Source organism: Nocardia alba NBRC 108234 (assembly GCF_001612665.1).
GTDB lineage: Bacteria > Actinomycetota > Actinomycetes > Mycobacteriales > Mycobacteriaceae > Nocardia > Nocardia alba.
In genome coordinates this window covers 1-56608 of record NZ_BDAX01000011.1, presented here as the reverse complement: position 1 = coordinate 56608, position 56608 = coordinate 1, and the positions used below count along the sequence as shown (strand labels likewise).

At 67.0% G+C, this 56608-nt stretch carries 58 protein-coding genes and 4 tRNA genes (1 of these 62 cut by a window edge); 40 read left to right on the top strand and 22 right to left on the bottom strand.

Annotation, left to right across the window (positions count from 1 at the left end):
* The 4 genes from NA12_RS13920 to NA12_RS13910 all read left to right on the top strand — a co-directional run.
* Positions 1-108, top strand: the end of a protein-coding gene (locus NA12_RS13920) for a hypothetical protein (RefSeq protein WP_243654745.1). It extends 405 nt beyond the left edge of the window; the window shows 108 of its 513 coding nt (coding positions 406-513); its start codon lies beyond the left edge, outside the window; the stop codon is at positions 106-108.
* Positions 109-167: 59 nt separating this feature from the next.
* On the top strand, positions 168-290 hold the full coding sequence (locus NA12_RS34625) for a hypothetical protein (RefSeq protein WP_255284081.1): 123 nt from the start codon (positions 168-170) through the stop codon (positions 288-290).
* Positions 291-320: 30 nt separating this feature from the next.
* Entirely contained in the window at positions 321-584 is a 264-nt protein-coding gene (locus NA12_RS13915) for a hypothetical protein (RefSeq protein ID WP_067449870.1), read from the top strand.
* Between the two features lie 76 nt (positions 585-660).
* Positions 661-888 (top strand): hypothetical protein, encoded by a 228-nt coding sequence (locus tag NA12_RS13910; RefSeq protein WP_067449867.1) that lies wholly within the window; start codon positions 661-663, stop codon positions 886-888.
* On the opposite strand, the gene NA12_RS13905 is transcribed toward NA12_RS13910, so the two are convergent.
* A complete protein-coding gene (locus NA12_RS13905; RefSeq protein WP_067449865.1) occupies positions 889-1275 on the bottom strand; it encodes a hypothetical protein in 387 nt (128 codons plus the stop codon). It lies immediately after the preceding gene.
* Between the two features lie 207 nt (positions 1276-1482).
* Between NA12_RS13905 and hemL the strand changes: the two genes are divergently transcribed.
* The 7 genes from hemL (at position 1483) to ccsB (ending at position 7844) form a co-directional block, all read left to right on the top strand.
* Positions 1483-2802 carry a glutamate-1-semialdehyde 2,1-aminomutase gene (hemL, locus tag NA12_RS13900; RefSeq protein ID WP_174551084.1) on the top strand — a complete coding sequence of 440 codons (1320 nt, stop codon included), beginning with the start codon at positions 1483-1485 and terminating at the stop codon, positions 2800-2802.
* Between the two features lie 119 nt (positions 2803-2921).
* Entirely contained in the window at positions 2922-3539 is a 618-nt protein-coding gene (locus NA12_RS13895) for a histidine phosphatase family protein (RefSeq protein WP_067449911.1), read from the top strand.
* Positions 3536-4177 carry a TlpA disulfide reductase family protein gene (locus NA12_RS13890; RefSeq protein WP_067449863.1) on the top strand — a complete coding sequence of 214 codons (642 nt, stop codon included), beginning with the start codon at positions 3536-3538 and terminating at the stop codon, positions 4175-4177. The genes NA12_RS13895 and NA12_RS13890 overlap by 4 nt, the downstream gene beginning before the upstream one ends.
* Positions 4174-4410, top strand: coding sequence for a hypothetical protein (locus NA12_RS33650; protein ID WP_132369701.1), 237 nt, complete (start codon positions 4174-4176; stop codon positions 4408-4410). The genes NA12_RS13890 and NA12_RS33650 overlap by 4 nt, the downstream gene beginning before the upstream one ends.
* On the top strand, positions 4407-5222 hold the full coding sequence (locus NA12_RS13885) for a cytochrome c biogenesis CcdA family protein (RefSeq protein ID WP_132369700.1): 816 nt from the start codon (positions 4407-4409) through the stop codon (positions 5220-5222). Before NA12_RS33650 ends, NA12_RS13885 begins: the two co-directional genes overlap by 4 nt.
* A complete protein-coding gene (gene resB, locus NA12_RS13880; RefSeq protein WP_067449861.1) occupies positions 5222-6850 on the top strand; it encodes a cytochrome c biogenesis protein ResB in 1629 nt (542 codons plus the stop codon). The genes NA12_RS13885 and resB overlap by 1 nt, the downstream gene beginning before the upstream one ends.
* A gap of 37 nt (positions 6851-6887) precedes the next feature.
* Complete coding sequence (ccsB, locus tag NA12_RS13875; protein WP_067449859.1) at positions 6888-7844, top strand: c-type cytochrome biogenesis protein CcsB; 957 nt, start codon at positions 6888-6890, stop codon at positions 7842-7844.
* Positions 7845-7916: 72 nt separating this feature from the next.
* Here the strand turns inward: ccsB and NA12_RS13870 are convergent, their stop codons facing one another.
* From NA12_RS13870 to NA12_RS13860, 3 genes are all read right to left on the bottom strand, one after another.
* A complete protein-coding gene (locus NA12_RS13870) occupies positions 7917-8564 on the bottom strand; it encodes a hypothetical protein (RefSeq protein WP_243654744.1) in 648 nt (215 codons plus the stop codon).
* A 79-nt stretch (positions 8565-8643) separates the two neighbouring features.
* Positions 8644-8835: a hypothetical protein gene (locus tag NA12_RS13865; RefSeq protein ID WP_067449905.1), complete on the bottom strand. Its 192-nt coding sequence runs from the start codon at positions 8833-8835 to the stop codon at positions 8644-8646.
* 114 nt (positions 8836-8949) lie between these two features.
* Positions 8950-9159 (bottom strand): BldC family transcriptional regulator, encoded by a 210-nt coding sequence (locus tag NA12_RS13860; RefSeq protein WP_056814442.1) that lies wholly within the window; start codon positions 9157-9159, stop codon positions 8950-8952.
* 204 nt (positions 9160-9363) lie between these two features.
* Between NA12_RS13860 and NA12_RS13855 the strand changes: the two genes are divergently transcribed.
* From NA12_RS13855 to NA12_RS13835, 5 genes are all read left to right on the top strand, one after another.
* Positions 9364-9690: a DUF4229 domain-containing protein gene (locus NA12_RS13855; RefSeq protein WP_067449858.1), complete on the top strand. Its 327-nt coding sequence runs from the start codon at positions 9364-9366 to the stop codon at positions 9688-9690.
* Positions 9687-10772, top strand: coding sequence for an L-cysteine desulfhydrase Cds1 (cds1, locus tag NA12_RS13850; RefSeq protein WP_067449857.1), 1086 nt, complete (start codon positions 9687-9689; stop codon positions 10770-10772). The genes NA12_RS13855 and cds1 overlap by 4 nt, the downstream gene beginning before the upstream one ends.
* 68 nt (positions 10773-10840) lie before the next feature.
* Entirely contained in the window at positions 10841-11062 is a 222-nt protein-coding gene (locus NA12_RS13845; protein WP_067449854.1) for a hypothetical protein, read from the top strand.
* Positions 11062-11637 carry a Clp protease N-terminal domain-containing protein gene (locus NA12_RS13840; protein ID WP_067449852.1) on the top strand — a complete coding sequence of 192 codons (576 nt, stop codon included), beginning with the start codon at positions 11062-11064 and terminating at the stop codon, positions 11635-11637. The genes NA12_RS13845 and NA12_RS13840 overlap by 1 nt, the downstream gene beginning before the upstream one ends.
* Positions 11638-11700: 63 nt before the next feature.
* Positions 11701-12096 (top strand): phage holin family protein, encoded by a 396-nt coding sequence (locus NA12_RS13835; RefSeq protein ID WP_067449851.1) that lies wholly within the window; start codon positions 11701-11703, stop codon positions 12094-12096.
* On the opposite strand, the gene NA12_RS13830 is transcribed toward NA12_RS13835, so the two are convergent.
* Entirely contained in the window at positions 12093-12965 is an 873-nt protein-coding gene (locus NA12_RS13830; protein ID WP_067449850.1) for a 1,4-dihydroxy-2-naphthoate polyprenyltransferase, read from the bottom strand. The genes NA12_RS13835 and NA12_RS13830 overlap by 4 nt on opposite strands.
* Positions 12966-13043: 78 nt before the next feature.
* Entirely contained in the window at positions 13044-13508 is a 465-nt protein-coding gene (locus tag NA12_RS13825) for an SRPBCC family protein (RefSeq protein ID WP_067449848.1), read from the bottom strand.
* Between the two features lie 112 nt (positions 13509-13620).
* Between NA12_RS13825 and NA12_RS13820 the strand changes: the two genes are divergently transcribed.
* Positions 13621-17220, top strand: a complete 3600-nt coding sequence (locus NA12_RS13820; RefSeq protein WP_243654743.1) for an AfsR/SARP family transcriptional regulator — start codon at positions 13621-13623, stop codon at positions 17218-17220.
* Between the two features lie 54 nt (positions 17221-17274).
* Here NA12_RS13820 and NA12_RS13815 read toward each other — a convergent pair whose 3' ends face one another.
* The 5 genes from NA12_RS13815 to NA12_RS13795 all read right to left on the bottom strand — a co-directional run bounded on the left by NA12_RS13815 (position 17275) and on the right by NA12_RS13795 (position 21878).
* Entirely contained in the window at positions 17275-18099 is an 825-nt protein-coding gene (locus NA12_RS13815; RefSeq protein WP_067449844.1) for an ABC transporter permease, read from the bottom strand.
* Positions 18096-19082, bottom strand: a complete 987-nt coding sequence (locus tag NA12_RS13810) for an ATP-binding cassette domain-containing protein (RefSeq protein WP_067449903.1) — start codon at positions 19080-19082, stop codon at positions 18096-18098. Before NA12_RS13810 ends, NA12_RS13815 begins: the two co-directional genes overlap by 4 nt.
* Before the next feature lie 94 nt (positions 19083-19176).
* Complete coding sequence (menE, locus tag NA12_RS13805) at positions 19177-20301, bottom strand: o-succinylbenzoate--CoA ligase (RefSeq protein ID WP_067449842.1); 1125 nt, start codon at positions 20299-20301, stop codon at positions 19177-19179.
* A 277-nt stretch (positions 20302-20578) separates the two neighbouring features.
* Positions 20579-20971, bottom strand: coding sequence for a VOC family protein (locus NA12_RS13800; protein ID WP_067449840.1), 393 nt, complete (start codon positions 20969-20971; stop codon positions 20579-20581).
* A 13-nt stretch (positions 20972-20984) separates the two neighbouring features.
* A complete protein-coding gene (locus tag NA12_RS13795) occupies positions 20985-21878 on the bottom strand; it encodes a 1,4-dihydroxy-2-naphthoyl-CoA synthase (protein ID WP_067449901.1) in 894 nt (297 codons plus the stop codon).
* A 142-nt stretch (positions 21879-22020) separates the two neighbouring features.
* On the opposite strand from NA12_RS13795, the gene NA12_RS13790 reads away from it, so the two are divergent.
* From NA12_RS13790 to menD, 3 genes are all read left to right on the top strand, one after another.
* Positions 22021-22467 carry a DUF6918 family protein gene (locus NA12_RS13790; protein ID WP_067449837.1) on the top strand — a complete coding sequence of 149 codons (447 nt, stop codon included), beginning with the start codon at positions 22021-22023 and terminating at the stop codon, positions 22465-22467.
* A gap of 364 nt (positions 22468-22831) precedes the next feature.
* Positions 22832-23089 carry a hypothetical protein gene (locus NA12_RS13785; RefSeq protein ID WP_067449835.1) on the top strand — a complete coding sequence of 86 codons (258 nt, stop codon included), beginning with the start codon at positions 22832-22834 and terminating at the stop codon, positions 23087-23089.
* Positions 23090-23350: 261 nt separating this feature from the next.
* Complete coding sequence (gene menD, locus NA12_RS13780) at positions 23351-24982, top strand: 2-succinyl-5-enolpyruvyl-6-hydroxy-3-cyclohexene-1-carboxylic-acid synthase (RefSeq protein ID WP_067449833.1); 1632 nt, start codon at positions 23351-23353, stop codon at positions 24980-24982.
* Between the two features lie 88 nt (positions 24983-25070).
* On the opposite strand, the gene NA12_RS13775 is transcribed toward menD, so the two are convergent.
* The gene (locus NA12_RS13775; protein WP_067449831.1) at positions 25071-25313 is read right to left on the bottom strand and encodes an Rv3202a family protein; all 243 of its coding nucleotides are present in this window, start codon (positions 25311-25313) and stop codon (positions 25071-25073) included.
* 180 nt (positions 25314-25493) lie between these two features.
* Between NA12_RS13775 and NA12_RS13770 the strand changes: the two genes are divergently transcribed.
* Complete coding sequence (locus NA12_RS13770; protein WP_067449828.1) at positions 25494-26084, top strand: TIGR03086 family metal-binding protein; 591 nt, start codon at positions 25494-25496, stop codon at positions 26082-26084.
* Between the two features lie 69 nt (positions 26085-26153).
* On the opposite strand, the gene NA12_RS13765 is transcribed toward NA12_RS13770, so the two are convergent.
* On the bottom strand, positions 26154-26786 hold the full coding sequence (locus NA12_RS13765; RefSeq protein ID WP_067449827.1) for a TetR/AcrR family transcriptional regulator: 633 nt from the start codon (positions 26784-26786) through the stop codon (positions 26154-26156).
* 82 nt (positions 26787-26868) lie between these two features.
* On the opposite strand from NA12_RS13765, the gene NA12_RS13760 reads away from it, so the two are divergent.
* A complete protein-coding gene (locus NA12_RS13760; protein ID WP_067449825.1) occupies positions 26869-27915 on the top strand; it encodes an aldo/keto reductase in 1047 nt (348 codons plus the stop codon).
* A gap of 10 nt (positions 27916-27925) precedes the next feature.
* Here the strand turns inward: NA12_RS13760 and NA12_RS13755 are convergent, their stop codons facing one another.
* The 4 genes from NA12_RS13755 to NA12_RS13740 all read right to left on the bottom strand — a co-directional run bounded on the left by NA12_RS13755 (position 27926) and on the right by NA12_RS13740 (position 34807).
* Positions 27926-32188: a bifunctional nitrate reductase/sulfite reductase flavoprotein subunit alpha gene (locus NA12_RS13755; RefSeq protein WP_067449823.1), complete on the bottom strand. Its 4263-nt coding sequence runs from the start codon at positions 32186-32188 to the stop codon at positions 27926-27928.
* 198 nt (positions 32189-32386) lie between these two features.
* A complete protein-coding gene (locus NA12_RS13750; RefSeq protein WP_067449821.1) occupies positions 32387-33100 on the bottom strand; it encodes a demethylmenaquinone methyltransferase in 714 nt (237 codons plus the stop codon).
* A 51-nt stretch (positions 33101-33151) separates the two neighbouring features.
* On the bottom strand, positions 33152-34294 hold the full coding sequence (locus NA12_RS13745; protein WP_067449820.1) for a glycosyltransferase family 4 protein: 1143 nt from the start codon (positions 34292-34294) through the stop codon (positions 33152-33154).
* A 72-nt stretch (positions 34295-34366) separates the two neighbouring features.
* Positions 34367-34807 carry a DUF3592 domain-containing protein gene (locus NA12_RS13740; protein ID WP_174551083.1) on the bottom strand — a complete coding sequence of 147 codons (441 nt, stop codon included), beginning with the start codon at positions 34805-34807 and terminating at the stop codon, positions 34367-34369.
* Between the two features lie 101 nt (positions 34808-34908).
* On the opposite strand from NA12_RS13740, the gene NA12_RS13735 reads away from it, so the two are divergent.
* Positions 34909-35406, top strand: a complete 498-nt coding sequence (locus NA12_RS13735) for a DUF2505 domain-containing protein (RefSeq protein WP_067449819.1) — start codon at positions 34909-34911, stop codon at positions 35404-35406.
* A gap of 43 nt (positions 35407-35449) precedes the next feature.
* Here the strand turns inward: NA12_RS13735 and NA12_RS13730 are convergent, their stop codons facing one another.
* From NA12_RS13730 to NA12_RS13720, 3 genes are read right to left on the bottom strand one after another with little or no spacing between them, the layout of a single operon-like run.
* Positions 35450-35866, bottom strand: a complete 417-nt coding sequence (locus NA12_RS13730; protein WP_067449812.1) for a VOC family protein — start codon at positions 35864-35866, stop codon at positions 35450-35452.
* Positions 35867-35875: 9 nt separating this feature from the next.
* Positions 35876-36337 carry a helix-turn-helix transcriptional regulator gene (locus tag NA12_RS13725; RefSeq protein WP_067449811.1) on the bottom strand — a complete coding sequence of 154 codons (462 nt, stop codon included), beginning with the start codon at positions 36335-36337 and terminating at the stop codon, positions 35876-35878.
* Between the two features lie 28 nt (positions 36338-36365).
* The gene (locus tag NA12_RS13720) at positions 36366-37631 is read right to left on the bottom strand and encodes a geranylgeranyl reductase family protein (RefSeq protein ID WP_067449809.1); all 1266 of its coding nucleotides are present in this window, start codon (positions 37629-37631) and stop codon (positions 36366-36368) included.
* 145 nt (positions 37632-37776) lie between these two features.
* Between NA12_RS13720 and NA12_RS13715 the strand changes: the two genes are divergently transcribed.
* Positions 37777-38799, top strand: coding sequence for a polyprenyl synthetase family protein (locus NA12_RS13715; RefSeq protein ID WP_067449807.1), 1023 nt, complete (start codon positions 37777-37779; stop codon positions 38797-38799).
* Between the two features lie 172 nt (positions 38800-38971).
* The gene (htpX, locus tag NA12_RS13710; protein WP_067449802.1) at positions 38972-39838 is read left to right on the top strand and encodes a zinc metalloprotease HtpX; all 867 of its coding nucleotides are present in this window, start codon (positions 38972-38974) and stop codon (positions 39836-39838) included.
* A 144-nt stretch (positions 39839-39982) separates the two neighbouring features.
* On the opposite strand, the gene NA12_RS13705 is transcribed toward htpX, so the two are convergent.
* Positions 39983-40474: a YajQ family cyclic di-GMP-binding protein gene (locus tag NA12_RS13705; RefSeq protein ID WP_056814350.1), complete on the bottom strand. Its 492-nt coding sequence runs from the start codon at positions 40472-40474 to the stop codon at positions 39983-39985.
* Between the two features lie 178 nt (positions 40475-40652).
* Between NA12_RS13705 and NA12_RS13700 the strand changes: the two genes are divergently transcribed.
* From NA12_RS13700 to rplA, 10 genes are all read left to right on the top strand, one after another.
* Positions 40653-40735, top strand: a tRNA-Tyr gene (locus NA12_RS13700).
* A 242-nt stretch (positions 40736-40977) separates the two neighbouring features.
* Positions 40978-41050 (top strand) — tRNA-Thr (locus NA12_RS13695).
* 59 nt (positions 41051-41109) lie between these two features.
* Positions 41110-41185: transfer RNA gene (locus NA12_RS13690), tRNA-Met, on the top strand.
* A 36-nt stretch (positions 41186-41221) separates the two neighbouring features.
* Positions 41222-41392 carry a 50S ribosomal protein L33 gene (gene rpmG / locus NA12_RS13685; RefSeq protein ID WP_067449800.1) on the top strand — a complete coding sequence of 57 codons (171 nt, stop codon included), beginning with the start codon at positions 41222-41224 and terminating at the stop codon, positions 41390-41392.
* Positions 41393-41556: 164 nt separating this feature from the next.
* Positions 41557-42630, top strand: coding sequence for a fused (3R)-hydroxyacyl-ACP dehydratase subunits HadA/HadB (locus NA12_RS13680; RefSeq protein ID WP_067449797.1), 1074 nt, complete (start codon positions 41557-41559; stop codon positions 42628-42630).
* Between the two features lie 194 nt (positions 42631-42824).
* Positions 42825-42897: transfer RNA gene (locus tag NA12_RS13675), tRNA-Trp, on the top strand.
* A gap of 31 nt (positions 42898-42928) precedes the next feature.
* A complete protein-coding gene (gene secE / locus NA12_RS13670) occupies positions 42929-43309 on the top strand; it encodes a preprotein translocase subunit SecE (RefSeq protein WP_067449796.1) in 381 nt (126 codons plus the stop codon).
* Between the two features lie 112 nt (positions 43310-43421).
* Positions 43422-44240, top strand: a complete 819-nt coding sequence (gene nusG, locus NA12_RS13665) for a transcription termination/antitermination protein NusG (RefSeq protein ID WP_067449897.1) — start codon at positions 43422-43424, stop codon at positions 44238-44240.
* A gap of 215 nt (positions 44241-44455) precedes the next feature.
* A complete protein-coding gene (gene rplK, locus NA12_RS13660) occupies positions 44456-44890 on the top strand; it encodes a 50S ribosomal protein L11 (protein ID WP_019049397.1) in 435 nt (144 codons plus the stop codon).
* Positions 44891-44969: 79 nt separating this feature from the next.
* Positions 44970-45683, top strand: a complete 714-nt coding sequence (gene rplA, locus NA12_RS13655) for a 50S ribosomal protein L1 (RefSeq protein ID WP_067449794.1) — start codon at positions 44970-44972, stop codon at positions 45681-45683.
* 79 nt (positions 45684-45762) lie between these two features.
* Here the strand turns inward: rplA and NA12_RS13650 are convergent, their stop codons facing one another.
* Positions 45763-47379, bottom strand: a complete 1617-nt coding sequence (locus NA12_RS13650; RefSeq protein ID WP_067449792.1) for an MFS transporter — start codon at positions 47377-47379, stop codon at positions 45763-45765.
* A gap of 416 nt (positions 47380-47795) precedes the next feature.
* Here NA12_RS13650 and rplJ point away from each other — a divergent pair, with 416 nt between their 5' ends.
* From rplJ to rpoC, 5 genes are all read left to right on the top strand, one after another.
* The gene (gene rplJ / locus NA12_RS13645; protein WP_067449790.1) at positions 47796-48359 is read left to right on the top strand and encodes a 50S ribosomal protein L10; all 564 of its coding nucleotides are present in this window, start codon (positions 47796-47798) and stop codon (positions 48357-48359) included.
* 63 nt (positions 48360-48422) lie between these two features.
* Entirely contained in the window at positions 48423-48806 is a 384-nt protein-coding gene (rplL, locus tag NA12_RS13640; protein ID WP_067449789.1) for a 50S ribosomal protein L7/L12, read from the top strand.
* 232 nt (positions 48807-49038) lie between these two features.
* On the top strand, positions 49039-50118 hold the full coding sequence (locus NA12_RS13635; RefSeq protein WP_067449786.1) for an ABC transporter ATP-binding protein: 1080 nt from the start codon (positions 49039-49041) through the stop codon (positions 50116-50118).
* A 636-nt stretch (positions 50119-50754) separates the two neighbouring features.
* Positions 50755-54255, top strand: a complete 3501-nt coding sequence (gene rpoB, locus NA12_RS13630; protein WP_067449785.1) for a DNA-directed RNA polymerase subunit beta — start codon at positions 50755-50757, stop codon at positions 54253-54255.
* Positions 54256-54362: 107 nt separating this feature from the next.
* Positions 54363-56608 (top strand): DNA-directed RNA polymerase subunit beta' (gene rpoC, locus NA12_RS13625; RefSeq protein WP_067449779.1); only part of this gene is annotated, 2246 nt, incomplete at its 3' end.

Genomic DNA, 56608 nt, shown 5'->3' with positions numbered 1-56608 from the left:
ATCGTGGCGGGTGGCGCGGCGATCGTGCAGGGTGTGCTCGCCGCGGGGGCCGCGTTTCTGAGCTACCGCCCGGAGTCGACGAAGTACTTCCAGTCCCACCGGAAGTAACACCGCACAGTGTATGGTGAGGATTATCACACCGGCTGAGTGCCGGGGGAGCGGAGGCAATGATGCGCGTGGTGATCGAGCAGCCACACAGCCTGCGGCGTGACCTGTTGGTCATCGGGTTGATGGTTGTACTCACCCTGGCCGTCATCGCGCTGATTCTGGCACCGAGCCTGGTCGGCTGATTCGATCTCGCTCCTGGCAGGATCGCAGGAATGAGACGCCTGATCGCGTTGTTCGAAGTCGGCTTCGCCGTGCTCTTCCTGGCCTGCGCGGTTGTCAGCTGGCGCGCGGCGCGGCGTACGACCGAATTCCTCGGTACCGATGAGCACCCCGGTTTCGTGGCGGTGCGGTATGTGCCGCCGTTGCTGGTGCTCGCCTGTGCGTTGGTGATCGTGAGCGGGGTGCTGGTGATCGACGTCGTCGCCAGGATCTACCACGCGGCTGTAGCGCCGCGCGGCATCGAACCGATGACCTAGAGGAAGCCGAATTCCGATGTGCGCGTAGGGGTTCGGGACGCGAGCTCGCGCAGCGGGCTCCCTCGAGGAGGAATCGATGACCAGACTGACCGCAGGAATCTGTACCGTCGCCGCCGCCGTGGCGACGATCGCGCTGGCCGCGGCGCCCGCCCAGGCCGCCACCGGCTTGCCGCTCACCCCGATGATCGCCGCCGAGCCGGCCGCCGATGGTTTCGCCCCGGAGACCGGCTCGAGCGGGATCTACAACGGCATCATGTGCCAGCTGCACACGATCTCGGCCGAAGTGCCCTGCATGTACACCTGATCAGCTGGTCCACTGCTGGTAGACGTCGACGACGCGGCCGCCGCGCGTGCCGGGCGCGTTCAGGAATACGGAGACGGTGCCGTCGGGATGGCGGGTCGCCTCCGTCACCACCTGGCGCAGGGTGGCGCGGATGCCGCCGTCGGCGTCGCGGTACAGCTCGGTGTCGGCGTGCAGTCCCGCGCCGATCCGATTTGCAGGTACGAACATCGCGGTGATCGCCGGAATCGGCCCCGACCCGAGCGCCACGGTCTCCTCGTGGCTGAGCTGAGCGCCGATCCGATCGGGCTGGACCTGCGGTGCGAACGCAGTGGCCGGACCCGCGCCGAGGAGCACTCCCACCGCGACGAACCCGGTGCCGAGCACAGTGCTGGTGACGCCGAAACGCATGAAATACCCTCTCGCTGAAAGCTGATTTTTCGATGGCTCAGGAGCTGAGCCGCCCGGAGCGTAGTCGCAGGCCAATGGGCCTAGATCCGATTCTTTCGCCGATAAGGGCGGCGTGTCGGGCGTGTCGTCGGTGGGTCGCTGCGGTCTGGGTCACTGTGCTCCACCCTGTCGTCCGGCGTGCCGAGGCGAGCTGAGACACTGGAATCCGTGAGTCTTACGCAGGTACCGGTTTCGGCCCAGCTCTTCGAGCGGGCGGCCGCCGTGATCCCGGGTGGCGTCAATTCCCCGGTTCGTGCGTTCAATTCGGTCGGCGGTACGCCGCGGTTCATCACCTCCGCGAGCGGCTACACGCTCACCGACGCCGACGGCAACGATTACATCGATCTGGTGTGCTCCTGGGGGCCGATGGTCCTCGGGCACGCCCACCCCGCGGTCGTCGAGGCCGTGCAGAAGGCCGCGACGAGCGGGCTGTCGTTCGGTGCGCCGACCGAGGCCGAGATCGAGCTCGCCGAGGCCATCGCCGCCCGCGTCGATCCCGTCGAACGGGTCCGCCTGGTGAACTCCGGTACCGAGGCCACGATGAGCGCGGTCCGGTTGGCCCGCGGCTTCACGGGCCGGTCCAAGATCATAAAGTTCTCCGGCTGCTACCACGGTCACGTCGACGCGCTACTGGCCGACGCCGGCTCCGGTGTGGCGACCCTCGGCCTGCCGACCTCGCCCGGCGTCACCGGCGCCCAAGCCGCCGACACCATCGTGCTGCCCTACAACGACCTCGCCGCCGTCGCCGCCGCCTTCGAAGCGCACCCCGGCCTGATCGCGTGCGTCATCACCGAGGCCGCCGCGGGCAATATGGGCGCGGTCGCGCCGCTGCCCGGCTTCAACGAAGGCCTGCGCACCCTCGCCCACGACAACGGCGCGTTGCTGATCATGGACGAGGTGATGACCGGTTTCCGGGTCAGCGCGTCGGGTTGGTACGGCCGCGAAGGCGTCGCCGGTGACCTCTACACCTTCGGCAAGGTGATGAGCGGTGGGCTGCCCGCCGCCGCGTTCGGCGGTCGCGCCGAGATCATGAACAACCTCGCCCCGCTCGGCCCGGTGTATCAGGCGGGCACGCTGTCCGGTAACCCCGTCGCCGTCGCGGCGGGCCTGGCTACGCTGCGCGCGGCCGACGCCGGGGTGTACGCGGCGCTGGACCGCAACGCCGATCGTCTCGGCTCGCTCTTCGCGAAAGCCCTGACAGAGGCCGGTGTCGAGCATCAAGTCCAGTTCGCAGGCAATATGGTGAGCGTGTTCTTCGCCGAGCGCCCGGTGACCGACTACGCCGCCGCCAAAGCGAGTCAGACCTGGCGTTACCCTGCCTTCTTCCATGCCCTGCTCGACGCGGGCGTGTACGCGCCGCCGAGCGCGTTCGAGGCTTGGTTCGTCTCCGCGGCACTCGACGAGGACGCGTTCGACCGTATCGACGCCGCTCTGCCCGCCGCCGCCCTCGCGGCCGCGGCCGCAACCCCCGAAGGATCCCCAGCGTGAGCTCCGACCAGCCCGACGCAGAATTCGCCCCAGTCCCGGCGGATAGCGACGAGGCGCCCCATCCTGCCCCCGCCGCCGCCCCGCCCGCGCTCGACACCGACCCGTCGAGCGTCGAGACCATCGTGCACGTGCTGCGCCACGGCGAGGTACACAACCCGAACGGCATCCTCTACGGTCGCCTGCCCGGTTTCAGCCTCTCGGTGGCCGGGCGCTCGCAGGCCGGTGCGGTCGCCCGCTCGCTGGCCGATCACGACGTCGCGATGGTGATCGCCTCCCCGCTGCAACGCGCGCAGGAGACCGCGGCCCCGATCGCGGCCGCCCACGACCTGATCGTGCGCACCGACGAGAACCTGATCGAAGCGGGCAACACCTTCGAGGGCCTACGCGTGTCCGTCGGTGACGGCGCCCTGCGCAAGCCGCGGCACTGGTGGAAACTGCGCGACCCGTTCACCCCGTCCTGGGGCGAGCCGTACCTGCAGATCGCCCATCGCATGCTCGCCGCGGTGAACAAGGCCCGCGTCGAGGCCGCCGGCCACGAGGTGGTGCTGGTCTCGCATCAGCTGCCCGTGTGGACGCTGCGCCGGTTCCTGCAGGGCCAGCGGTTGTGGCACGACCCGCGCAACCGGCAGTGCTCGCTCGCGTCGCTGACCTCGCTGGTCTATCACGGCGACACGCTCGTCGACATCGTCTATTCCGAGCCCGCCGGGGCGTCGGATCCGTCGGTTCACGGCGCATGACACGCTTCACCTCGTCGGGAACCGCCCGTGGCCGTCGGCCGCGGGCGGTGACCGCCGTCCTGTCCGCCCTGCTGGTGATCGTCACCGCGGCGGGCTGCGCGACCGGTACCGATGCGGTCGCCACCGGGGGTGGGACCTTCGAATTCGTCTCACCCGGTGGTAAAACGGAAATCTATTACGATCCGCCCGCCACGCGCGGAACGATCGGCACGCTCTCGGGGCCCGATCTGATGAACGAGGGAAAGACCGTTTCGGTCGACGATTTCCCGAACCAGATCGTGGTCGTGAACCTGTGGGGACAGTGGTGTGGCCCGTGCCGCGCCGAGTCGCCCGCTCTCGAAAAAGTCTTCGCGGCGACCAAAGATCAGGGCGTCGCGTTCCTGGGGATCAATGTGCGTGACCATCAGCGTGACAAAGCCCAGGACTTCGTAGTGGACAACAAGATCGAATACCCGTCCATCTACGACCCGTCGATGCGGACCCTGCTCGCTCTCGGCGGAAACTTTCCCACCAGTGTTATTCCGACCACGTTGATCCTGGATCGTCAGCACCGGGTCGCCGCGGTCTTCCTTCGCTCGCTACTGGCCGAAGACCTTCAGCCAGTGGTCGAGCGCATCGCCGCCGAGGAGAAGCAGTGAACAGCCGTCGTCGTCCAGGAAATCTGACCGCGTGTCGTCCCCGTCAGGGCGCGCGCCGAATGGGTGCGGGCTGGACGGTCGATGACCGTTGGGCCGGCATCGCGACCGTGCCGCGCAGTGTCGCGGGCGCCGGTCTGTTCGATTTCGGCCCCGCTGATCCGGCCGAAACCGAACGCACTCTGTCGTTGCCGCGCGACGAAGAGCGTGACACCGACGCGAGCAACGACGAGTGATCCCGCTCGCCGCAGTCGGGGATTCCTTCCAGCAGACGGCGGCATCGGGTCCGCTTCTGCTGGCGCTGGGAGCCTGCCTGCTCGCGGGCCTGGTGTCGTTCGCTTCACCGTGTGTCGTGCCGCTCGTCCCCGGTTATCTGTCGTATCTGGCCGGACTGGTCGGTGCCGAGGCGCCGCCCGCCACCAACGCGCAGGCGAGCACGCTCACCGCGCAACGCCGTAGCGCGAAGATGCGGGTGGCCGGCGCCGCCGGGCTGTTCGTCGCCGGGTTCACGGTGGTGTTCGTGCTGGCCACGGCCACTGTTTTCGGCGTGATCCAGACCCTCAACGTGAATCGGGAACTGCTGCAGCGCATCGGCGGTGTGGTGACGATCCTGATGGGTCTGGTGTTCATCGGCTTGGTTCCCGCCCTGCAGCGCGACACGCGGATGGAGCCGCGCAGGCTCACCAGCATCCTCGGCGCGCCGCTGCTCGGCGGGGTGTTCGCGCTCGGCTGGACGCCGTGTCTTGGCCCGACGCTGTCGGGTGTGATGGCGGTGTCCGCGGGCACCGAGGGCACCACCGCCGTGCGCGGGGTGACGCTGATCGTGGCCTACTGCCTCGGTCTCGGGCTGCCGTTCGTGGTGCTGGCATTCGGGTCGGCCGGTGCGTTGCGCGGGGTCGGCTGGCTGCGGCGCAATTCGCGCACCATTCAGGTAATCGGGGGTGTTCTGCTCGTCGCCGTCGGCGTCGCGCTGGTCACGGGGGCATGGGATCAGTTCGTCGGCTGGGTGCGTGACGGGTTCGTCTCCGAGGTGACTCTTCCGATCTGATGACTGACACGCTGACCACTACGACCACCCCCACCCCGCCCGTCCGGCAGTCGCTGCTGGGCCGGGCCTGGGCCCTGGTCCGTAATTCCTGGCGCGGCCTGACGAGCATGCGCACCGCGCTGGTGCTGCTGTTCCTGCTCGCCCTCGCCGCCATCCCCGGCGCGTTGCTACCGCAGCGCAGCCTCAACGCGCAGAAGGTCGACCAGTACATCGCCGACCGTCCGACGCTCGGACCGTGGATGGACCGGTTCGAACTGTTCGACGTGTTCGGCAGCTTCTGGTTCACCGCCATCTACGTGCTGTTGTTCATCTCGCTGGTCGGTTGCATCCTGCCGCGCTGCTGGGACCACTACCGGGCACTGCGAACCCCGCCGGTGCCGGCGCCGCGCAACCTGAGCCGGTTGCCGCACCATGGCAGCGAGACCGACGACCGCACGCCCGACGAGGTGATCGAGGCCGCCGCGGCGGCCCTGCGCGGGTGGCGGACCGAGGTTCGTCCCGGTCATCGCGAGGGTGAGGTGACGCTGTCCGCGGAGAAGGGTTATCTGCGCGAGTTCGGCAACCTGGTGTTCCACCTGTCGCTGGTGGGGCTGCTGGTCGCGATCGCACTGGGCAAGCTGCTCGGATACGAGGGCAATGTCATCGTGATCGCCGATGGCGGTCCCGGCTTCTGCACCACCTCGCCCGCGGTGTTCGACTCCTTCCGCGCGGGCAACACCAACGACGGCACCGGCATGACGCCGCTGTGCGTCAAGGTGAAGGACTTCACCGCCGACTACCTGTCCACCGGCCAGGCCGAGATGTTCCACTCGAACGTCGAGTACCAGGCGGGCGCCGACCTGAACACCGACACCTGGCGCAGTACCGAACTCCGGGTGAACCATCCACTGCGCGTCGCCGGTGACCGCGTGTACCTGCAGGGGCATGGTTTCGCGCCGAGGTTCACCGTCACCTTCCCCAACGGGCAGACCCGCACCGAGACCATCCAGTGGCGGCCCGACGACGCGCGGACCTTCCTGTCCAGCGGTGTGCTGCGCATCGATCCGCCCGGCGGCATGTACGCCACCGACGAGGAACGTCGACAGAACCAGATCGCCATCGAGGGACTGTTCGCGCCCACCGCGCTGTTCCACGGCAGCCTGCTCACCTCGTCGTTCCCCCGAATGGACGACCCGGCGGTCGCGGTGGACGTGTATCGCGGCAATACGGGCCTCGACACCGGGCGCTCACAGTCGCTGTTCGCGCTGGACCCGGAGATGATCAAGCAGGGGCGGTTGACCAAGGAAGCCCGGGTCAACCTGCGTCCCGGCGAGTCGACCACGTTGCCGAGCGGAGCGAAGGTCACCTTCGACGGCGCGGAGGAATTCGTGAACCTGCAGGTCTCGCACGACCCCGCCCAGCAGTGGGTGCTGGTGAGCGCGCTGACGATGATGGCCGGGCTGCTGGTGTCGCTGTTGCTGAAACGGCGGCGGATCTGGATCCGGGCGTACCCGGTCGAGGCGGCGGCGGGTACCGTGGGTCAACGACGTGCCGTAGTAGAAATGGGCGGCCTGGCCAGGAGCGATCAAGCGGGCTGGGGCGCCGAATTCGATCGACTGCGCACACGGTTGCTCGGAGCGCAGAACTGATGCTGACGCGGGCACTCGATACGGAGACGGAGTCCTGATGCAGATCGACGAAACGCTGGCACGGTACAGCGACTTCGCGTTCATGTCGGCCATCGCGATCTACGCGCTGGCCACGGTCCTGCTGATCGTGCAGTACGCCTCGGCGCGCGCCAAACAGGTCGCCGCGCGCGAATTGGTGCCCGCGGGCGACCCGGGCCTGCCCGGCCGCGTCGAGACCACGCAGGCCAAACCGCTCGCCGAACGGCTGGGCAACATGGCTTTCTCGGTCCTGCTGGTCGGCGCGGCCCTGCACATCGGCTCGATCGTGCTGCGCGGCTTCGCCACCCATCGTTTCCCACTGGGCAACATGTACGAGTTCACCACCATGGCCACCGCGGCCGCCGTGGCGATCGGCCTGATCTTCCTGCGCGACCAGCGCTACCGCGCCATGTGGGCGTTCCTGCTGGTCCCCGTGCTGATCCTGATGTTCCTGGCCGGCACGATCCTCTATGCCGACGCCGCCCCCGTGGTCCCCGCCCTTCGCTCGTTCTGGCTGCCCATCCATGTCACCATCGTCAGCATCGGCAGCGGTGTCTTCCTGGTCTCCGGCGTGGCCAGCCTGCTCTACCTGTTCCGCATGCGCCAGCCCGCGGGCGAGGAATCCGCCAACATTCTCGGCACCGTCGCCCGCCGCCTCCCGGACGCCCGCACCCTCGACCAGCTCGCCTACAAGACCACCATCATCGGTTTCCCCCTCTTCGGCGCGGGCGTCATCCTCGGCGCCATCTGGGCCGAAGCCGCCTGGGGCCGCTTCTGGGGCTGGGACCCCAAGGAAACCTGTTCCTTCATCGCCTGGGTCCTCTACGCGGCATACCTGCACGCCCGAGCCACCTCGGGCTGGCGAGACACCAAGGCCGCCTGGATCAACATCGCCGGCTTCGTCGCGATGCTGTTCAACCTCTTCATCATCAACATGGTGATCAGCGGTCTGCACAGCTACGCGGGACTGAACTAGTCGCCCTGCCGGATATGCATGAGGCCCAGAGGCTCTGAGAGCTTCTGGGCCTTGTTTGTCGGTGACCGCTGATCAGCAGTAGTAGCAGATCTTGTTGGCGGGGAGTTCTACATGGCAGTTCAGGCAGACCGGTTTGCGGACCGGTTCGGGCTTGGGGACGGCTGTCGTGGTGCGGCGGGCGGCGGGGCGTTTGACGGCTGCTTCGGCTGCCTCGGCGGTGGCCAGGTCCGCGGAGGTGGACTGGCGGATGGCGGCGACCTTCGGGGGGAGGGTGGGCAGGCCGCCGTCGGCGGGTAGGTCGGTGGCGTAGTGCTGGTAGCACTGCCAGCGGGCCGCGGCCGCGTGCATTTCGAGGTCGTCGGGGATGGGCAGGCCGGCCAGTTCGAGGATGTAGCGGTAGCCGGTGCCGACCGTCTGGTTCTTGCGCACACACAGGGCGCTCAGCGGCGGCTCGTTGTTCTTGTGACAGTGCTCGGCGACCTTGTCCAGCACGACGGGCAGCCAGTGCTGCCACTTCACCGCGGTGCGGATCCCGGATTCCTCCTGGACCAGCTCGGCCAACTCGGTGTTGACGATGAAGTTGTTGAACCGGGTGGCGGTATCGGCCAGCACCTCATGTGCGGCGCGAGTCCACTCCAACCGGGCCTCGGTGAACGTCACGGCGCTGCCGTCGGCCGCGCGCCAAGTGGTCGGGACAGAACCCTGCTGCACATCAATCACCGGAATACGTTATCTACCCAGCTCTTTCGACGCGCAACGGGGGTATGTGCGACAGCTCACGGCGCCGCACATCGCGAGGCTACTCGGTGGGGCCGGAGTCGTCGCGTCGCTGTTTGCCGAGGCGCCAGAGGAATTCCGGGTCGTCGTCGGGACCGAGAACCGGTCTGCGCGAGGGTGGGCCGGGATTCGGGCGGGGCATTTCGGGGCCGAACGCCTTCCAGCACAGCACCACGATGGCCACGATCGCGATGAGTGCCAACAGGTACGTCACGTCGCTCACCTCCTGCTATCGAGGGTAGCCGTGTCCGCACCGTGTGCATATCCGCAACGGGAGGGAAATTTTCGGCGAACGCGAGCCCGCGGTGGGCTCGCGTCGGCCGGTGAGTCAGCGGGGTGCTGCCTCGGTGGTCAATGATCTGAGCAACTGCAAGACCTCGGACTCGCGGAAACGGCGATGTCCGCCCGGTGTGCGCAGTGAGCCGAGCCGACCCGCATGGGCCCACCGGGTGACGGTCTTGGGATCTACATGGAACATGGCGGCCACTTGGCCTGGTGTCAGCAGAGTGTCCTGAAGGCCGACGGTGATCGCAGTCATAGCTAACCTCTCCGTTTCGACAGTTCCCTCATCAGTGGCGTCATCGTCGCACTGCGACCCCCACGTAGTCGAACCACCTACTGTTGGTAAAGGGGAAGTAATAGACAAAAGCCGCGAACGGGGCCGCATCGGAGGGGCTGGGCGTGACCACGGCTTCGCTCCGGCCGTGCGCGCTCACCGAATGCCGCGCACTAGGCTGTAGTCGTGAGTGAAGCAACAGGTCAGCAGGGTCCTGGCGCAGGGAAGCGGCTGGTACGCAACCTCGCGCTCTACACACTGGCTCGTCTGGGGCTGGTCGTGGCGATCGCCGCGCTGATCGTGGGCGTGGCCAAGCTGATCGGCGTCGACGTGCCGGTGATCGTCGCGGCGCTGTTCGCGTTGATCGTGGCGATGCCGCTGTCGCTGACGTTGTTCAAGAAGCTGCGGGTGAAGGTGAACGAGGACATCGCCGTTGTCGACGCGCGCCGCCGCCAGGACAAGGCGCAACTGCGGGCCCGCTTGCGGGGTGACGACGACGGCTCGTCGGCGTGAAGTACCTCGACCGCAGCGCCCCGCGTGACTGGGTCGACAATGCCGTCCGGCTGATCGACGCCGATGCTCAACGCTCCGCCGACACCCACCTGCTGCGGTATCCGCTGCCCGCCGACTGGCCGGTGCGGCTCTACCTCAAGGACGAGTCGACCCACATCACCGGCAGTCTCAAGCACCGGCTCGCGCGGTCGCTGTTCCTGTACGCGATCTGCAACGGCTGGGTGACCGAGGGTACGACGGTGGTCGAGGCGTCGTCGGGCTCGACGGCGGTGAGCGAGGCCTACTTCGCGAAGCTGCTCGGTCTGGACTTCGTCGCGGTGATGCCGGCGAGCACGTCGCCGCAGAAGGTCGCGCTCATCGAAGCGCAGGGCGGCCGATGCCATTTCGTCGATCGACCACCGCAGATGTACACCGAGGCCAAGCGGCTCGCCGCTGAATCCGGCGGACATTTCATGGATCAGTTCACCCATGCCGAACGGGCCACCGACTGGCGCGGCAACAACAACATCGCCGAGTCCATCTACGAGCAGTTGGCGCTGGAGAACCATCCGGTGCCGGAGTGGATCGTGGTAGGCGCGGGCACCGGCGGCACCAGCGCGACGATCGGGCGCTACATCCGCTATCGCAGGCACGCGACGCGCCTGGCGGTGGTCGACCCCGAGTACTCGGCGTTCTTCGGCGGCTATGAAACGGGCGACGCGGGCTATGAGACCGGGATGTCGTCGCGCATCGAGGGGATCGGCCGTCCCCGGGTGGAGCCGTCGTTCGTGGGACAGGTGGTCGATCGGATGATCGTGGTTCCCGACGCGGCCTCGATCGCCACCGCTCGTCATGCGAGTGCCGCGCTCGGCCGTCGCGTCGGCGGCTCGACCGGCACGAACCTGTGGGGCGCCTTCCATCTCATCGCCGAACTGATGGCTGCGGGCCGTAGCGGGAGCGTGGTGACGCTGCTGTGTGACGGCGGTGACCGGTACGCGGGAACCTACTTCGACGACGACTGGGTGGCCGCCCAGCAGATGGATCTGGCCGGCCCGACCGAGATCCTGACGGAATTCGTCACCACCGGTCGCTGGAACGGCTGACGCCTTTCGCGCGCAGCGTTGTCAATTTTTGTTGACAAACGAAGTGGCTGTCAATCAAAATTGACGCCATGACCGATGCGACAACTCTCGCCTCAGCGGCAGGTAACCCCGACCCCGCGGTCGGGCTGCGAGCTGTGCTCGCGCTGCGCCGACTGGCAGACCGACTCGAAACCATCCAGGTCGCCAACGCCAGAGCCAACGGCTGGTCGTGGCAGGCCATCGCCGAGGCACTCGAGGTGAGTAGGCAAGCGGTCCATCAGAAACACAACCGGAAAGGTGGAACCCGCTGATGTTCGAGAAATTCGGCCGCGAGGCCAGAGCTGCCGTGGTCAGTGCCCAGGACGACGCCAAGGAGTTGGGCGCGAAGCGGATCGGGCCGGAGCATGTGCTGCTCGGCACCCTGTCGAACGCCGAACCGGGATTGCGCGCGGTGCTCGACGCGCGCGGCATCAGCGCCGACGGTCTTCGCGCCACCCTCGCCGCCCGCACGAGCGAACCCCCGCTGGGCGCCGATGACGCGCAGGCCCTGCGCTCGATCGGCATCGACCTGGATGCCGTGCAGGCCAGTATCGCCGACAACTTCGGCCCGCAAGCCTGGGACCAGGCCGAACCGAAGCCCGAACGCGGCATATTCGGCCGACTTCTCGGCTCCGGGCATATCCCGTTCACCGGCCCGGCCAAGAAGTCGCTGGAACTCGCGCTGCGGGAGGCGGTCGACCGCAAGGACCGCGAGATCTCCTCGACCCACCTGCTGCTCGGCATCCTGCGCGGGGCCGACCCGGCCACCACCGACCTACTCGGCGGCGGTGACGCGGTATCGGGCCTGCGCGCCGATCTCCACGCGATGCTCGACCGCGCCGCGTGAATTCACTGTCGGGTGTGTGTCAGACCCGCCGCAATGTCCGATTACCGGCCTAGCATTGGGTGTATGCAACTAGCAATCCGGTTGGTCATCAACGCCATAGCCATCTGGGCTGCGGCGGCGTGGATCGACAAGATCGATGTCATCGTGCCGCCCGAGTGGTCGGCGGACTGGGGCAACTGGGGTAAGGCCCTGGTTCTGCTCATCGTCGCGGTCGTGTTCACGGCGGTCAACGCCGTGATCAAGCCGATCGTGCAACTCCTGTCGTTGCCGTTCGTGATCCTCACCCTCGGCCTGTTCCTGCTGGTGGTGAACGCGGGGATGCTGTGGCTCACCGCCAAGATCACCGAGATCACCGACTACGGCCTTCGCGTCGACGGCTTCTGGGCCGCGCTGTGGGGCGGTTTGATCATCACCCTGGTCAACTGGGTGCTCGGCATTCTGGTGCCCGACGGCGACTAGCCCGCGAGCCCCACGGCCAGCGCGCTCAGCGCCGACCACGCCAGCAGGGCCAGCCCCGAATCGCGGAGGGCGGGAATCAGTTCCAGCCCGCCCTTGCCGGTGCGCACGGGGGCGTTGGCCCGGATCGCCAGCGGCAACGCGAGCAGTCCGGCCAGCGCCCACGGCGTGCGCGCGATCAGTGCCAGGCTGAGAACGAACGGCGCCGCGAGCAACACCAGGTGCAGGGTGCGGGTGCGCGCGTCGCCGAGTTTCACCGCGAGGGTCACCTTGCCGGACTCGGTGTCGGTCGGGATATCACGCAGGTTGTTGGCCACCAGCACCGCGCTGGAGAACGCGCCGACTCCGATCGCGAGCAGCAGGCCGACCCAGTCGACCCGCAGCGCCTGCACGTACTGGGTGCCGAGCACCGCGACCAGCCCGAAGAACACGAACACGGCGATCTCACCGAAACCGCTGTAGCCGTACGGCTTGCTGCCGCCGGTATAGAACCACGCACCCGCCAGGCACAGTGCCCCGATCAGCACCAGCCACCACGCGGTGGTCACGGCCAGCACGAGACCGGCGACCGCGCCGATCGCCAGGCTGAGCACCGCCGCGTTGCGGACAGCGGTGGGGGAGGCCAGCTTCGAGCCGACCAGCCGCAGTGGGCCGACCCGCACGTCGTCCGTCCCGCGAATACCGTCGGAGTAGTCGTTGGCGTAGTTCACCCCGACGATCAGCGCCACCGAAACCAGCAGAGCCAGAATCGCTTTCCACCACACAGCCCCGTCGATGGACGCGGCGGCGCCGGTGCCCGCGAGTACCGGCGCGATCGCGTTGGGCAGCGTCCGTGGTCGGGCGCCCTCGATCCATTCCGCTGCTGTTGCCATGGATCGAAGCCTAATCCGACACCGGCGCTGCCCGCTCCCGGAGCCCCTCGCGCACGGCCGGAGGGCGGCTGATCGCGGTCAGGCGGGGGTGGACTCGGCGATCGTCTTGAGCTTGGCCAGCCCCTTGTCGAAGTCCTTGCCGATGAGATTGTCGATCGGGAACACCTTGCCGAGCACGCCCATCATGCCGGAGTGGGTGCCGGTCATCCTCCAGGTCACCTCGGTGCCGCCGGGCACCGGAGTGAGCGTGAAGGTGACGAAATTGGTGGCTTTGAACGGCTTCTCGAAGGTGAGCTCCACGCCGATCTCGCGGGCGGCGTCGGCCTTGATCTCCATCACGCCCGCCCCGGCTTTGCGGTTGCCCCGCCAGGCGTAGCGCGCGCCGACGCCGGATTCCGGGCCGGTGTAGGTGCGGGCGAGCTGCGGGTCGGCGTCCTCCCACGGCGACCACAGCCGCCACTGCCCGAAGTTGTCGATCAGTGCGTGGATTCGTGCCGGATCAGCGGCGATGACGGTGCGCCGCGACACCTCGAAGTTGCCCATGCGCGTGAGCCTAAAGCGAGGTGGGGACAAATCCGCGGACACGAGGTCCGCGGTGTCGCGCCCGGCGTGAACCGAAAACCTGTCGACGCCCTCGCCTACGATGACATTCGGCATGTCTGTACAGCATCGCGGCCCCGAGGGGTCGTCCTCCGAGGCTCTCTCCTGCGTTGTCGTGGGGGTGCTCGGCGTTATCGCGATCCGCCGCGACGACGCCATGATCGCGCTACCCGGAGCCCGCGCCCGGCTGCTGCTGGCCGCGCTCGCGGTGCACCCCGGCCGGGCTCGCGGCGCCCAAACGCTGATCAATGAGGTATGGGGCGACCAACCGCCCCGTGCGCCGATGAACGCGCTGCACACCCAGGTCTCGCGGTTGCGGGCGCTGCTGCCCCCCGGCGCGCTGGAGATCGGCCCGGCCGGCTACCGGCTCGGCTTGCCCACCGACAGCGTCGACCTCGCCGCGGTCGCCGCGCTGGCCCGGCGCGCCGACGAGCACCTGACCGCGCGAAACCCGACCGACAGCCTCGCCGCGATCGCGCTGGCCCGCACCCTCTGGCGTGGTGAACCGGGCGCCGATCTTCCTGATTCCGTCCCCGCCGACGACCTGCGCGCGGCCTCAGCCGAGCTGCGCCGCCACCTCGATCGCACCGAACTCACCGCCTACACCGGTCTGCGCGAGGTCACCGCGGCCATCCCGCTGGCCCGCGCGGCCGCGGCCGCCAACCCCTGGGACGAATCCGCCCACGCCACCCTGATCCGACTCCTGGCCGCCGACGACCGAACCAACGAAGCTCTCGAAGTCTTCGCCACGTATCGCCAGCGCCTGATCGAAGAACTGGGTACCGACCCGGGCCCGGCCCTGCTCGCCCTCAATACCGCCATCCTGCGCGGGGATCCGATCGAGCTCGAATACCCGCGCGCCGACCAGGGCGCCGCGACACGGGGAAACCGATCCGCCGCCGCGTCGGCACTCGGCGACCCCGGCGACATCGACGTCGATCGGCCGGGGTCGGGCACCGGGAATGCCGCCGGCGGGCCCGATCGTGCTGTCGCCGCACGGGTCATTTCCGGCACCGCGACACCAGGTCCGGTCGACTCGACCGGCGACTCTCAGGTCACCGACGCGGCACCGATCGTGGGAGTCGGTGACCGAGTGAACACACTGCCCGCGCGAGCGGCGAACGGCAGCACGTCCGACAGCTCGACGGCGGACCCGCCGACCTCGCGCACGGCACTCGGCCTGCGTGCCGCGCCCAATGAATTGCTCGGCCGCACGGCCGATCTCGACGCGATCAGCGACCTGACGCACCGCTCCAGGGTGACGACTGTGCTCGGTCCCGGCGGTACCGGCAAGACCAGGGTCGCCAACGCGGTGGGTGAACGGCTGGCCCGTTCGGTGCCGGTGGTGCTCGTCGAATTGGCCTCGGTGCAGCCCGAATCGGAGGCCGGCGCCCAGTCGCGCACCGGCATCGAGATCGCGATCGGGCAGGTGATCGGCCTGGGCGAGGTGCGCGAAACGGGCGCCATTCGCGCGGGCAGGCACATCGACGCGAGCACCCGCCTGCGCGAAGCGCTCGCCGCACGGCCGATGGTGCTGATCCTGGACAATTGCGAACACGTGATCGATGCCGCGGCCGAGGTGGTCGCCGATCTCGTCGGCTGCTGTGCGCAGTTGACTGTGCTCACCACCAGCCGCTCGCCACTGGCGATCACCGCCGAATCCGTTTATCCGCTCGCTCCGTTGGCGATCGCCGCCACCGGTTCGCCTGCCACGGACCTGTTCTCGGCGCGGGCCAGGGCGGTCCGCCCCGAAGTGCGCCTCGATCCCGACACCGTGGCCCGGCTGTGCCGAACCCTCGACGGTCTCCCGTTGGCGATCGAACTCGCCGCCGCGCGGGTACGCACGATGAGCGTCGCCGAGATCGAGACCAGGCTCGAACACCGCTTCGCCCTGTTGCGCAGTGGTGATCGGTCCGCGCCGCACCGGCACCGCACACTGCACGCGGTGATCGCCTGGAGCTGGAACCTCGTCGACCCCGATCAGCAGGTGACCCTGCGCAGGCTGAGCCGATTCGCGGCCGGGTTCACCCTGTCCGCGGCCGAGATCGTCGCCGCCGGCACAGATGTCGCCGCCGCGGTCGACGGGTTAGTGGCACAGTCGTTGCTCACCGTCCTCGACGACCCCGACGGCACGGGTATCCGCTATCGCATGCTCGAAACGGTGCGTGAGTTCGGCGCCGAACAGATCGCCGCCGTCGACGCGGTGACTGAGGGCGGCGAGTCCGCGCTCGTTCGCGACCGGATGTTCCGCTGGGCAAGGGAATTCGCGCTCGCGTCGTTTCGCGGGTACCGCGGCGGCGATCAGGTGGCGTCGGTGCTCGCGGTGACCGCCGATCTGGACAACCTGGTCGCCGTGCTGCGCACCGCCGTCGATCGCGCCGACGCGAACACCGCGTACTCGGTCTTTCCGGTGGTCGCGATGGTGTGGGTGATGCGTGGCGCGCACCTGGAATTCACGGGGTGGGCCATGCGTCTGGTCGCCGTCGCGCCGCCGCGACCGGTTTCGGGCGAGGCCGCCGACCTCCAGATGATCGCGCATCTGCTGACCTGCCTGCACATGCTGTTTCTCAAGGACGGCGGCATCCGCGCGACGGGGATCGTGCGAATGCGCGCGCGACGACTGCTGTCGAATCCGGATCTCGATCCCGGCTTGGCGTTCCTCGGGGCGGTGATCACCGTGCGACCCACGAAATTCCGGCTGGGCAGGCTGTTCGCGCGGGGAGCGCGCTCGTCTCATCGGCAGGTCCGGATCGCCGCGTTGGTTGCCCGTTCCAACTTCTGGGAGAACGCGGGCAATGTCGCGGGCTCGACCCTCGATTCCTTGCGCGTGCTCGACGACATGGATCCGGCGGAGGTCTGGGGCAGATCGACGGTGTCCCAGCACCTGGCGCAGTTGTGCGGCCAGTCCGCGCGCTACGACGATGCCGTGGCGTATTACCGCGACGCGCTGGCACTGATGAGCGAGCTCCGAGTGCACGACGAGATCATGGAGAGCCGTTGCTACCTGGCCATGGCTCTGGTGGGCGATGGCCAACTCCAGCAGGCGCGCGCCGAACTCGACTTCGCGCTGCGACCGGATAGTTCGGGCGTCAGCCCGGTCGACGACCCCGCTGTGCGCCGCAATCACCGCCTGGCCAACGCCGCCACCGCGCTGGCCGAACTCGAACTCGCCGAGGGTGAGATCGACGCCGGGCTCGGCCATTACCGCCGTGGGCTGGAACTGCTCGGCTGGCCCGATTTCGAACCGACTCCGGGTCCCGGTTCGCTAATGGTGGCGGCAGCCACAGTCAGCGCCCACGTGCTGCACGGCCGGGCCTCGGTTGCCGCTGCCTTGGCGGCGCAGCTGATCGACACCGCCGATCAACGGCTGTCGCAGTACATCGACCTGCCGCAGATCGGCGCGGTCGCGTGCGCGCTCGGTTCCTACCTGCTCGCCACCGAGCCCGCGCGCGCCGAGGGTCTCGAACTGCTCACCCTCGCAAGGACTTCGGTGGCCAGGCAAGACGGCCCGTCGATGGAACTGGCCGCTCACCTCGCGCTGCACCGGGGCGTGGTCGGTGATGCCGCGATGGATGCGGCCCTGCATCGCGCGGCGGGTACGCGTCGTCTCGACGCCGCGAAACGCGTCGTCGAGATCGTCGCCGGACTGCGCTGACGCGACAACGGCACCCGACCCGGTGGATCGGATGCCGTCGCACGAGAGCACTGTTCAGGCGCGGCGCATGTAGGCCTTCACCGCCAGTGGCGCGAAGATCGCGATCACCACCAGCGAGCCCACCAGCGACCAGACGAGGTCGGTGCCGTAGTTGTTGTGGTTCATCAGTTCTCGGCAGGCGTTGACCATGTAGTACACCGGGTTGACGTGGTTGAGCCCCTGCATCCAGCCCGGCATGGTGCTCACCGGGGCGAAGGCGCCGGACATGAACGTCAGCGGGAACATCACCATCATCGAGATGCCCTGCACGGACGCCGCGCTCTTGCCGGTGACGCCGACCAGCGCCCAGATCCAGCTGACGGCGAACGAGCACACCACCACCACCAGACAGGCCGCGACCACGCCGACCAGACCGCCGCCGGGCCGGTAGCCCAGGCACAGCCCGACCAGCACGGTCAGCGTCGAGGCGATGGCGTAGCGCACCATATCGGCCAGCAGCGCACCGGACAGGGCCGAGACCCGGGCGATGGGCAGGGATTTGAAGCGGTCGAACACGCCCTTGTCCATGTCCTCGCGCAACTGCGTGCCGGTGACCACCGAGGTCAGCACCACGGTCTGCACGAGAATGCCCGGGATGAGCACCGGCAGATAGCCGGACACGCTGCCCGAGATCGCGCCGCCGAAGATGTAGGTGAACAGCGCGGTGAACAGGATCGGCTGCACCGTCACGTCGAAGAGCTGTTCGGGATTGTGTTTGATCTTGAGCAGACCCCGATAGGCCATGGTGAACGAGGTCGAGATCGTCTCGCGCAGACCGATCCGGTCGCTGGCTTCGGGGAGGTCGTCGATGGTGGTGGGAGCGGTGAGAATTGCGGTCATGCCGCGCTCCGTTCGGTGTCGTCGGATTCGTCGGCCGGGTGGCCGGTGATGGTGAGGAAGACTTCGTCCAGCGTCGGCTTGCTCACGGTGATCTCCTCGACCCCGATCTCCCGGTCGCGCAACCGGATCAGCAGGTCGGCGGTGAGGTTGGGGTCGGGCAGCGGCGCGGTGAGCCTGCCCGCCTCGGGGCTGACCTGCGCGCTCACGTCGAGGAATTCGCTCACGATGCGACGGGCCTCGTCGAGTTGGGCGGGGTCGACCAGGGTCAGATGCACCGAGGCGCCGCCGACGGAGGCCTTGAGCTCGTCGGCGGTGCCGTCGGCGATCACCTTGCCCCGGTCGATCACGGCGATCCGGTCGGCCAGCTGATCGGCCTCGTCGAGGTACTGGGTGGTGAGCAGCACTGTCGCGCCCTCGCGGACCAGCCTGCGGATGGTGTCCCACATCTGCGCGCGAGTGCGCGGGTCGAGGCCGGTGGTCGGTTCGTCGAGGAACAGCAACGGTGGCGTGGAGATGAGGCTGGCGGCGAGGTCGAGGCGCCTGCGCATGCCGCCGGAGAAGTTCTTCAACGGCTTGGACGCGGCCTCGGCCAGGTCGAACTCCTCGAGCAGTTCGACGGCCTTGCGTCGGGCATCGCCCCGGCTCAGGCCGAGTAGGCGGGCGAAGATGATCAGGTTCTCGGTGGCGGTGAGTTCCTCGTCGACCGAGGCGTACTGGCCGGTGACACCGATCAGCGAGCGCACCGCGTTCGGCTGGGCTACGACGTCGCGGCCGAAGATCCGCGCACTACCGCCGTCAGGGCGGAGCAGGGTCGCCAGCATCTTGATGGTCGTGGTCTTGCCCGCGCCGTTCGGTCCGAGCACGCCGTAGACGGCGCCGCGCGGCACCGTCAGGCTCACCCCGTCGACCGCCCGCTGCTTTCCGAACACCTTGACCAGCCCGTCCGCCTCGACGGCGAGGGATGAAGTGGGTGTGTAAGTCATGAGCACCACCGTGCCCAACCCGACTTGCACGCCTCTTGCACGGCGCTGTCGGCCCCACTTGCGTCAGCGAGATCTCGCCGAGCGCACGGGCCGACTACTCGGCCAGCAGCAGCCGGCGCAGGGCCGCGCGGTCCGGTTTGCCGGGACCGCGCAGGGGGATCTCGGCCAGCACGGCCAGTTCGCGCGGTGCGGCGATCGAGTCGAGTTCGGCCATCACATGGGCCCGTATCTCGTCCAGCGTCGGCGCGGCACCGGGTGCCGGCACGATCGCGACCGCGACCCGCTGGCCCAGCCGTTCGTCGGGCAGGCCGAGCACGATGCATTCGCGGATACCCGGATGGTTGGCCAGTACGGCCTCCACCACCTGCGGAATCACCAGCAGTCCGCCGGTCGTGATCGCCTCGTCGAGGCGGCCGGAGATCGTGAGCACACCGTCCTCGAAGGAGCCCGCGTCCTCGGTCCGGAACCAGCCGGGCTCGGCGAAGGCCGAATGATCGGGCAGATTGCGGTAGCCGCGCGCGATCATCGCACCGCCGAGGATGACGCGACCGTCCTCGATCCGCACCTCGGTGCCGTCCAGCGGCACGCCCTCGTAGACGCATCCGCCGCAGGTCTCGCTCATCCCGTACGTGCGCACCACCGTGATACCGAGGTCACGCGCCCGGTCGAGCACCGGAGCAGGCGTGGCCGCACCGCCGACCAGGACACCGTCGAGTTCGGCGAGCGCTTTGGCCGCCACCGGCGAATCCAGCGACTTGATCAGCTGTGTCGGCACCAGCGCGGTATAGCGTCGCGGTCCGCGCATCGCGGCGACCGCGCCGGCCAGCGCCTCGGGCAGGAAGCCACCCGACACGTCGAGCACGGTCGGTTCGGTGCCCGCGAGAATGCTGCGCAACATCACCTGGATACCGGCGATGTGATGGGTCGGCAGCGCCAGCAGCCAACTGCCGGGCCCTCCGAGCCGGTCATGGGTGGCATTGCCGCTGGCACGCAGTGCCGCCGCGCCGAGTAGTGCGCCCTTGGGGATACCGGTGGTGCCCGAGGTCGTCACGACCAGCGCGACGTCGTCATCGATCGGATCGCCCGGCTTGAGCGCGTCGGAGAGCCTGCGTGCCTCCCGACGATCGGTGGTCGGAATCGGTAACCACGCCGGGCCGCTGCCGTCGAGTGCTTGGCGCAGGTGGGGCATCACTTCGCTGATCCCGGAACCGGTCGGCATCTGCAGCGTCCGCAGGGTTCGACTCACCCCACCACCTCCGGAAACAGCTTGCCGCGCGCCCTCACGGCTTCGATCGTGTCATGTGACCGACAAGACCCGGCCAACGGGTCGGTTTGTTGGAAAAGGGGGCGTGAAAGCCAGGCATAGCGACTGCGATTCAGTAGATGGATACCACTCGCACCGCGCTCCGGACGGCGTCGGTCGGGCGCTTGCTCGCAGCTATCGTGCGCGGCCGAGCCGTCATCGGCAACTCGGCTCGACCGCGGGCACCATTCGTTCATTCAGGCGACCAACGCGGATCCCGGCGGATCGGATGTTCGGCGGGAACCTGCACCAGCACGATCGCGATCCCGTCCGGATCGCGCACCCACATCTCCCACAGGCCCCACGGCTCGAGCACCGGCGCGCGCTCGATGGCGATCCCGTTCAGCGCCAGCTCCGCCGCCGCGTCCTCGACATCGCGCACCTGCAACCAGATCGCGCCGTCGAAGCCGCCGGACTGCCCGCGGCCGCCGTGCGCGGCGACCTCCAGCAGCGACTGCCCGGCGAAGAACACCGTGCCGCCCGGGTACTCGCGCGCGATCGCCAAGCCGAGGCTGTCACGGTAGAACGCCAGCGTGCGGCCATAATCGCTGGGCCGCACAATGATCCGGCTGTTGAGAATCTCCATGGGATGTCCGTTCTCAGAAGTACCAGGGGTAGGGCGTCCAATCGGGCTTGCGCTTCTCCAGGAACGAGTCCCGGCCCTCGACCGCCTCGTCGGTCATGTACGCCAGGCGAGTCGCCTCGCCCGCGAACAGTTGCTGACCGACCAGACCATCGTCGAGCAGGTTGAACGCGTATTTCAGCATCCGCTGCGCCTGCGGCGATTTGCCGTTGATGTCGGCGGTCCACTCGAGCGCGACATTCTCCAGCTCGTCGTGATCCACGACCTTGTTCACCGCACCCATCTGGTGCATCTCCTCGGCCGTGTACGGCCTGCCGAGGAAGAAGATCTCGCGGGCGAACTTCTGGCCGACCATCTTGGCCAGATACGCGCTGCCGTAACCGCCGTCGAACGAGCCGACGTCGGCATCGGTCTGCTTGAACCGCGCGTGCTCGCGCGAGGCGAGGGTCAGATCGCACACCACGTGCAGGCTGTGGCCGCCACCCGCCGCCCAGCCGTTGACCAGCGCGATCACCACCTTGGGCATGAATCGGATCAGCCGCTGCACTTCGAGGATGTGCAGTCGGCCCGCGCGCGCCGCGTCTACGGTGTCGGCGGTCTCGCCGTCGGCGTACTGGTAGCCGTTGCGACCGCGGATGCGCTGGTCACCGCCGGAGCAGAACGCCCAGCCACCGTCCTTCTCGCTCGGACCGTTGCCGGTGAGCAGGACCGCGCCCACATCGGAGCTCATCCGCGCGTGATCGAGCGCGCGGTACAGCTCGTCGACGGTATGGGGGCGGAACGCGTTGCGGACCTCGGGCCGGTCGAACGCGACCCGCACCGTGCCCTGCTCGATATGGCGGTGATAGGTGATGTCGGTCAGGTCCTCGAACCCGGGGACGGGCTGCCACAGCTTCGAATCGAAAGTCACGACCACGATTATTGCCCTACCTTCGGACTCCGCGGCACGAGGTCGTAACACCGCAGCTAGAGCAGTCGCCGCATACTGTGAGCACCTGATGCGTATAGTGGCGCCTGCTCGTACATCGAACCCGATCCGGAGGAACCTGAAAGTGGTTGCAGCACTGTCTGAATCCCTGCTCGACGACGCCAAGCGTCCAGCTTTCCTTGCTGACGCCGTCGAGGTGCTCGACGCCGAGGTCTCGGACAAAGGTGGTGCGTCCGGCCTGGCTGTGAAGGGTGGCTACGCGGCGGTCAAGAAGATCAGCCCGACCATCGTTCCCGACGGCCTCGCGTCGCTGGCGCCGAAACTGCTCGATCAGCTCCAGCCGTACTGGGCGGAATTCACCGCCTCCGGCACCGGCACCTTCGCCGACCTGCTGGCCGCGAAGTCCGATCAGGTCGCCGAGTCGCTGCTGGCCGTCACCGACGCCCGTGCCGAGTCGTCCACCCGGCCCGCGCTGAAGAAGGTGTACTCGTCGATGCGTGGCTCGGCCAAGAAGCACGTCATCGAGGCACTGCCGCGCGTGGGCGACCTGGTGCAGAAGCACGCGGGCTGAGCGGTACGGCGAGGTAGCCCTCGCCGCGATCGTCCGATGAGGCCGGTGCGAGTTCGGGTAACCGAACCGCACCGGCCTTTTCGTGTTCGGGGTGACCACACTCACGCGCCCGGGGTGGATGGTGCCGGCGGACACATCGATTCCCGGTCGGCGGTAAATTCCGTTGCGGTGGATGTGAGGAATATTACCGTTCCGGTGAACGGCGGGAAAATTACGGGTTGCCACGAATTCGACATATCGCAGGTGCGTCATCTTCGCGATTGACAACGACCCGGTCTCATCGGTTACGTTGCCGATCAAGCGATTCGGAAGATGAATTGCTGTCAGTGAATGCATTGCACAGGTCGAAAGGAAATTTGCTCTCATGATCTCTCGCAAGACCCTCGCCGCCACCGGTGCTGCCGCTACCGCCGCTGTCATGTTCTTCGGTCCCGTCGCCATCGCGAGTGCCGACACCGGCTCCGCCGAGGCTTCCACGGGCTCGGCTGACGTGCTGACCGGCTCGTCCTCGGGTTCGGGTGTGCTCGAGTCGGGCAGCGCCGCTGTCGACAGCGCTACCTCCGCGGTCCTCAACATCGTCGAGTCCATCATTGGCATCAACGATCTCACCGCGCCCGCGTAGTGGACTGAATCCCCGTTCGATCAGCCTTTCGGCGGGTTGACGGAAACTCCGGCGGCGAGCCCCTGCTCGTCGCCGGATTTCTTTCTCTTGTTGTTCTCTTTGCGATTTCGCGAATATATTTTTCCGCTGGCCGAGGGATAGCTGATCGGCTTTCCGGAAATTGATCTTGCGTTCGAATATCGGTACGCCGCCGGGCATCGGTGATGCAGGCAACGCGGGCCGGGGGCAGACGGGTGCGCGCCGGTCTGACAGGCTGTGATTGTGAATCCGTCTACAGCGCAGGCTCGAGTGGTCGTCGACGAGCTCGTTCGCGGCGGCGTCCGCGAAGTGGTGCTGTGTCCCGGATCGCGCAACGCGCCCCTGGCCTTCGCCCTGCAAGCGGCGGACGTGGCGGGCGAGCTGCGGCTGCACATGCGCGTCGACGAACGCACCGCGGGATTTCTCGCAATCGGTCTCGCGGTGTCGTCGGGGCGTCCGGTTCCGGTCGTGATGACCTCCGGCACGGCCGTGGCGAACCTGGGCCCGGCGGTGCTGGAGGCCAACTACGCGCGGGTGCCGCTGATCGTCGTCAGCGCGAACCGGCCCTACGAGATGCTCGGCACCGGCGCCAATCAGACGGTGGAACAGCTCGGGCTGTTCGGCTTGCAGGTGCGCGCCACGATCAGCCTCGGGCTGGCCGAAGCCGAAGCGGGGGAGTCGGCCTACCCGCGACAGAACAGTGTGTGGCGCTCGTCGGTGTGCCGGGTACTCGCCGCGGCGCGCGGAACCCGTTCCGGCAACGCCGGTCCGGTGCAGTTCGACATCCCCCTGCGGGAGCCACTGGTCCCTGAGCTGTCCGACGACCCGCTGCCCCTCGGCCGCGCGGGCGAACGGCCGTGGACGGCAACCCAGTACGCCACGCTCGACGTGCCGCTCGACATCGATCTGACGCCCGATACCGTCGTCATCTCCGGCCACGGCGCCCGGCTGCTACCCGAACTCGCCGCGCTGCCGACAGTGGCCGAGCCGACCGCGCCGATGCACGGCCCCGCCCTGCATCCGCTCGCGCTGGCGCTGCTGAAGCCGACCCAGGCGATCATCACCGGACGTCCGACCCTGCACCGCCAGGTCTCGCGCGTGCTGGCCGATCCGGACATCACCGTGTTCGCGCTCACCACCGGTCCGCGCTGGCCCGATGTATCCGGCAACGTCGTCGGAACCGGTACGCGCGCGGTGACCACCGGCACACCCGCGCCCGCCTGGCTGGCGCGTTGCGCCCACCTGAACGAACAGGCCGAATCGGTGGTGCGGGCCGAGCTGGCCGTGCACCCGAAGGCGACCGGTCTGCACGTGGCAGCCGTGGTCATGGATGCCTTGCGCGAAGGCGATCAGCTGCTGCTCGGCGCGTCGAACCCGGTGCGTGACGCCGCTCTGGTCTCGCATCCGCGCCCGGGTATCCGGGTGCTGTCCAACCGCGGCGTCGCCGGGATCGATGGCACGGTCTCCGGTGCCGTCGGCGCCGCGCTGGCCCATCCGGGTCGCACCGTGGCGCTGATGGGCGACCTCACCTTCCTCCACGATGCCTCGGGCCTGCTGATCGGGCGTGGCGAACCGCGCCCGGACAATCTCACGATCGTCGTGGCCAACGACGACGGCGGTGGCATCTTCGAGCTGCTCGAGCAGGGCGATCCGCAGTACGCGGGTGTGTTCGAGCGGGTTTTCGGCACACCGCACGGCATGGATCTGGCCGCGCTGTGTGCCGCGTACCGCATTCCGCACCGTCAGGTCGACCCCGCCGAATTGGCGGTGGAATTAGCTGCCGACACGCACGGGCTGCGGGTGCTCGAGGTCGCGACCGAGCGGTCCAGCCTGCGTGAACTGCACGCGGGTCTGCGGGCGAAGATCGCCGGCTAGTTGTGATGTCCAGGGAGGTCGGTCAGTCGGCCGACCTCCGATCGCGACCAGCCGCCCTTCGCCGCCGCCGGTGTGACGCCGGCGTCGATCAGTCTGTCGTCGTGGGGGTGGTGAACTCCTCGCCGCCCTCGTCGAAGGGGACCGGGACGGCCTGTTCGATCACGTCCGCCGGATTCGCGGTGTAGGCGTTACGGGCGATCTCGGCCGCCATCTCGTCCGCGTCGGTGTAGGCGGGGTCGTCGGGGTCGTCATCGCGAAAGGCGGACTGTTCCTGCTCGACGCGATCTGCCTCGGGGATCTCGTCCAGTGGGCGGGCGGATTCGTCGATCATCGGTGCTCCTCGTTCGTCGGCCTGCTCGATCGGTCGAGCCTCGGACGTGATGTGCGCTGATCGGTCCTGCGCTGTCCAGCGTGCGCCGATCTCGTGCGCGCGGCAACCCGCGCCGATGAGTTCGCGGCGACGGTGTCGTCTGTATGAGTGCAGACAACCTGCCCTGGATGAGGAGCGCTCATGGAACCGCAGTTCGATCTAGAACCCGCCGCCCGATCGCTCGCCGCGGTCGTCGACGGCATCGCCGACGCTCAGCTCGCGAACCCCACACCCTGCGCCGAGTCCACCGTGCGCGATCTGCTCGCCCACGTGGTCGGGTTGACCGAGGCCTTCCGCCAGGCCGCGACGAAGGAGTCGGTGGGTCACTCGGCGCCGCCGCCCAGCGGCGCCGACAGCCCGCTGCCCGCGCAGTGGCGCACCGTCATCACCGCGCAGCTGGCGGCTTTGACATCCGAGTGGCGGGCGGCCGAGGCGTGGGAAGGCGACACCGAGGCCGGTGGGGTGGAGTTGCCTGCCGCTGTGATGGCGATGGTCGCGCTCGACGAGATCACTATCCACGCCTGGGATCTCGCCGTCGCGACAGGTCAGCAGGTGACCGTCACTCCTGCTGACCTGGCTGTTCTGCACGAGTTCCTGCGCGATACCGACCCCGTCGGTACACCCGGCTTGTTCGGGCCGGTCATCGAGGTCCCGGCCGACGCACCAGCGTTCGATCGCCTGCTCGGCCTCACCGGCCGCGATCCTGCCTGGCGCTCGCCCGCGGTCGCGTAGCCCGTAATCGGCTCCACGGGTCGCGAACCTTCTATCGCTCAGTCCTGCGCGACAGGCCGCGGTGTCATGTCAGCCGCCGAGACCGGGTGCTCCGATGACGAATGTTCCCGCGACGGTGGCGATCGTGGCCGCTCTCGCCGACCGGTCGGCGATATCGTCGTCGATCGGGTCGCCGCTGGCCAGTAATCGGTAGTAGAGCGGTGCGGAGACCGCCGAGAGAACAGTGCGCGGGTCGGTGCCCGCGGGTGCCTCGCCCCGAGCGACGGCAGCTTCGACGCACGGCGCCCACTCGTCGAGTCGGGTGTCGTAGAAGGTGTGTAGGGCGGCGGCGGTGGCATCGTCGCAGGTGGCGGCGGCGATGACGGCACGGAAGAGGTTGCTCTGGCGGCCATCGGCGAGAGTCTTCGCGACCAGGCGGGCGTTGGCGGTCAGGTCCTCCAGCAGCGAGCCGGTGTCGGCGCGGGGTAGCGACTGCTCGGCCATGTCGACGAGTAGATCGGCCACCAGACCGGCGGGGGTGCGCCAGCGGCGGTAGACGGTCGTCTTGCCTACCCCGGCGCCGGTGGCGACTTCGGTCAGGTCGAGGTGCGCGAATCCGCGATCCGCGAGCAGATCGCCGGCCACCTCGAGGACGGACTCGCGCACCCGGGCGGTGCGTCCACCAGGCCGAACAGAGCCCGGCCAAGCGATATCGTGATCCATAACGGAACTCCTGTTTCATTTAGTGCGAACCGGGTGTACTGTCGGCCGTGTTAACGAAACTATAGACCCTTTAGGAGCTCTCATGGAATATCGGCGGCTCGGCGCATCTGGTCTTCTCGTTCCGGCACTCGGCTTCGGCGCGGGCACTTTCGGCGGTCGTGGTGCGCTGTTCAGTGCCTGGGGCGATACCGATGCCGCGCAGGCCAGACGCTTGATCGATATCAGCTTGGCGGCCGGCGTCACCCTGTTCGACACCGCGGATGTCTATTCCGACGGCGCGTCGGAGGAGGTACTCGGCGCGGCGATCAAGGGCAGGCGCGAGCAGGTGCTGCTGTCGACCAAATCGGCGCTCCCCACCGGTCCCGGCCCCGACGAGGCGGGCTCGAGCCGAGCCAGGCTGATCCGCGCCGTCGACGCCTCGCTGCGCCGCCTCGGCACCGACTACCTCGACCTGTTCCAGCTGCATGCCTTCGACGCGGGCACACCGCTGGCGGAAACACTCACGGCCCTGGATGATCTCGTGCGGGCAGGCAAGATCCGCTACCTCGGTGTCTCAAACTTCGCCGGCTGGGAGCTGATGAAAACGCTCGCCACCGCCGAGGCTCTCGGCCTGGAAAAGCCGGTGGCGCACCAGGTCTACTACTCGCTGGTCGGTCGCGACTACGAATGGGAACTGATGCCGCTCGGTGCCGACCAGGGAATCGGCTCCATCATCTGGAGCCCGCTCGGCTGGGGCAGGCTCACCGGCAGAGTGCGCCGTGGACAACCACTCCCGGCAGGAAGCCGATTGCACGAGACGGCCCAGGCGGGCCCGCCCGTCGACGACGAACGGCTCTACGACGTCGTCGACGTGCTCGATCGAATCGCCGCCGACACCGGCCGCAGCGTTCCGCAGATCTCGCTGAACTGGCTGCTCACCCGGCCCACCGTCGCCACGGTGTTGATCGGCGCCCGCAATGAGGAGCAGCTGCGTCAGAACCTCGGTGCCATCGGTTGGCAGCTCGACCCCGAACACGTGGCCGCACTCGACGCGGCGAGCGCGACGACGCCCCCGTACCCGTATTACCCGTACCACCGGCTGCCCGACTTCGCCCGGCTCAACCCGCCGGCGATCCGCGCGGCGGCCTGAGCGCGTCGGGTCAGTACACGTCGCGCACGTACCGCTTCTCGGCGACGAGTTGCTTCTTGAAGGCCAGCGCACCCGCCTCGTCCAGCTTTCCGTGGATCTGGGCGATCCGCAGCAGGGTGTCGTCGACATCCTTGGCCATCCGGGCGGCGTCCCCGCAGACGTAGAAGTAGCCGCCGTCCCGCAGCCACGACCACAACTCGGCGCCGTGCTCGATCATTCGGTGCTGGACATAGACCCGCTCGCGCTGATCGCGGGAGAACGCCAGGTCCAGTCGAGTGAGGAAACCGGAGCGGAACATGTCCTCCAGCTCGGCGCGGTAGTAGAAGTTCTGGGCGGCGTGCTGGTCACCGAAGAACAGCCAGTTGCGCCCGGTCGCCCCCAAAGCCCGGCGCTCGTGCAGGAAACCGCGGAAAGGAGCGATACCGGTACCCGGGCCCACCATGATCATCGGGGCATTCGGGTCCAACGGCGGACGGAAATGCGGCGCCCGCTGGAGAAAGATCGGCACCTCGGTGGTGCCGCGGTCGGCCAGGAACGTCGAGCACACCCCGCCCCGCCGCGCCGAGGCGCCCACCGGATCGCCGTAGCGGACGATGCCGACGGTCAGTTGCACCTCGTCGGGCGTGGTCAGCGGGCTGGAGGAAATCGAATATTGGCGTGGTTGCAGCTTTTTCAGTGCACCCAGCCAGTCGACGAGATCGGTCCGCACCGGGAAGTCGCGCAGCACGTCCACGGCCTGACGGTCCCACAGGTAGGAGGCGAGCTCGTTGCGATTGTCGCGGCGCAACAGTTTGGCCAGCTGCGGGTGTGGGTTGCGCTCGCCGATGAAGCCGAGCAGATCCTGGCTCACCTTGGTGATGTCGTAGTGAGTGCGTAGAGCATCGGTGAGTGTGAGTTCGCGGTCGTCGACTTCGATCACGCGCTGACCGTCGAGGCCGGTGCAGGCGAGCCATTCGTCGACCAGGTCGGGGCAGTTGGCGGGCAGCACGCCCAGCGAATCGCCCACTTCGTACCCGGCCTCGAGGTCGCGGAGGTCGAAGCCGAAGCGTCGCACCTCCTTCGGTGAGCCGGGTGCGCTGAGGATCTCGTTGCGCATCAGCGTGGCGCGGACCGGGGACTGGCGGGTGAACGGAGCGGCGGTGGCGCGCTTGGCTCGGGCGGGGGCAGGCGCGAGTTGCCGGTCGAGCACGGCCGCTCCACCGCGACCTGCCGACAACGGCATCGCCGGGCCCGAATCGGCTTGCCGGGCAATGGTGCTGGTGCCGATCGAATCGCGGCCGTTCGACGCGCCGGCGAACGCGGCGCCGCGATCTCGCGGAGCTGCGCCCGTCGGGCCGCCGTCGTCGGGCGATCCGCTGGTGATCGCGGTCAGAACGTCATCGAGCCATTGGTCGGCGGTGTCGGCGAAATCGGGTTCGCTGTCCACTCGCGGCAGCAGTCGCTTCGCACCACGTTCGGCGAACAGGGTGTCGAGCTTGCGGCCATGACCACAGAAGTCGTCGTAGGAGGAATCACCGAGCGCGAACACCGCGTACCGGACACCGTTGAGGCGAATGATGCTGTCTTCGAGCCTGGTCCAGAAGTCGGCGCCGTTGTCGGGCGGGCCACCGTCACCGAAAGTACTGGTGACGATGAGGACGTCACCGGTGATCGAGGTGAGCTCGCACGAATCCATGTCGAGCGACGACGGCGTGAGTCCCGCCTCCGAGAGGCGGGCCGCGACGGTGGCCGCCAGCTCTTCGGCATTGCCGGTCTGGGAGGCCCACAGGACGGTGATCGGGTGGGAGGCGGGGCTGTCGTCGGTGCTTTCGGCGGCGGCGCCCGCGTTGCGGGAGTACATGCCGGCCAGCAGACCGTCGACCCACAGCCGTGACTGTGTCGACAGCGGCGCGCTCACCGGCAGCACCGGCTGCCCGGTCACCGGTAGCGACTGCAGCGCGGCGAGGTACCCGCCGAGATAGATGCGCTCGGTCTCGCTGAGCGTGGGGGAGGTGCCCGCGTCGAGGCCGAGGATCCCGGCGAGTGGATGCGCGGCCGGTTGCGCCGGCAGCTGTGCGGGTCGCGGGGGTGCTTGTTCCGGGGTGGCGGCCGGGCCGACCCGGCGCAATGCCACCGCGCAGGCTTTGAACTCCGGCTGCAACGAGGCCGGATCCACCGCGTCGTTGGTGACCGCGTTGATCGTCAGATATTCGCCCTGTTCGTCATTCCAGTGGAAGGGAGCAAAACAATCATCAGGCCGCACCCGGTCGCTGATGCGCACCGGCAGTACCGCACGACCCCGGCGCGACGCGATCTCGAGCTGATCGCCCGGCTTCAGATCGAGTCGCTCGGCGTCGGCGGGATGGACCTCGACGAACGGCTCACCGTTCAGCTTCGTCAGCTTGGCGACCTTGCCCGTCTTGGTCATCGTGTGCCATTGATGTTGCAGCCGACCGGTATTGAGCAGGAAGGGGTAATCGTCGTCGGGCAGTTCGGCGGCGGGCATATGCGGGCGGGGGAAGAACACCGCGCGCCTGCTCGGTGTGGCGAACGCGAGTCGCGGGGTGGTGCCGTCGGCCGCCACGTGCAGCGGCTGATGGGTGCCGTCGTTGACATAGCGGATCGGGTTGCGCGGGGTATCGGCGTCATTGCACGGCCACTGCATCGGCCCCTCGGCCAGGCGCTCGTAGCTCATGCCGCTCAGGTCATAGCCGGTGGCGGGATTGGCGAACTGCCGCAGTTCGGCGAACACCTCGGCGCTGGTCGCGAAGTCGAACCCGGGGAACCCCATGGCCGTGGCGACCTGGGCGATCAGCAGCCAGTCCGGTCGCGCGTCGCCGATCGGCTCGACCGACTGCCGCAGCAGCGTGACATTGCGCTCCGAATTCACCATCACCGCGTCGGCTTCGGCCCACAGCGCGGCGGGCAGCAGCAGGTCGGCGTAGGCGTTGGTCGCGGTCTCGGCGTAGGAGTCCTGCACGACGACCAACTCGGCCGCCTCGAGACCCGCGATCACCGTTTTGCGATTGGCCACGGTGGCCACGGGATTGGTGCAGATGATCCACGCGGCCTTGATCTCACCCTCGGCCAGCCCGCGGAACATTTCGATGGTGCCGGGGCCCGACTCTGTGCGCAGGGTTCCGTCTGGCAGATCCCAGGCGGTTTCGACGAACGTCCGGTCGGTGGGGGAGAGCAGGCTGCGCTGCCCGGGCAGACCGGGGCCCATGTAACCCATCTCGCGGCCACCCATGGCATTGGGCTGGCCGGTGAGCGAGAAGGGACCACTGCCCGGTCGGCAGATCGCGCCGGTCGCCAGGTGCAGGTTCACCAGGGCATTGGTATTCCAGGTGCCGTGCGTGGACTGGTTGAGTCCCATCGTCCACAGCGACATCCACTCGCCCGCTTCGGCGATCATCGTGGCCGCTGTGCGGATGTCGGCCTCGGCCAGCCCGGTCAGCGCGGCGACGTGGGCCGGGGGATAGTCGGCGAGGAACGCGGGCATCGCGTCCCAGCCCTCGGTGTGCTCGGCGATGAAATCGGTGTCGATCGCACCGTCGGCGACCAGCAGGTGCAGCAGGCCGTTGAGCAGGGCGAGGTCGGTACCGGGCGCGATCTGCAGGAACAGGTCGGCGCGGGCGGCGGTATCGGTGCGGCGCGGGTCGACCACGATCAGCTTGGCGCCCGCCTTGAGTCGCTCGGCCATGCGCAGATACAGGATCGGGTGGCAGTCGGCCATGTTCGCGCCGGTGACCAGGAACAGGTCGGCGTGTTCGAAGTCGTCGTAGGAACCGGGCGGCCCGTCCGCCCCGAGCGACTGTTTGTAGCCGGTGCCCGCGCTGGCCATACACAGGCGCGAGTTGGCTTCGATGTGGGTGGTCCGCAGGTAGCCCTTGGCCAGTTTGGTGGCCAGGTACTGGGCTTCCAGCGACATCTGCCCGGAGACGTAGAGGGCGATCGCGTCGGGGCCGTGCTCGTCGAGGATCGCGCGCAGGCGGGTGGCGGTCTCGTGCACGGCCTCGTCGACCGGCAGCGGGACCGGGACCTGCCCGCGTTCGGGGCGCCGGTAGGCGGTATCCATCCGGCCGGGCGCGGCCATCATCTCGGCGTGGGTGGCGCCCTTGGTGCACAGCCTGCCCGCGTTCGCCGGATGCAGCTTGTCGCCGCTGACCTTCGCGATCAACCGCGTACCAGACTGATCAGTCTTTGTCTGGACGTTTATGCCGCAGCCGACGCCACAATACGAGCACTGTGTACGCACAGTGTCCGTGTCGCGGCTGTCCGCTTCCCCTGTCATGACTCGATCATCCGCATCTGTCGTTGCGCTCGATTTACCGAACGTTATCTCCAGATGACAATCGACCTCACAAGTCAAAATCTCGACGGTGAGGTCGCCGCTCGAATATCAGCCCTGATCAGGGCGCATTCCGGGCTGTGCGGTCGCAACCGTGTGCCGGCCGGGGTGACCGGACTCACCCCGGCCACCACCGAGCTTTCAGCCCAGCTTGAAGCCGCGGTGCAGTGCCACCACGCCACCGGTGAGGTCACGCCACTGCACCGAGTCCCAACCGGCGTCGGCGACCCGGCGGGCCAGCCTGCGCTGGTTCGGCCAGGCACGAATCGACTCGGCCAGGTACACGTAGGCGTCCGGGTTGGAGCTCACCGCGCGCGCCACGCGGGGCAGCGCCTTCATGAGGTACTCCATGTACACGGTCCGGAACGGTCCGAACACCGGGGTGGAGAACTCGCAGACCACGACCCGTCCGCCCGGCTTGGTCACCCGCAGCATCTCGCGCAGCGCCAGATCGATATCAGCGACATTGCGCAGCCCGAACGAGATGGTCACCGCGTCGAACGAATCGTCGGCGAACGGCAGCGCCATCGCATCGCCCGCCACCATCGGCACCTGCCGGAACCGGCCCGCCGCGAGCATGCCCTGGGAGAAGTCGGTGGCCACGCACCAGGCGCCGGACTTGCCGAGTTCCACGGTCGAGACGCCGGTGCCGGCGGCCAGGTCGAGGACCCGCTCGCCGGGACGCAGCGCGAGCGCACGGCGCGTCGCCCACCGCCAGTACCGATCCTGGCCGGCGGAGATGACCGTATTGGTGAGGTCGTAGCGCTTCGCCACACCGTCGAACATCGACGCGACCTCGTGGGGTTGCTTGTCCAGCGAAGCCCGAATCGGTTCTCGCTGCTCTGTTGTCGCCACGCACCGAGCTTAGAGTTTTTCCGCCGCGATAGCGCGGGTGGGCTCGGCCACTCAGGCCGTCCGCGGCAATCGCGTGCGCATTCCGGTGACGTCGGCGTAGTGACTCATCAGCTCGGTGCAGACCGCGGGCCAGGTGCGATGCAGCACCGACTTGCGCGACGCCGCCGCGAACCGGCCGCGCTGGCCCGCGTCGCGCAGGGCCGACACCGCGCTCGGCAGCAATTCCGCGAACCGGTCGACCGGCAGCAGGTATCCGTTGCGGCAGTGCGAGATCAGATCCCGTGGTCCACCGGCGTCGGGCCCGATCACCGGCACACCCGAGGACAGCGCTTCCTGCACGCCCTGGCAGAAGGTCTCGTGCTCGCCGGGGTGCACCATCACATCCAGGCTGGCGTAGTGCGTCGCCAGCTCGCTGCCACCCAGCTCGCCGGTGAACACCGCGTCCGGCATCAGCCTGCGCAGCCGGGCCCGTTCCGGTCCGTCGCCCACCACGACGAGCTGGATCGACGGGTCACCGGCCAGTGCGGCCAGCCGTTCCACGTGCTTCTCCGGTGCGAGCCTGCCCACGAACCCGACCACGAGCCGGTCATCGGAACCCAACCAGGTCGCCCGCAACCCGGCACTGCGCGCGGCGGGGTTGAACCGGGCGATATCCACGCCGCGGCCCCAGCGGTGCACTCGGGGAATCCCGTGCTCGGCGAGGTCGTGCGCGGCCGCCGAGGACGGTGCCAGCGTGCGGGTGGCGCCCTCGTGGATTCGCCGCGTCCACGCCCACGCGGCCCGTGCGGCCAGCCCGAGCCCATAGCTCTTGGCGAATCCGGCCACATCGGTCTGATACACCGCGACGGTCGGCAGATCTAATCGGGTGGCGGCGGCGAGCCCGCCCGCGCCGAGCAGGAACGGCGAGGCCAGGTGCACTACATCGGGATCGAACGCGGCGACAGCGGCGGTGATACCGGGTTGCGGCAACCCCACCGGCAGCGAGCTGACTTTCGGCACCATCATCGCGGGCACGCGGTACACCGGGAAGCGGCCGTGGAATCGAGGTGCGGGTGGGGCGCCGCGCAGAGTATCGGGCGCCACGATCATCGCGTCGTGACCGTGCTGGTCCAGATGGTCCAACACCCGCAGCACGGAGTTGACGACGCCGTTCATGTTCGGCAGGAAAGACTCCGAGACGATGGCTACGCGCACTCTTCCAGGGTGACCGCCGCACCGCGCGACACACCCACACCGACGTGAAGCCGGGACGAACAGCAAACGAAGTTACGACTCGCGCTGCTTGCGGCGCACGATCCACAGCACCGGAAGGGCGAGCGCCCACGCCACAACGATCACCGACGCCGCCGGGATGATCGCCACCCGCGCATCGCGCCCGGCCACCCGGACCAGGTCGGGATCGCGCGTGCTGTACTCCACGTTGATCCGCTGACCAGCGGTCAGGTTCGTGGGATACAGGATGCCGACCTTCGGATTGTGGGTCACGCTGTCGGGCGTCACGTAGATCACCGCCGAACGCAACCTGCCCGCGGACAGCACCTCGCCGGAGGTGACGCCCCGATGGCGCGCGATCTCGAAATCATTGCGCCAGGCCGCGAGTACCAGCAGCACCATCAGCACACTGACCACGGCTGCCGCCCCGATCACCCAGACCCGAACCCGTCGCAGGCGCTTGCTCCGCCGCTCCGACAGGCTGGTTTCCGACACCCGCCACACAGTACCGGCTGTTGTGCCGGTGGCCGGTGGCGCGTGTTCGGGGCTCGGGACTGCCGCAGCCGAGCACAGCGAATACGCCTAGCATTTCCGGCATGTCCCGCAAATTCAGCTTCACCGTGCCCTACACCGTCCCGGTCGAAGAGCTTCACCGGGCACTTGTCGACGACGCCGTCTGGCAGGCGCGTTTCGCCGTCGCCGAGACCGCGACCGTCGAACTCTCCCATCCCGACGGCCCCGATTCGATTACCATCCATATGACCGAAACCCCAGGTAAAGACAAGGTTCCCGCGCTCGTACGCAAGGTGCTCAAAAGCGACCTCGTCCTGGTCCGCATCGACAGCTGGCAGCCACTGACCGGCGAGGTCGCCAAGGGCAGTTTCACCGGCAACACCAGCGGCATCACCACCGAGATGTCTGGCACCTACGAACTGCGTCCCACCGCCGAGGGCAGCGAGATCGAGGTCGTCGGCACGGTCAAGGTGAAGGTTCCGCTGGTCGGCGGCGCCATCGAGCCGCTGGCTGAACAGTTGCACCAGCGCGTCCTGCACAGCGAGCGCAAATTCATCGAGAGCTGGTTCGCCAAGCTCTGAGCGGACAACGCCGGGTGCCGCTGCGGCGAGCGGCACCCGCGCGTCAGCCGCGGTTCTCGACCAGCACCAGCCAGTTGCCCGAGTTGTCGCGAATGATCGCCTCGGTGCCGTACGGGCGTTCGGCGGGCGGCGCAATGAACTCGACCCCCTTCGCGGTGAGATCCTGGTAGGCCTTCTGGCAGTCGTCGGTGCGCAGCCCGAGGGCGCCGTGGGTGCCGTCGGCCAGCGCGCGTCGGATCGCGTCGGCGAGGTCGTCGGTCAGCGGCGGGCCGGGGATCATCAGCGTCACCTCGAGTTCGAGATGATCGGGGTGGGCGATGCTCACCCAGCGGAAGCCGTTGTCGCCCATGCTCACATCCGCGGTCTCGACGAATCCGAGCTTGTCGATGTACCACTGCTTGGCGGCATCCTGATCGGTGACATACACGGTGACCAGGGAAACGTTCGTGATCGTTGTCATGGTTGCAGGCTATGGCCGCCGCGTGGCATCGGGCTTCTCCGAAATTGCGGTGTCGTGGCGGACACGGTCGGAGAGCCCGTGCATGAAGACGTAGCAGCCCGGGATATGCGGCGCCCCGTCGGCGAATTTCGTCTGGTACTCGCTCGGCGTCACCCCGACGAGTTGCCGGAACTTGGCACTGAACGAGCCGAGGCTCGAATACCCGACCAGCATGCACACCTCGGTGACGGTCAGGTTGGTCGACCGCAACAGGTCCTGAGCACGCTCGATCCGCCGCTCGGCCAGATACACCGCCGGGGTGCGGCCGTACACGGCGGCGAACGCGCGCAGGAAGTGGTACTTGGAGACACCGGCGGCGCGGGCGAGCTCGTCGAGGTCGAGCGGGTCGGCGTACCGCCGGTCGACCAGGTCACGCGCTTTACGCAGGTGTGGCAGCAGAGCGAGCACCGGACGTCGCGCTGCCTCGCTCACGACCGTTCCGCTCGCCCGCGCTCGGCCATCAGCTGAAGGGCGGGAGTTCGTCGGCGCGCAGCGAGGCCCGTCCGGCAGCGCGCCAGGCGCGGGCCGTGAGATCGAGATCCTCGTCGGTCACCAGATTGCCCATCACCCGAACCGCCGTGCGCTGCAGATACTTCGAGCGCATCACCGGCGGCCCGCCGAGCGGGACCATCCTCGGCTGGGTAGCCAGGCCCGCGAGCCTGCGCGCCACCGAGAAGGTGCGCCCGTAATGGTCACGCAGCAGCTGTGGCCAGGCTCGGCTCAGATCGGGCTCGTCGAGCAGGTCGGCGAGCATATGCCCGCCTTCGAGGCCGTAGTCGATGCCTTCGCCGTTGAGTGGGTTCACGCAGCCGGCGGCGTCACCGACCAGCACCCAGTTCGGGCCCGCCACGTTCGAGACCGCGCCGCCCATCGGCAGCAGCGCCGAGGCAACGGCGCGCAGTTCGCCGTCGAGCTGCCATTCCTCGCGACGCAGCCGGGTGTAGTGCTCGAGCAGCGGCTTGAGCGCGATATGCGAGGGGCGCGCCTCGGTGGCCAGCGAGCCGACGCCGATGTTCACCTCGCCATTGCCGAGCGGGAAGATCCAGCCGTAGCCGGGCACCAGCTCGTCGGCGGCATTGCGCAGCTCCAGGTGCGAGGAGATCCACTGATCGTCGCTGCGACCGGACTTGATGTAGGCGCGGGCCGCGGTCCCGTAGGCGTAGCGGCGATGCCAGGTGCGACCCAGTTGCTTGCCGATGGGCGAGCGCACGCCGTCGGCCACCACCAGCACCCGGCAGCGCACAGTGTGGGTGGACGCGCCGATACGCACCGTCACCCCGGTCACCCGCTCGCCCTCGCGCAGCACCTCGGTGACCTTCGCGCCGTCGACCATCCGGGCACCGGATTTGATCGCGGTCTCGCGCAGCTTGTCGTCGAGTTCGGTTCGCGGAACGGCACTTCCGTACGTCGGGAAGGACCCACCCGGCCACGGCAGCAGCGCCTCCCGGCCGAAACCCGCCATGCGCAGGCCGTGGTTCACCGTGTGCGCGCGCAACCACTCGCCGAGGCCCAGATGCTCGAGTTCGGCGGTGGCGCGCGGCGTCAGCCCGTCGCCGCAGGTCTTGTCGCGCGGGAAAACCGCCGAATCGAGCAGCAACACATCGCGTCCGGCGCGTGCGGCCCACGCTGCCGCCGCGGAACCGGCCGGCCCTGCCCCGACCACCAGCACCTCGACGGTCGCAGGCAGCGGAGCATGGTCGGCGGGGGTGAGATCCGGTGAACCCATGGCTCAATACTGGCACTGTCGGTCGCTGTGCGAGAGTGTCGGGTACACCGGGAATTGTCACTGTGTGACGGGGTTCATCGGCCATCGTGCCGGGACACGCTAGGTTGCTACCCGTCGGGGTCGGACGGATCGCTGGGAGAAGATAATGAGCACATCGGCTGTGAGCGACGAGAGCACCGTGGTTGCCGGGGTAGATCTCGTCGATCCCGAACTCGCCCTCACTGTGCGCGACGGATTGGCCGCGGTCGAGAAACTGCTCGTCGACGAACTCTCCGACGGTGCGGAATTCCTCCAGGAGGCGGCCCTGCATCTGGCCAGGGCGGGCGGCAAGCGGTTCCGGCCGCTGTTCACCGTGCTCACCGGTCAGCTCGGACCGAATCCGACCGACCCGGCGCTGGTCACCGCGGGCACGGTCGTGGAACTCGTCCACCTCGCGACGCTCTACCACGACGATGTCATGGACGAGGCGACCCAGCGTCGCGGCGCGGAGAGCGTCAACTCGCGGTGGGGTAACAGCATCGCGATCCTGGCGGGAGACTACCTGTTCGCCCACGCCTCGCGGCTGACCTCCACCCTCGGCCCCGACGCGGTCCGGATCATCGCCGAGACCTTCGCCGAGCTGGTCACCGGCCAGATGCGGGAAACCATGGGCGCCAAGCAGACCCACGACCCCGTCGAGCACTACCTGCGCGTGGTGTGGGAGAAGACCGGCTCGCTCATCGCCGCCGCGGGCCGCTTCGGCGGCACCTTCTCCGGCGCGGGCCTCGACCATGTAGAACGCCTGGCCCGGCTCGGCGACGCGGTCGGCACCGCGTTCCAGATCTCCGACGACATCATCGACATCTCGTCCTCGGCCGAGCAGTCGGGCAAGACGCCGGGCACCGATCTGCGCGAAGGTGTGCACACCCTGCCGGTGCTCTACGCCCTGCGCGAGACCGGGGCCGACGGCGACCGCCTGCGCACGCTGCTGGCCCGCCCGCTGGAAACCGACGCCGAGGTCGACGAAGCGCTGGAACTGCTGCGCCGCTCGCCCGGCATGGCGCTGGCCAAGGAAAAGCTCGCCGAGTACGCCGACCTGGCCGACACCGAACTCGCCGCGCTCCCCGCAGGCCCCGCCAACGACGCCCTCACCCGTTTGGTCCGCTACACGATCGAACGTGTCGGCTGACCAGGAACCAACACCACTCGGCGCACGTTGTCCTGTCGCGACGAAACAACAGATTCCGACCGCACATGGGTAACTCGCCGGGTATGCCCAGCACCGTTCCCGTTGTCCACCGCAGGCCCGATGCCTGACGAACGCAGCGCCTGACGACCGGCACAGGCGCGGGGAGGCGGAAATGCCCAATGGCATCAAGACGTTCGGGTTGATGGTCGGGATGTCGGCGTTGATCGTCGCCATCGGGGCGATGTTCCGCAGCCCGACGATCCTGATCATCTCGATCGTGCTGGCCGTCGGCATGAACGCCTACGCCTATTTCAACAGCGACAAGCTGGCGTTGAAGGCGATGCACGCGCAACCGGTGAGCGAACTGGAGGCGCCGGTCATCTATCGGATCGTGCGCGAGCTCGCGACCACGGCGCGTCAGCCGATGCCGCGGCTCTACATCAGTCCGACCAGCGCCCCCAACGCGTTCGCGACCGGCCGTAATCCGCGCCATGCCGCGGTCTGCTGTACCAGCGGCATCCTGCAGTTACTCGACGAACGTGAGCTGCGCGCGGTGCTCGGCCACGAGCTGTCCCACGTCTACAACCGTGACATCCTGATCTCGTCGGTAGCGGGCGCGATGGCCTCGGTCATCACCGGTCTGGCGAATATGGCGTTCTTCGCGAGTTCGTTCGGCAACAGGGACGGCAACGGACCGAACATCATCGGCGTGCTGCTGGTCTCCCTGCTCGGCCCGATCGCGGCGGGCTTGATCAAGATGGCGGTCTCGCGATCGCGGGAGTACCAGGCCGATCAGTCCGGCGCCGAACTCACCGGCGACCCGTTGGCCCTTGCCTCGGCGCTGCGCAAGATCGAACGCGGTGTCCAGGCGGCGCCGCTCCCGCCGGACCCCAAGATCACCAGCGAATCGCACCTGATGATCGCCAACCCGTTCCGCGCGGGCGACCGTGTGGCCCGCTGGTACTCCACCCACCCCCCGATGGACGAGCGGATCAAACGCCTCGAAGACCTAGCACGCGGCGACACCCATCGGCACTGATCGCCACGGTTCGCGGCCCGCCTCGCGGTCGAGGGCCGAGACGGAACGCCGCAGGCGCAGTATCGGCCCTCGACCGCGAGGCATCAGGGGGCCGCGAAACCGCGGCACCAGCCGCCAAATTTCAGGGCCCCGCGGCACCAGCCGCTATCTATAGTTGACGAACTGCAGGGCGATACCGAAGTCCTCGCCCTTGAGCAGTGAGATCACTTCCTGCAGATCATCGCGCTTCTTGCTGCTCACCCGCAGCTCCTCGCCCTGGATCTGCGCCTTCACGCCCTTGGGACCCTCGTCGCGGATCTTCTTGGAGATCTTCTTCGCTTTCTCGGTGTCGATGCCCTGCACCAGCGTGCCGGTGATCTTGAACACTTTGCCCGACGGCTGTGCCTCGCCTGCGTCGAACGCCTTCAGCGAGATGTCGCGACGGATCAGCTTCTCCTTGAAGACGTCGAGCGCCGCCTGCACCCGCTCCTCGGCATTGGCGGTCAGCACGATGGCCTCCTCGCCCGACCACGCGATCGACGCATCGGTGCCCTTGAAGTCGTAGCGCGAGTTCAGCTCCTTCTCCGCCTGATGCAGAGCGTTGTCGACCTCCTGACGGTCGACCTTGCTCACGACGTCGAATGACGAATCAGCCACACTGCGCTCCTGTCCTGTGAAGGTCCGGCGAACTCCGGGGCCGGGTTTTGTGCCGACCACCGAGACAGTTGTACTCGCATCGGGCGCCGACCGGTGCCCGCAGGGGGTCTGTGCAGGCGTTTTGATAGTCCGGGTGAGTACGTTGTAAGCTGCTCAGCGCACCGGAAACGGCGCACACGGCAGATTGCCCGAGCGGCCAATGGGAGCGGACTGTAAATCCGTCGGCTTATGCCTACGTAGGTTCGAATCCTACATCTGCCACATCGAACCCCCGTCGATCGTCAAGATCGGCGGGGGTTCCTTGGTTCCTGGGGTGTGCCCCGGCCGGCTTCCGGTCGCGAAGTGCTCGAGGGCGAACTTTCGCGCTGCTCGAAGGCGCGTAAAGGTGGCCTGAGCTGCCGATTTGGTGCTGTGGGCGAGGAGTGTGTAATCTCGTTCAGGACGCCGGAGCACGGGGTCATGCTGATCGGCTTGCCGATACAGACTCTGTGCCACGTTGTCATGCCCCCTTAGCTCAGTCGGTAGAGCGTTTCCATGGTAAGGAAAAGGTCAACGGTTCGATTCCGTTAGGGGGCTCGCCGGATTGCCGGTGGTGAGCGGCTTACCGCGGCATCATCGGGATAGAAGTCCGCCGTGGCGGTGTAGCTCAGTTGGTAGAGCAAACGACTCATAATCGTTGTGTCGCCGGTTCAAGTCCGGCCATCGCTACCAATTTCAACTCAGCCCAGACCGGAAAGAAGGCAAATCGTGGCCGCGAAGTCCACCGATGTCCGGCCAAAGATCACCTTGGCCTGCGACGAGTGCAAGCACCGCAACTACATCACCAAGAAGAACCGGCGTAACAACCCGGATCGCCTCGAGCTGAAGAAGTTCTGCCCGAACTGCGGAACCCACCGGGCGCACCGCGAGTCGCGCTAGTTTTCCAGAACATCTGCCGAAGGCCGGACGAGAGTCCGGCCTTTGTGCTTTTCCCGGGCAAGTTCATGAGAAGTTCGGGGCCGATGTAATCCCCGGGCGTATTACATTTTGCGCCGGTCTACTTTGGTGAGGTCTTACGAGTGAGTAAGGTCCACGTTGTGACAGTGAACACCGGAACTGACGAAGCGGTCCCTGCCGTAGCCGCCGAATCCTTCGATCCCGCCGCCCACGCGGCGTCGATGGTCGGCCACCACTACCGCGTCGACGACTACTACGAGGTCGGCCGCGAGAAGGTGCGCGAATACGCCCGTGCGGTGCAGGAATACCACCCGGTGCACTGGGAGGAAGACATCGCGCGCGAGTACGGCCACGAGGGCCTGCTCGCCCCGCTCACCTTTATCTCGCTGGTCGGCATCCTGGCCCAGCGCAAGCTGTTCGAACAGATCGTGACCGGTTACGACCTGAGTCAGATCATGCAAACCGATCAGATCCTGGAATTCCACCGCCCGATTCGGGTCGGCGACCGATTGACCTGCGATGTGTATCTGCATTCTTTCCGGCAGGCATTCGGTGGCGACATGATCGTGACCAAGAACATCGTCACCGCCCAGGACGACGAGCTGGTGCTCACGACCTACACCACCCTGATCGGCCGCAGTGGCGGCGATACCGATCCACGGATGTCGAACGCTGTTCGCAATGTGCTGATGCACGGGCTCGGTGACGAGGAGCCCGCCCACCACGCGCCGGCCGAGCTTTCCCTCGGGATCACCCCTGAGCCGGTCACCAAGCAGCCGGAGCCGACGGTCAGCGCCCACGCCCTGTCCTTCGACAGCGTGTCCGTCGGCGACGAGTTGCCCACCCGCGTGGCTCGACTCACCCGGGGCGACCTCGTCAACTACGCGGGCGTGTCCGGCGACGCGAACCCGATCCACTGGAGCGACGAGGTCGTGCAGCTGGTCGGCCTGGACAACGTCGTCGCGCACGGCATGCTCACGATGGGTCTCGGTGGCGGTTTCGTCACCTCGTGGCTGGGAGATCCCAGCGCGGTGAAGGAATACAACGTCCGCTTCAGCAGTCCGGTCTACGTCGGCTCCGACAAGCCCGCCGAGGTCGAATACAACGGCAAGGTGAAATCGGTCGATCCGCAGACCCGCACCGCTGTAGTCGCCATCACGGCGAAGTCGGCGGGCAAAAAGATCTTCGGCCGCGCCACGGCAACCGTTCAGCTGTCCTGACCTGGTCGGGTGTCCCGGATTGGCGATAACCCAGCGCGGTGACGTATAGTCGGGTCTCTGGGGTCACGAGATGCTGCGCGCTGATCTTCCCGAGGGGTCATCTCCTCATGGAAGCGGCGCGCGTGTTGTGTGACACTGGGGACAACCGAATATCGAATGTGGTTGGGCACTACAGCTCAGGCTGGTCCAACCGAAGGGGCGTAGCTCAATTGGCAGAGCAGCGGTCTCCAAAACCGCAGGTTGCAGGTTCAAGTCCTGTCGCCCCTGCCCTGAATGCCAGCGACGAGAGAGGATCGACGTGAGCGACGAGCGGGATACTCGCGGCGAAGACGGCGAGGACACCGCCGCTGCCACTCGACCGAGTGGCAAGCGGTCTGCTCGTCGTGTGCGCACGTCGGATGCTCCGGCGGACAATGGCTCGGTGGCCACGCTCGATCGGCCGTCGGCGTCGCGTAAGGCAGACAAGACCGCCGGCAAGGCAAAGACGAGCAACCCGTTCAAGCGGCTGCTCAAGTTCCTGCGAGAGGTCATCGCGGAACTGCGCAAGGTGATCTGGCCCAACCGGAAGCAGATGGTCACCTATACGACTGTCGTTCTGGTGTTCGTGGTCTTCATGGTCGCGTTCATCGCCGGGATCGACGTGGCGTTCGTCAAGGGTGTCGACTGGCTGTTCGGCTGATCGCCGACACCCACGCCGGTAGCCGATCGCGGGTCGGAACGGCGGAGTGTGCTCCGCGCACCCGACCCGGACCCAGAGGATGTACGTGACGACACAGGAAGCGAGTGCCTCAGTGAGCACCCCGGAGAACGACACCAACGACGAGTTCCCGGTTGACGACGCTGTCGTGGCGGAAACCGCCACCGACGAGGTCGAGGCCGAGCTCGCCGATGCCGACGAAGCCGCTACCGACGAGGTCGTCGACGAAGCCGTGATCGAAGAAGTCGCCACCGAGGAAGACCCCGAGGCCGACCCGATCGAGTCGATGAAGACCAAGCTGCGCCGTGTGCCCGGAGACTGGTACGTCGTGCACTCCTACGCGGGTTACGAGAACAAGGTCAAGACCAATCTCGAGACCCGTGTGCAGAACCTCGGTCTCGAGGACTACATCTTCCAGGTCGAGGTGCCGACCGAAGAGGTCACCGAGATCAAGAACGGCCAGAAGAAGAACGTCAACCGCAAGGTGCTGCCCGGCTACATCCTGGTCCGGATGGAACTGAACAACGAGTCGTGGGGCGCGGTGCGCAACACCCCCGGTGTCACCGGTTTCGTCGGGATGACCGGCGGTGGCCCCGGCGCCAAGCCGACTCCGCTGACCATCAACGAAGTCGTGAAGTTCCTGGTTCCGGCCGGTGCGCAGGCGCAGAAGAAGGCCGCCGCCGCGGCTGCTGCCGGTGGTTCGGATGCCGGGAGCGCGGCATCGGGCAAGCCCACCATCGAGGTCGACTTCGAGGTCGGCGAGTCGGTCACCGTCATGGACGGCCCGTTCGCGACGCTGCCCGCCTCGATCTCCGAGGTCAACGCCGAGCAGCAGAAGCTGAAGGTGCTCGTGTCGATCTTCGGTCGTGAGACCCCGGTCGAGCTGAACTTCACCCAGGTCTCCAAGATCTAGGATTTCCACACTCCCGTCAACGGCACCGCTCACGAGCGGTGCCGTTGGTGTTTGTGCTGGTCGCCACCCGATTGCCGGGTCGTGTGCCCGGTCGAGTAGAGTGTGTTGGTTCGTGTTCTGACTTCCCCGCAGTACTTGTCGGGGCCTAGTCGTGCGCGGATACGAGGCTTACGGCAACCGTAAGGAACCGAACCCCAGAAAGCCAAGGAAGAAAGATGCCCCCCAAGAAGAAGAAGCTCGCCGGGATCATCAAGCTGCAGATCCAGGCCGGCGCGGCCAACCCGGCACCGCCGGTCGGCCCCGCGCTCGGTCAGCACGGCGTCAACATCATGGAGTTCTGCAAGGCGTACAACGCCGCGACCGAGTCGCAGCGTGGCAACGTCATTCCGGTCGAGATCTCGGTGTACGAGGACCGGACGTTCGACTTCAAGCTGAAGACCCCGCCTGCCGCTCGTCTGCTGCTCAAGGCCGCCGGTGTGCAGAAGGGCTCCGCTGAGCCGCACAAGACCAAGGTCGCGAAGGTCACCATGGACCAGGTCCGGGAGATCGCCAAGACCAAGGCCGAGGATCTCAACGCCACTGATCTCGATCAGGCCGCGAAGATCATCGCCGGTACCGCGCGTTCGATGGGTATCACCGTCGAAGGCTGAGCGTTTCGCTCACATGTGGGAGGGCCGGCCAGGCCCGAATAAACCACATCTGAAACCAGAACATTAAGGACAGAAAATCATGGCAAAACGAAGCAAGGCGTACCTCGCCGCTGCTGAGAAGGTCGATCGCGACAACCTGTACTCCCCGCTGGCCGCCACGCGCCTGGCGAAGGAGACCGCGACCACCAAGACCGACGCGACCGTCGAGGTCGCCGTCCGTCTCGGCGTCGATCCCCGCAAGGCCGACCAGATGGTCCGTGGCACCGTCAACCTGCCGCACGGCACCGGTAAGACCGCCCGCGTCATCGTGTTCGCTGTGGGCGAGAAGGCTTCCGAGGCCGAGGCCGCAGGCGCCGACGCCGTGGGCGCCGAGGACCTGATCGAGCGGATCCAGGGCGGCTGGCTCGAGTTCGACGCCGCGATCGCCACCCCGGACCAGATGGCCAAGGTCGGCCGCATCGCGCGTGTCCTGGGCCCGCGTGGTCTGATGCCGAACCCGAAGACGGGCACCGTCACCAACGATGTGACCAAGGCCGTCAACGAGATCAAGGGCGGCAAGATCAACTTCCGCGTCGACAAGCAGGCCAACCTGCACTTCGTTATCGGCAAGGCGTCCTTCGACGACGCCAAGCTGGTGGAGAACTACGGCGCCGCGCTGGACGAGATCCTGCGTGTGAAGCCGTCGACCGCCAAGGGCCGCTACGTCAAGAAGATCACGGTTTCGACGAACACCGGACCGGGCATCCCGGTGGACCCGAACCGCACCCGCAACCTCCTCGACGAGGACGCGTGAGCTTCGGCTGACAGTTAGCTCCCCAGAGCAACACGAGGGTGGGAACGCGATCGCGTTCCCACCCTCGTTGTTTTCGGCGTCAGTTCTTCGGTTCGGTGTCGTCAGTGTCGCGCCAGCCGAGCAATACCGACTCACCGTCGTGCGGTCGCCACGGCAGCAGGGTCGCGACGATCACCGCGCAGACCAGCACCGCGACGGTGGCGACCAGGGACGCGGCATGAGCGCCTTGCAGCGTCGCGGCCTTCATGGCGACGATCAGATTCTCGCGCTGGGTCTCGAAGAACGGTGCCAGCTCGCGTTTGCGCAGTTCCAGCACGCTCAGTGGACTGGCTTTGACCAGGCTCTTCTCGTTGTCGTTCATGATGGTGAGCGGGATCGCGTCGATGCGCGGGCCGATCCGGCTGGTGTAGTACGAGGCCACGATCGAGCCGAGCACCGCCACGCCGAGTGTGCCGCCGATCTCGCGGGTCGTGTCGTTGACGGCCGAGCCCGCGCCTGCCTCGTTCAGCGGCAGCGAGGACATGATGGATTCGGTGGCCGGTCCCTGCACGATGCCCAGACCCAGCGCCATCAGCACCATCGAGGGCAGCACGCCGATCAGGTAGGTGCTGTCGACGGTGACCTGTCCGCCCAGGTAGAGGCCCGCGCCGATGAGCAGCAGGCCGATCACCAGCACCGCGGTGGTGCCGACCCGTTGCGCCAGCAATGTCGCGACCGGCGCGCCGATCGCGACCGAGAAGGCGAACGGCAATGAGGCGATACCGAATTCGAGCGGGGTGTATTCGCGCACGCCCTGGAAGTACTGGGTGATCAGGAAAAGGAAACCGAACATCGAGAAGTAGCCGATGGCGATTGCCAGCGCGGGCAACGAGAATCGGCGGTTGCCGAACAGTCGCATATCGAGAATCGGTGCGGCAGTGCGCAATTCCCAGGCGACGAAGGCGGCGAGCAGGACGGCGCCGAGCGCCGCGGTGCACAGTGTGGTGAGCGAGAGCCAGCCATTGTGCGGCGCTTCGATGATCGACCACACCAGCAATGTGATTCCCGCGATCGAGAGCGCGATGCCGATGAGGTCGAGACGGCCGATCGTATCGGCGCGCGATTCGGGCACCCAGAGCAGCGTCGCGATCAGCGCGACCACCGCCACCGGCACGTTGATCCAGAACACCGAATGCCAACTGAAGTGTTCGAGTAGCCAGCCACCAGAGATCGGGCCGATGGCGATCGCGAACCCGGCCATCGCGGTCCACGCGGCGATGGCCAGCGCGCGTTCACGCCGGTCGGTGAAGATATTGATGATCAGGGCGAGGGTGGCGGGGAAGACCGCGGCGGCGAAGACTCCCATCGCGGCTCTGGCGACGATGACCTGGGTCATCGACTCGGCGAGCGCGCCGCCGATCGACATCACCGCGATGCCGATGAGGCCGATGGTCATGATCCGGCGGCGGCCGTAGCGGTCGCCGAGATTGCCCGCCGCCAGCAACAGGCCGGCGAAGGTCAGGGTGTAGGCGTCGACGACCCACTGCAGGCCGGAGACGCCGGTCCGTAGTTGGACGCCGATCGAGGGAAGAGCGACATTGACGATGGTGTTGTCGAGCACCACGAGCAATTCGGCCAGACAGATGACGGCGAGCGCGAGAAACCGCTGCGAACGCCGGTCCAGCAGCACTGATGGAGCGACTATGGAGGTTGCCATAGCTTCGGAGTGAATCAGATTACTGTCACCGTGCGTAACACTTTCTTCGTAGGATCACTGCCACATCGGCACAGCAGAGTGGGCTGGGTCACAGTAAATGCGGCCGAGTTCGCCGGGGAGGGGCCCGTTTTGGCAGATGGGGGTGGGTGCGGGTACAGTGGTCGATGGTCATGCGGGATGTGCATACATCCGGCGCGGACCACACCCATTCGTTCTACCGAAGACCGTTGGTCGTTGATGCCGAATTTCACGGTGTCGATCGAAGGTCCGGCGACATTGCCGGCGACCCACGCAGGGAGAGCTGAGGCCGAAGTTATTTGCGCCCCGGTACGCCTTGCGTCCGGGGCGTTCGTTTTGTCGCCGGCCCCTGATTCGGTAGTGCACCAACGAAACCGACATCAGAGAGGAGGCGAAGTATGGCGAAACCTGAAAAGGTCACCGCTGTCGCGGAGATCGCGGAGCAGTTCAAGAACTCCACGGCCACTGTTGTCACGGAATACCGTGGCCTGTCGGTCGGCAAGCTCACCGAGCTGCGTCGCGCGCTCGGCGCCGACGCCACGTACTCCGTCGCCAAGAACACCCTCGTCAAGATCGCTGCCGGCGAAGCCGGTGTGGCGGGTCTCGACGAGCTGTTCGTCGGCCCGACCGCTATCACCTTCATCAAGGGTGAGCCGGTCGATGCCGCCAAGGCGCTCAAGCAGTTCGCCAAGGACAACAAGTCCCTGGTCATCAAGGGCGGATACATGGACGGCCGCGCGCTGTCCGTGTCCGAGGTCGAGCGTATCGCTGACCTCGATTCGCGTGAGGTGCTGCTGGCCAAGCTGGCCGGTGCGTTCAAGGCCAAGCCTGCACAGGCCGCCGCCCTGTTCGCCGCTCCCGCTTCGCAGGTCGCCCGGCTCGCCCAGGCGCTGCTCGAGAAGCGCACGAGTGCCGAAGGCGCTCCTGCTGCCGAAGAAGCACCCGCGGCTGACGCCGAATAAGACATCTATTACCCGCCCCGGGGTGCGTACGCGCCGCGAGGTACACCATCGGAAGGAAACACCATGGCAAAGCTGAGCACTGAAGAACTGATCGGCGCCTTCAAGGAGCTGACCCTGCTCGAGCTCGCTGAGTTCGTCAAGGTCTTCGAGGAGACCTTCGAGGTCACCGCCGCTGCCCCCGTCGCCGTCGCCGCCGCCGGTGGCGCTGCTCCGGCCGAGGCCGCTGAAGAGCAGGACGAGTTCGACGTCATCCTCGAGGGTGCCGGCGACAAGAAGATCCAGGTCATCAAGGTGGTCCGTGAGATCGTCTCGGGCCTGGGCCTGAAGGAAGCCAAGGACCTGGTCGAGGGCGCCCCGAAGCCGATCCTGGAGAAGGTCGCCAAGGATGCCGCCGAGGCCGCCAAGGCGAAGCTCGAAGAGGCCGGCGCCAAGGTTTCCGTCAAGTAATTTCGGAACCAGTGCTGTTGTGAACGGACGGTCCCTTGCGGGCCGTCCGTTTGCTATTTGTCCGGACATGCGAAAGTGATCCGGGTCGTACGAGCCGCACCAGGTTACTCTGCAGTCATGTAGGGGTGTGCCGCGTCTCACCGATGGGTTACAGTGACCGGACCCACAGAGTCGTAGCGCACCGCCGTGATGTGAGCGCGCGGGAACGCGGGTGGGGTGCTCGCAGGGATCAATGGAGGTAGCAGTGGGCGTCGAGGTCAGGACCGAGGGTGTAACAAAATCCTTCGGTTCACAGCGAATTTGGCAGGACGTGTCGATCACGCTCCCTTCGGGTGAGGTCAGTGCGTTGCTCGGCCCTTCGGGTACGGGTAAGTCGGTGTTCCTGAAGTCACTCATCGGTCTGCTGCGGCCCGAGCGTGGGTCTATCTTCATCGACGGCACCGACATCATGACCTGCTCCAACAAGGAGCTCTACGAGATCCGCAAACTATTCGGCGTTCTTTTCCAGGACGGCGCGCTGTTCGGCTCGATGAACCTGTACGACAACATCGCGTTCCCGCTTCGTGAGCACACGAAGAAGTCGGAATCCGATATCCGCCGCGTGGTCATGGAGAAGCTCGAGCTGACCGGTCTGCTCGGCGCCGAGGGCAAACTGCCCGGCGAGATCTCCGGTGGTATGCGCAAGCGCGCCGGTCTGGCCCGCGCGCTGGTCCTCGACCCGCAGATCATCCTCGTCGACGAGCCCGACTCGGGCCTGGACCCGGTGCGTACCTCGTACCTGGCGCAGTTGCTGCTCAACATCAACGCGCAGATCGACGCCACGATCCTGATCGTGACGCACAACATCAACCTGGCCCGCACCGTGCCGGACAACATCGGCATGCTGTTCCGTCGCCAGCTGGTGATGTTCGGCCCCCGCGAGGTGCTGCTCACCAGCGAGGAGCCGGTGGTCAAGCAGTTCCTCAACGGCCGCATGATCGGGCCGATCGGTATGTCGGAGGAGAAGGACGAGGCGCAGATGGCGCGCGAGCAGGCGCTCGTCGACGCCGGTCACCATCACGGTGGCGCCGAGGAGATCGACGGCATCATCCCGCAGATGAAGGCCGAGCCCGGCATGCCGGCCCGTCAGGCCGTGTTCCGTCGCCAGGCTCGCGTGCGCGAGATCATCCACACCCTGCCGCACGCGGCGCAGGTGGCGATCCGCGAGTCGCTGGATTCCTCCGATGACACTCAGGTGATGGCTGCCTACGGCGGCAGTGACCAGCCCACCGAAACGTTCAAGACGGTTCCGCACGGCCAGATCAACGGCTGAGCGACTTTCACGCCTCGGATGAGCCCCGGCCTTAAGGCCGGGGCTCTTCTGCGTGACGGGGCGGAAAACAGCTGCCGACGGGCCGTCGGCCAGCTGGCGCGCACGGCGTGTCGCGAGTAAAATGACCGCGGCGACGGGTGGGGGATGCCCAGCGCGCCAGGCGATCTCGCATCGCGGACAGACCTTCGAGCGCCACTTGACGAGGGGCCCGCGAACAGTCACGCTATTCACAGCGGCGTGAGCTGTTAAGGGGCATCAGCGCCAGCGAGACTTCGGCCCGGCAGGGGTCGAGCGCCAGTTGAATAGAGGGCTCAGCGCCAGGTGGGCAGTCGGCTCGGGGGAGTCGGCGGCGGGGTGCGGAGCGGTGAAGGAACCCGACGCGGCCAGCGTCACAGGGCTTCGGCGCGTTATCCCGTGCGTGCGGTCACACGGATGGTATGTTGACACTCCCTTGTCTAGGGGTGTAAGTTTGGACGTTGCGCTGGCTGCCTCCTGTCCACACCTTGATTCGCACTCGAAAGTTCCACCTTCCGGTGTTACTTCCGCTGCTGCTTGTTCTGGTTTCGTTCGGGCTGTAACCAGCGGAATTCGTAGCAGACAAGCGACGGTCGCGGACCACCACGCGACGCGCGTGAGGTGCTGGAAGGACGCATCTTGGCAGTCTCCACCCAGACCAAGGCTGGTATCCCCGGAGCCCCGTTGAGGGTTTCGTTCGCGAAGATCCGAGAGCCCTTGGAGGTGCCCGGACTTCTCGACCTACAAACGGACTCGTTCGCCTGGCTGGTCGGTACACCCGACTGGCGTGAGAAGGCAGCCGCTCGCGGCGACGTCGGTCTCGCGGGCGGCCTCGAGGAGGTGCTCGAAGAGCTCTCGCCGATCGAGGACTTCTCCGGGTCCATGTCCCTGTCGTTCTCTGATCCGCGCTTCGAAGAGGTCAAGGCCTCCATCGATGAGTGCAAAGAGAAGGACATGACCTACGCGGCGCCGTTGTTCGTCACCGCGGAGTTCATCAACAACAACACCGGCGAGATCAAGAGCCAGACGGTGTTCATGGGCGATTTCCCCATGATGACCGACAAGGGCACCTTCATCATCAACGGCACCGAGCGTGTCGTCGTCTCGCAGCTGGTCCGCTCCCCGGGCGTCTACTTCGATCACAACATCGACAAGACCACCGAGAAGGACCTGCACAGCGTGCGCGTGATCCCGTCGCGCGGCGCGTGGCTGGAGTTCGACGTCGACAAGCGCGACACCGTCGGTGTCCGTATCGACCGCAAGCGTCGTCAGCCGGTCACCGTGCTGCTCAAGGCGCTGGGTTGGACGACCGAGGAGATCGTCGAGCGTTTCGGCTTCTCCGAGATCATGATGTCCACCCTGGAGAAGGACAGCACGCCCGGCCAGGACGAGGCGCTGCTCGATATCTATCGCAAGCTGCGTCCGGGCGAGCCGCCGACCAAGGAGTCCGCGCAGACCCTGCTGGAGAACCTGTTCTTCAAGGAGAAGCGCTACGACCTGGCTCGCGTCGGTCGTTACAAGATCAACAAGAAGCTCGGCATCCACGTGCACGAGCCGGTGACCTCCTCGGTTCTCACCAAGGAAGACATCGTCGACACCATCGAGTACCTGGTGCGTCTGCACGCCGGTGACCGCACGATGACCGCCCCCGGCGGTGAAGAGGTCCCCGTCGAGATCGACGACATCGACCACTTCGGTAACCGTCGTCTGCGCACCGTCGGCGAGCTCATCCAGAACCAGATCCGCGTCGGCCTGTCCCGCATGGAGCGTGTCGTTCGTGAGCGGATGACCACTCAGGACGTCGAGGCGATCACGCCGCAGACCCTGATCAACATCCGTCCGGTTGTCGCCGCGATCAAGGAGTTCTTCGGAACCTCCCAGCTGTCGCAGTTCATGGACCAGAACAACCCGCTGTCGGGTCTGACCCACAAGCGCCGCCTGTCGGCGCTGGGCCCGGGTGGTCTGTCCCGTGAGCGTGCCGGTCTGGAAGTTCGTGACGTCCACCCGTCGCACTACGGCCGCATGTGCCCGATCGAGACCCCGGAAGGCCCGAACATCGGCCTGATCGGTTCGCTGTCGGTGTACGCGCGGGTCAACCCGTTCGGCTTCATCGAGACGCCGTACCAGAAGGTTGTCGACGGCAAGGTCACCGACGAGGTCAAGTACCTGACCGCCGACGAGGAAGACCGCTACGTTCGCGCGCAGGCCAACTCCCCGGTCGACGCCGAGGGTCGCTTCCTCGAGGAGAAGGTCCTCGTCCGCCGTGCGGGCGAAGAGGTCGAGTTCGTGACGCCGGCGCAGGTCGACTACATGGACATCTCGCCGCGCCAGATGGTGTCGGTCGCGACGGCCATGATCCCGTTCCTCGAGCACGACGATGCCAACCGTGCCCTGATGGGCGCGAACATGCAGCGTCAGGCCGTGCCGCTGATCCGTTCCGAGTCTCCGATCGTGGGCACCGGCATGGAGCTGCGCGCCGCCGTCGACGCCGGTGACGTCGTCGTGAACGAGAAGCCCGGTGTGGTCGAGGAGGTCTCGGCCGATTACGTCACCGTGATGGCCGACGACGGCAGCCGCAAGTCCTACCGGATGCGCAAGTTCAACCGGTCGAACCAGGGCACCTGCTCGAACCAGCGTCCCATCGTGGACGAGGGCGATCGGGTGGAGAAGGGGCAGGTCCTCGCGGACGGCCCCTGCACCGAGAACGGTGAGATGGCGCTGGGCAAGAACTTGCTCGTCGCGATCATGCCGTGGGAAGGCCACAACTACGAGGACGCGATCATCCTGTCGCAGCGCCTCGTGGAAGAGGACGTTCTCACCTCGATCCACATCGAAGAGCACGAGATCGACGCCCGCGACACCAAGCTCGGCGCCGAGGAGATCACTCGGGATATCCCGAACGTCTCCGACGAGGTCCTCGCCGACCTCGACGAGCGCGGCATCATCCGTATCGGTGCCGAGGTCCGCGACGGCGACATCCTGGTCGGCAAGGTCACGCCCAAGGGCGAGACCGAGCTCACCCCGGAAGAGCGTCTGCTGCGTGCCATCTTCGGTGAGAAGGCTCGCGAAGTTCGCGACACCTCGCTGAAGGTGCCCCACGGTGAGTCCGGCAAGGTCATCGGCATCCGCGTGTTCTCGCGCGAGGACGACGACGATCTGCCTCCCGGCGTGAACGAGCTGGTCCGCGTCTACGTGGCCCAGAAGCGCAAGATCCAGGACGGCGACAAGCTCGCCGGTCGCCACGGCAACAAGGGCGTCATCGGCAAGATCCTCCCCGTCGAGGACATGCCGTTCATGCCCGACGGCACGCCGGTCGACATCATCCTGAACACCCACGGTGTGCCCCGTCGTATGAACATCGGCCAGATCCTGGAAACCCATCTCGGGTGGATCGGTAAGGCCGGCTGGAATATCGACGTGGCCGCGGACGGCACCCGTCCCGAGTGGGCGGCGACGCTGCCCGAGGAAATGCTGTCCGCGCCGGCCGACTCGAACATCGCCACGCCCGTCTTCGACGGCGCCAAGGATGACGAGCTGACCGGTCTGCTCGGCTCGACCCTGCCCAACCGTGACGGTGAGCGGATGGTCAACGCCGACGGCAAGTCGACGCTGTTCGACGGTCGTTCGGGTGAGCCGTTCCCGTACCCGGTCGCGGTCGGTTACATGTACATCCTGAAGCTGCACCACCTGGTCGACGACAAGATCCACGCCCGTTCGACCGGCCCGTACTCGATGATCACGCAGCAGCCGCTGGGTGGTAAGGCGCAGTTCGGTGGTCAGCGATTCGGTGAGATGGAGTGCTGGGCCATGCAGGCCTACGGCGCGGCGTACACGCTGCAGGAACTCCTGACCATCAAGTCCGACGACGTGGTCGGCCGCGTGAAGGTCTACGAGGCCATCGTCAAGGGCGAGAACATTCCGGAGCCGGGCATTCCGGAGTCGTTCAAGGTGCTCCTCAAGGAACTCCAGTCGCTGTGCCTCAACGTCGAGGTGCTGTCTTCGGACGGCGCCGCGATCGAGATGGGCGGCGGCGAAGACGAGGATCTGGAGCGCGCGGCCGCGAACCTGGGCATCAACCTGTCCAGGAACGAAGCCGCCACCATCGACGATCTGGCGAACTAGGTGGTAAGCGGTGCGCTTCGCTGTGGAAGCGAGGCGCACCGCGCACCGCGCTCGACAACTAGTGAACTTTTGCTCGAATTCGACCCGAATAGGGGAAAGGAAGTTACGTGCTAGACGTCAACTTCTTCGATGAACTCCGGATCGGCCTTGCCTCCGCCGACGACATCCGCCAGTGGTCCTTCGGCGAGGTGAAGAAGCCGGAGACCATCAACTACCGCACGCTCAAGCCGGAGAAGGACGGACTCTTCTGCGAGAAGATCTTCGGTCCCACCCGGGACTGGGAGTGCTACTGCGGCAAGTACAAGCGTGTCCGCTTCAAGGGCATCATCTGTGAGCGCTGTGGCGTCGAGGTGACTCGCGCCAAGGTGCGTCGTGAGCGGATGGGCCACATCGAGCTGGCCGCTCCGGTCACCCACATCTGGTACTTCAAGGGCGTTCCGTCGCGCTTGGGTTACCTGCTCGACCTGGCGCCGAAGGATCTCGAGAAGATCATCTACTTCGCCGCCTACGTCATCGTCGGTGTCGACGAGGAGCTGCGTCACAACGAGCTCTCCACGCTCGAAGCCGAGATGGAGGTCGAGAAGAAGTCGGTCGCCGATCAGCGCGACGCCGACCTCGAGGCCCGTGCGCAGAAGCTCGAGGCCGACCTGGCCGAGCTGGAAGCCGAAGGCGCCAAGTCCGACGTGCGTCGCAAGGTCAAGGACGGCGGCGAGCGCGAAATGCGTCAGCTGCGCGACCGCTCGCAGCGTGAGCTGGATCGTCTCGACGAGATCTGGACCACCTTCACCAAGCTGGCTGTTCAGCAGCTCATCGTCGACGAGGTGCTCTACCGCGAGCTCGTCGACCGCTACGGCGAGTACTTCACCGGTGCCATGGGTGCGGAGTCCATCCAGAAGCTGATGGAGAACTTCGACATCAACGCCGAGGCCGAGAAGCTGCGCGAGACCATTCGCTCGGGCAAGGGCCAGAAGAAGCTGCGCGCGCTCAAGCGACTGAAGGTCGTCGCGGCCTTCCAGACCAACGGCAACTCGCCGATGGGCATGGTGCTCGACGCTGTCCCGGTGATCCCGCCGGAGCTGCGTCCGATGGTTCAGCTCGACGGTGGCCGTTTCGCCACCTCCGACCTGAACGACCTGTACCGCCGCGTGATCAACCGCAACAACCGTTTGAAGCGACTGATCGATCTGGGTGCGCCCGAGATCATCGTGAACAACGAGAAGCGGATGCTGCAGGAGTCGGTCGACGCACTGTTCGACAACGGCCGTCGTGGCCGTCCGGTCACCGGACCGGGTAACCGCCCGCTGAAGTCGCTGAGCGATCTGCTCAAGGGCAAGCAGGGTCGTTTCCGTCAGAACCTGCTCGGCAAGCGCGTGGACTACTCCGGTCGCTCCGTGATCGTCGTCGGTCCGCAGCTCAAGCTGCACCAGTGTGGTCTGCCGAAGCTGATGGCGCTCGAGCTGTTCAAGCCGTTCGTCATGAAGCGTCTGGTGGATCTGAACCACGCGCAGAACATCAAGTCCGCCAAGCGGATGGTCGAGCGTCAGCGCGCTCAGGTGTGGGATGTCCTCGAAGAGGTCATCGCCGAGCACCCGGTGCTGCTCAACCGTGCGCCCACCCTGCACCGCCTCGGCATCCAGGCCTTCGAGCCCCAGCTGGTCGAAGGCAAGGCGATCCAGCTGCACCCGCTCGTCTGTGAAGCGTTCAACGCCGACTTCGACGGTGACCAGATGGCCGTGCACCTTCCGCTGTCCGCGGAGGCGCAGGCCGAGGCGCGCATCCTGATGCTGTCGTCGAACAACATCCTGTCCCCGGCGTCGGGTCGCCCGCTGGCGATGCCGCGTCTGGACATGGTCACGGGCCTGTTCTACCTGACCCGTCTCGACGAGAACGGTGTCGGCACGTACCAGGCCGCCGCCAAGGACGAGCCGGAGTACGGCGTGTACTCCTCGCCCGCCGAGGCGCAGATGGCGGTCGATCGTGGCGAGCTGACCGTGCGGTCCACCATCAAGGTGCGGCTGACCGAGCAGCGCCCGCCGCGCGATATCGAGAGCGAGCTGTTCCCGGACGGCTGGAAGCGCGGCGACGCGTGGCTGGCCGAGACCACGCTGGGTCGGGTGATCTTCAACGATCTGCTTCCGGCGGACTACGCCTACATCAACGAGCCGATGCCGAAGAAGCGTCAGGCCACGATCATCAACGATCTGGCCGAGCGCTACCCGATGATCGTCGTCGCGCAGACCGTCGACAAGCTCAAGGACGCGGGCTTCTACTGGGCCACGCGTTCGGGTGTCACCGTCTCCATGTCGGACGTGCTCGTTCCGCCGGAGAAGCCCGAGATCATGGAACGCTACGA

Excerpts from the sequence above, each read along its gene's own strand:
- NA12_RS13810 (WP_067449903.1), bottom strand. The coding sequence starts at position 19,082 with ATGACTTACACACCCACTTCATCCCTCGCCGTCGAGGCGGACGGGCTG.
- NA12_RS13635 (WP_067449786.1), top strand. The coding sequence starts at position 49,039 with ATGGAGGTAGCAGTGGGCGTCGAGGTCAGGACCGAGGGTGTAACAAAA.
- NA12_RS13815 (WP_067449844.1), bottom strand. The coding sequence starts at position 18,099 with ATGACCGCAATTCTCACCGCTCCCACCACCATCGACGACCTCCCCGAA.
- NA12_RS13770 (WP_067449828.1), top strand. The coding sequence starts at position 25,494 with ATGGAACCGCAGTTCGATCTAGAACCCGCCGCCCGATCGCTCGCCGCG.
- NA12_RS13910 (WP_067449867.1), top strand. The coding sequence starts at position 661 with ATGACCAGACTGACCGCAGGAATCTGTACCGTCGCCGCCGCCGTGGCG.
- menE (WP_067449842.1), bottom strand. The coding sequence starts at position 20,301 with ATGCCGACCGGTTCCGGGATCAGCGAAGTGATGCCCCACCTGCGCCAA.
- NA12_RS13785 (WP_067449835.1), top strand. The coding sequence starts at position 22,832 with ATGATCTCTCGCAAGACCCTCGCCGCCACCGGTGCTGCCGCTACCGCC.
- NA12_RS13735 (WP_067449819.1), top strand. The coding sequence starts at position 34,909 with ATGTCCCGCAAATTCAGCTTCACCGTGCCCTACACCGTCCCGGTCGAA.
- NA12_RS13905 (WP_067449865.1), bottom strand. The coding sequence starts at position 1,275 with ATGCGTTTCGGCGTCACCAGCACTGTGCTCGGCACCGGGTTCGTCGCG.
- NA12_RS34625 (WP_255284081.1), top strand. The coding sequence starts at position 168 with ATGATGCGCGTGGTGATCGAGCAGCCACACAGCCTGCGGCGTGACCTG.
- NA12_RS13720 (WP_067449809.1), bottom strand. The coding sequence starts at position 37,631 with ATGGGTTCACCGGATCTCACCCCCGCCGACCATGCTCCGCTGCCTGCG.
- htpX (WP_067449802.1), top strand. The coding sequence starts at position 38,972 with ATGCCCAATGGCATCAAGACGTTCGGGTTGATGGTCGGGATGTCGGCG.
- NA12_RS13775 (WP_067449831.1), bottom strand. The coding sequence starts at position 25,313 with ATGATCGACGAATCCGCCCGCCCACTGGACGAGATCCCCGAGGCAGAT.
- resB (WP_067449861.1), top strand. The coding sequence starts at position 5,222 with ATGACTGACACGCTGACCACTACGACCACCCCCACCCCGCCCGTCCGG.
- NA12_RS13760 (WP_067449825.1), top strand. The coding sequence starts at position 26,869 with ATGGAATATCGGCGGCTCGGCGCATCTGGTCTTCTCGTTCCGGCACTC.
- ccsB (WP_067449859.1), top strand. The coding sequence starts at position 6,888 with ATGCAGATCGACGAAACGCTGGCACGGTACAGCGACTTCGCGTTCATG.
- rplA (WP_067449794.1), top strand. The coding sequence starts at position 44,970 with ATGGCAAAACGAAGCAAGGCGTACCTCGCCGCTGCTGAGAAGGTCGAT.
- NA12_RS13845 (WP_067449854.1), top strand. The coding sequence starts at position 10,841 with ATGACCGATGCGACAACTCTCGCCTCAGCGGCAGGTAACCCCGACCCC.
- NA12_RS13730 (WP_067449812.1), bottom strand. The coding sequence starts at position 35,866 with ATGACAACGATCACGAACGTTTCCCTGGTCACCGTGTATGTCACCGAT.
- NA12_RS13820 (WP_243654743.1), top strand. The coding sequence starts at position 13,621 with ATGTCTGTACAGCATCGCGGCCCCGAGGGGTCGTCCTCCGAGGCTCTC.
- NA12_RS13915 (WP_067449870.1), top strand. The coding sequence starts at position 321 with ATGAGACGCCTGATCGCGTTGTTCGAAGTCGGCTTCGCCGTGCTCTTC.
- NA12_RS13860 (WP_056814442.1), bottom strand. The coding sequence starts at position 9,159 with ATGACTGCGATCACCGTCGGCCTTCAGGACACTCTGCTGACACCAGGC.
- rplJ (WP_067449790.1), top strand. The coding sequence starts at position 47,796 with ATGGCGAAACCTGAAAAGGTCACCGCTGTCGCGGAGATCGCGGAGCAG.
- rplK (WP_019049397.1), top strand. The coding sequence starts at position 44,456 with ATGCCCCCCAAGAAGAAGAAGCTCGCCGGGATCATCAAGCTGCAGATC.
- NA12_RS13765 (WP_067449827.1), bottom strand. The coding sequence starts at position 26,786 with ATGGATCACGATATCGCTTGGCCGGGCTCTGTTCGGCCTGGTGGACGC.
- rplL (WP_067449789.1), top strand. The coding sequence starts at position 48,423 with ATGGCAAAGCTGAGCACTGAAGAACTGATCGGCGCCTTCAAGGAGCTG.
- NA12_RS13830 (WP_067449850.1), bottom strand. The coding sequence starts at position 12,965 with ATGGCAACAGCAGCGGAATGGATCGAGGGCGCCCGACCACGGACGCTG.
- NA12_RS13715 (WP_067449807.1), top strand. The coding sequence starts at position 37,777 with ATGAGCACATCGGCTGTGAGCGACGAGAGCACCGTGGTTGCCGGGGTA.
- NA12_RS13835 (WP_067449851.1), top strand. The coding sequence starts at position 11,701 with ATGCAACTAGCAATCCGGTTGGTCATCAACGCCATAGCCATCTGGGCT.
- NA12_RS13890 (WP_067449863.1), top strand. The coding sequence starts at position 3,536 with ATGACACGCTTCACCTCGTCGGGAACCGCCCGTGGCCGTCGGCCGCGG.
- NA12_RS13755 (WP_067449823.1), bottom strand. The coding sequence starts at position 32,188 with ATGACAGGGGAAGCGGACAGCCGCGACACGGACACTGTGCGTACACAG.
- NA12_RS13650 (WP_067449792.1), bottom strand. The coding sequence starts at position 47,379 with ATGGCAACCTCCATAGTCGCTCCATCAGTGCTGCTGGACCGGCGTTCG.
- NA12_RS13800 (WP_067449840.1), bottom strand. The coding sequence starts at position 20,971 with ATGGAGATTCTCAACAGCCGGATCATTGTGCGGCCCAGCGATTATGGC.
- NA12_RS13825 (WP_067449848.1), bottom strand. The coding sequence starts at position 13,508 with ATGGGCAACTTCGAGGTGTCGCGGCGCACCGTCATCGCCGCTGATCCG.
- NA12_RS13840 (WP_067449852.1), top strand. The coding sequence starts at position 11,062 with ATGTTCGAGAAATTCGGCCGCGAGGCCAGAGCTGCCGTGGTCAGTGCC.